At 41.9% G+C, this 57,671-nt stretch carries 54 protein-coding genes, 4 tRNA genes and 1 riboswitch (2 of these 59 only partly in view); of the genes, 26 read left to right on the forward strand and 32 right to left on the reverse strand.

What is annotated here, in order from left to right:
• Positions 1–3,190 carry the 3' portion of a DNA polymerase III subunit alpha gene (gene dnaE / locus DY200_RS05530; protein WP_115587219.1) on the forward strand. It extends 287 nt beyond the left edge of the window, so only the last 3,190 of its 3,477 coding nucleotides appear in the window; its start codon lies beyond the left edge, outside the window; it ends in the stop codon at positions 3,188–3,190.
• A 95-nt stretch (positions 3,191–3,285) separates the two neighbouring features.
• On the opposite strand, the gene purT is transcribed toward dnaE, so the two are convergent.
• Positions 3,286–4,467: a formate-dependent phosphoribosylglycinamide formyltransferase gene (purT, locus tag DY200_RS05535; protein WP_115587220.1), complete on the reverse strand. Its 1,182-nt coding sequence runs from the start codon at positions 4,465–4,467 to the stop codon at positions 3,286–3,288.
• A gap of 122 nt (positions 4,468–4,589) precedes the next feature.
• Positions 4,590–7,064: a glycerol-3-phosphate 1-O-acyltransferase PlsB gene (gene plsB, locus DY200_RS05540; protein ID WP_005617596.1), complete on the reverse strand. Its 2,475-nt coding sequence runs from the start codon at positions 7,062–7,064 to the stop codon at positions 4,590–4,592.
• A 156-nt stretch (positions 7,065–7,220) separates the two neighbouring features.
• Between plsB and lexA the strand changes: the two genes are divergently transcribed.
• The 8 genes from lexA (at position 7,221) to DY200_RS05580 (ending at position 14,468) form a co-directional block, all read left to right on the forward strand.
• Positions 7,221–7,853, forward strand: coding sequence for a transcriptional repressor LexA (gene lexA / locus DY200_RS05545; protein WP_115587221.1), 633 nt, complete (start codon positions 7,221–7,223; stop codon positions 7,851–7,853).
• A 59-nt stretch (positions 7,854–7,912) separates the two neighbouring features.
• Positions 7,913–8,593: a DNA mismatch repair endonuclease MutH gene (gene mutH / locus DY200_RS05550; protein ID WP_115587222.1), complete on the forward strand. Its 681-nt coding sequence runs from the start codon at positions 7,913–7,915 to the stop codon at positions 8,591–8,593.
• Positions 8,594–8,678: 85 nt separating this feature from the next.
• Positions 8,679–9,410 carry a TerC family protein gene (locus DY200_RS05555; RefSeq protein WP_005597990.1) on the forward strand — a complete coding sequence of 244 codons (732 nt, stop codon included), beginning with the start codon at positions 8,679–8,681 and terminating at the stop codon, positions 9,408–9,410.
• A 114-nt stretch (positions 9,411–9,524) separates the two neighbouring features.
• Positions 9,525–10,562: a beta-N-acetylhexosaminidase gene (nagZ, locus tag DY200_RS05560; protein ID WP_115587223.1), complete on the forward strand. Its 1,038-nt coding sequence runs from the start codon at positions 9,525–9,527 to the stop codon at positions 10,560–10,562.
• A gap of 80 nt (positions 10,563–10,642) precedes the next feature.
• On the forward strand, positions 10,643–11,818 hold the full coding sequence (rlmC, locus tag DY200_RS05565; protein ID WP_115587224.1) for a 23S rRNA (uracil(747)-C(5))-methyltransferase RlmC: 1,176 nt from the start codon (positions 10,643–10,645) through the stop codon (positions 11,816–11,818).
• Between the two features lie 206 nt (positions 11,819–12,024).
• Entirely contained in the window at positions 12,025–13,335 is a 1,311-nt protein-coding gene (gene eno, locus DY200_RS05570) for a phosphopyruvate hydratase (protein WP_005597992.1), read from the forward strand.
• A gap of 78 nt (positions 13,336–13,413) precedes the next feature.
• Positions 13,414–14,043 carry an NUDIX hydrolase N-terminal domain-containing protein gene (locus tag DY200_RS05575; protein ID WP_115587225.1) on the forward strand — a complete coding sequence of 210 codons (630 nt, stop codon included), beginning with the start codon at positions 13,414–13,416 and terminating at the stop codon, positions 14,041–14,043.
• A gap of 14 nt (positions 14,044–14,057) precedes the next feature.
• Positions 14,058–14,468: a DUF2251 domain-containing protein gene (locus tag DY200_RS05580; protein WP_115587226.1), complete on the forward strand. Its 411-nt coding sequence runs from the start codon at positions 14,058–14,060 to the stop codon at positions 14,466–14,468.
• Positions 14,469–14,526: 58 nt separating this feature from the next.
• Here DY200_RS05580 and recQ read toward each other — a convergent pair whose 3' ends face one another.
• The 5 genes from recQ to DY200_RS05605 all read right to left on the reverse strand — a co-directional run bounded on the left by recQ (position 14,527) and on the right by DY200_RS05605 (position 19,462).
• Entirely contained in the window at positions 14,527–16,335 is a 1,809-nt protein-coding gene (gene recQ / locus DY200_RS05585) for an ATP-dependent DNA helicase RecQ (RefSeq protein ID WP_115587227.1), read from the reverse strand.
• An 84-nt stretch (positions 16,336–16,419) separates the two neighbouring features.
• Positions 16,420–16,725: an iron donor protein CyaY gene (gene cyaY / locus DY200_RS05590; protein ID WP_005601586.1), complete on the reverse strand. Its 306-nt coding sequence runs from the start codon at positions 16,723–16,725 to the stop codon at positions 16,420–16,422.
• An 8-nt stretch (positions 16,726–16,733) separates the two neighbouring features.
• Positions 16,734–17,510: a glycosyltransferase family 25 protein gene (locus DY200_RS05595; protein WP_172539910.1), complete on the reverse strand. Its 777-nt coding sequence runs from the start codon at positions 17,508–17,510 to the stop codon at positions 16,734–16,736.
• A 40-nt stretch (positions 17,511–17,550) separates the two neighbouring features.
• Positions 17,551–18,594, reverse strand: coding sequence for a tRNA (adenosine(37)-N6)-threonylcarbamoyltransferase complex transferase subunit TsaD (gene tsaD, locus DY200_RS05600; protein WP_115587228.1), 1,044 nt, complete (start codon positions 18,592–18,594; stop codon positions 17,551–17,553).
• Positions 18,595–18,685: 91 nt separating this feature from the next.
• Positions 18,686–19,462, reverse strand: coding sequence for an outer membrane protein assembly factor BamD (locus tag DY200_RS05605; RefSeq protein ID WP_115587229.1), 777 nt, complete (start codon positions 19,460–19,462; stop codon positions 18,686–18,688).
• Positions 19,463–19,614: 152 nt separating this feature from the next.
• On the opposite strand from DY200_RS05605, the gene rluD reads away from it, so the two are divergent.
• On the forward strand, positions 19,615–20,592 hold the full coding sequence (gene rluD / locus DY200_RS05610; RefSeq protein ID WP_005598003.1) for a 23S rRNA pseudouridine(1911/1915/1917) synthase RluD: 978 nt from the start codon (positions 19,615–19,617) through the stop codon (positions 20,590–20,592).
• A gap of 43 nt (positions 20,593–20,635) precedes the next feature.
• On the opposite strand, the gene DY200_RS05615 is transcribed toward rluD, so the two are convergent.
• The 7 genes from DY200_RS05615 to DY200_RS05645 form a co-directional block, all read right to left on the reverse strand.
• Positions 20,636–21,349, reverse strand: coding sequence for a YwiC-like family protein (locus tag DY200_RS05615; protein ID WP_115587230.1), 714 nt, complete (start codon positions 21,347–21,349; stop codon positions 20,636–20,638).
• A 58-nt stretch (positions 21,350–21,407) separates the two neighbouring features.
• Positions 21,408–22,382 carry a 6-phosphofructokinase gene (pfkA, locus tag DY200_RS05620; protein ID WP_115587231.1) on the reverse strand — a complete coding sequence of 325 codons (975 nt, stop codon included), beginning with the start codon at positions 22,380–22,382 and terminating at the stop codon, positions 21,408–21,410.
• 109 nt (positions 22,383–22,491) lie between these two features.
• On the reverse strand, positions 22,492–23,694 hold the full coding sequence (locus tag DY200_RS05625) for an aminotransferase class V-fold PLP-dependent enzyme (RefSeq protein ID WP_115587232.1): 1,203 nt from the start codon (positions 23,692–23,694) through the stop codon (positions 22,492–22,494).
• Positions 23,694–24,392 carry a thermonuclease family protein gene (locus DY200_RS05630; protein WP_115587233.1) on the reverse strand — a complete coding sequence of 233 codons (699 nt, stop codon included), beginning with the start codon at positions 24,390–24,392 and terminating at the stop codon, positions 23,694–23,696. Before DY200_RS05630 ends, DY200_RS05625 begins: the two co-directional genes overlap by 1 nt.
• A 65-nt stretch (positions 24,393–24,457) precedes the next feature.
• Positions 24,458–25,825, reverse strand: a complete 1,368-nt coding sequence (locus DY200_RS05635) for an alanine/glycine:cation symporter family protein (RefSeq protein WP_115587234.1) — start codon at positions 25,823–25,825, stop codon at positions 24,458–24,460.
• Between the two features lie 108 nt (positions 25,826–25,933).
• Positions 25,934–26,040, reverse strand: a riboswitch (glycine riboswitch).
• Positions 26,041–26,290: 250 nt separating this feature from the next.
• Positions 26,291–27,343, reverse strand: coding sequence for an AI-2E family transporter (locus tag DY200_RS05640; protein WP_115587235.1), 1,053 nt, complete (start codon positions 27,341–27,343; stop codon positions 26,291–26,293).
• A gap of 93 nt (positions 27,344–27,436) precedes the next feature.
• On the reverse strand, positions 27,437–27,811 hold the full coding sequence (locus DY200_RS05645; protein ID WP_115587236.1) for a cytochrome b562: 375 nt from the start codon (positions 27,809–27,811) through the stop codon (positions 27,437–27,439).
• A 149-nt stretch (positions 27,812–27,960) separates the two neighbouring features.
• On the opposite strand from DY200_RS05645, the gene trhP reads away from it, so the two are divergent.
• From trhP to DY200_RS05680, 7 genes are all read left to right on the forward strand, one after another.
• Positions 27,961–29,358 carry a prephenate-dependent tRNA uridine(34) hydroxylase TrhP gene (trhP, locus tag DY200_RS05650; protein WP_115587237.1) on the forward strand — a complete coding sequence of 466 codons (1,398 nt, stop codon included), beginning with the start codon at positions 27,961–27,963 and terminating at the stop codon, positions 29,356–29,358.
• A gap of 246 nt (positions 29,359–29,604) precedes the next feature.
• Entirely contained in the window at positions 29,605–30,852 is a 1,248-nt protein-coding gene (locus DY200_RS05655) for an O-antigen ligase family protein (RefSeq protein ID WP_115587238.1), read from the forward strand.
• The gene (gene waaA / locus DY200_RS05660) at positions 30,852–32,132 is read left to right on the forward strand and encodes a lipid IV(A) 3-deoxy-D-manno-octulosonic acid transferase (protein ID WP_115587239.1); all 1,281 of its coding nucleotides are present in this window, start codon (positions 30,852–30,854) and stop codon (positions 32,130–32,132) included. The genes DY200_RS05655 and waaA overlap by 1 nt, the downstream gene beginning before the upstream one ends.
• A 1-nt stretch (position 32,133) precedes the next feature.
• Positions 32,134–32,610 (forward strand): pantetheine-phosphate adenylyltransferase, encoded by a 477-nt coding sequence (gene coaD, locus DY200_RS05665; protein ID WP_115587240.1) that lies wholly within the window; start codon positions 32,134–32,136, stop codon positions 32,608–32,610.
• A gap of 2 nt (positions 32,611–32,612) precedes the next feature.
• Positions 32,613–33,167 carry an oligoribonuclease gene (gene orn / locus DY200_RS05670; protein ID WP_115587241.1) on the forward strand — a complete coding sequence of 185 codons (555 nt, stop codon included), beginning with the start codon at positions 32,613–32,615 and terminating at the stop codon, positions 33,165–33,167.
• Positions 33,168–33,174: 7 nt separating this feature from the next.
• Positions 33,175–33,675: a tRNA (adenosine(37)-N6)-threonylcarbamoyltransferase complex ATPase subunit type 1 TsaE gene (tsaE, locus tag DY200_RS05675; RefSeq protein WP_115587242.1), complete on the forward strand. Its 501-nt coding sequence runs from the start codon at positions 33,175–33,177 to the stop codon at positions 33,673–33,675.
• Between the two features lie 14 nt (positions 33,676–33,689).
• Entirely contained in the window at positions 33,690–34,835 is a 1,146-nt protein-coding gene (locus DY200_RS05680; RefSeq protein WP_172539911.1) for an N-acetylmuramoyl-L-alanine amidase family protein, read from the forward strand.
• 78 nt (positions 34,836–34,913) lie between these two features.
• Here the strand turns inward: DY200_RS05680 and pgi are convergent, their stop codons facing one another.
• The 14 genes from pgi to DY200_RS05750 all read right to left on the reverse strand — a co-directional run bounded on the left by pgi (position 34,914) and on the right by DY200_RS05750 (position 43,043).
• Positions 34,914–36,554 (reverse strand): glucose-6-phosphate isomerase, encoded by a 1,641-nt coding sequence (gene pgi / locus DY200_RS05685; RefSeq protein WP_115587243.1) that lies wholly within the window; start codon positions 36,552–36,554, stop codon positions 34,914–34,916.
• Between the two features lie 36 nt (positions 36,555–36,590).
• Positions 36,591–36,842 (reverse strand): ubiquinone biosynthesis accessory factor UbiK, encoded by a 252-nt coding sequence (ubiK, locus tag DY200_RS05690; protein WP_005598032.1) that lies wholly within the window; start codon positions 36,840–36,842, stop codon positions 36,591–36,593.
• Between the two features lie 121 nt (positions 36,843–36,963).
• Positions 36,964–37,038, reverse strand: a tRNA-Gln gene (locus tag DY200_RS05695).
• A 48-nt stretch (positions 37,039–37,086) separates the two neighbouring features.
• Positions 37,087–37,161, reverse strand: a tRNA-Gln gene (locus DY200_RS05700).
• A gap of 25 nt (positions 37,162–37,186) precedes the next feature.
• A tRNA-Leu gene (locus tag DY200_RS05705) sits at positions 37,187–37,271 on the reverse strand.
• A 3-nt stretch (positions 37,272–37,274) separates the two neighbouring features.
• Positions 37,275–37,351 (reverse strand) — tRNA-Met (locus DY200_RS05710).
• Positions 37,352–37,524: 173 nt separating this feature from the next.
• The gene (aroE, locus tag DY200_RS05715) at positions 37,525–38,349 is read right to left on the reverse strand and encodes a shikimate dehydrogenase (protein ID WP_115587244.1); all 825 of its coding nucleotides are present in this window, start codon (positions 38,347–38,349) and stop codon (positions 37,525–37,527) included.
• 1 nt (position 38,350) lies between these two features.
• The gene (gene tsaC / locus DY200_RS05720; protein ID WP_115587245.1) at positions 38,351–38,905 is read right to left on the reverse strand and encodes an L-threonylcarbamoyladenylate synthase type 1 TsaC; all 555 of its coding nucleotides are present in this window, start codon (positions 38,903–38,905) and stop codon (positions 38,351–38,353) included.
• Positions 38,898–39,431: a DNA topoisomerase family protein gene (locus DY200_RS05725; RefSeq protein ID WP_115587246.1), complete on the reverse strand. Its 534-nt coding sequence runs from the start codon at positions 39,429–39,431 to the stop codon at positions 38,898–38,900. Before DY200_RS05725 ends, tsaC begins: the two co-directional genes overlap by 8 nt.
• Entirely contained in the window at positions 39,428–39,748 is a 321-nt protein-coding gene (gene yqfB / locus DY200_RS05730) for a N(4)-acetylcytidine aminohydrolase (protein ID WP_115587247.1), read from the reverse strand. Before yqfB ends, DY200_RS05725 begins: the two co-directional genes overlap by 4 nt.
• Positions 39,729–40,184, reverse strand: a complete 456-nt coding sequence (gene recX / locus DY200_RS05735; RefSeq protein WP_172539926.1) for a recombination regulator RecX — start codon at positions 40,182–40,184, stop codon at positions 39,729–39,731. Before recX ends, yqfB begins: the two co-directional genes overlap by 20 nt.
• A gap of 63 nt (positions 40,185–40,247) precedes the next feature.
• Entirely contained in the window at positions 40,248–41,378 is a 1,131-nt protein-coding gene (gene recA, locus DY200_RS05740) for a recombinase RecA (RefSeq protein ID WP_014991950.1), read from the reverse strand.
• Between the two features lie 113 nt (positions 41,379–41,491).
• Complete coding sequence (locus tag DY200_RS05745) at positions 41,492–42,097, reverse strand: aminotransferase class IV family protein (protein ID WP_115587249.1); 606 nt, start codon at positions 42,095–42,097, stop codon at positions 41,492–41,494.
• Positions 42,075–43,043, reverse strand: a complete 969-nt coding sequence (locus tag DY200_RS05750; protein ID WP_115587250.1) for an aminodeoxychorismate synthase component I — start codon at positions 43,041–43,043, stop codon at positions 42,075–42,077. Before DY200_RS05750 ends, DY200_RS05745 begins: the two co-directional genes overlap by 23 nt.
• A 134-nt stretch (positions 43,044–43,177) precedes the next feature.
• Here DY200_RS05750 and DY200_RS05755 point away from each other — a divergent pair, with 134 nt between their 5' ends.
• The 8 genes from DY200_RS05755 (at position 43,178) to ruvC (ending at position 50,631) form a co-directional block, all read left to right on the forward strand.
• Positions 43,178–44,812 (forward strand): DNA recombination protein RmuC, encoded by a 1,635-nt coding sequence (locus DY200_RS05755; protein ID WP_115587251.1) that lies wholly within the window; start codon positions 43,178–43,180, stop codon positions 44,810–44,812.
• Positions 44,784–45,380 carry an anthranilate synthase component II gene (locus DY200_RS05760; RefSeq protein ID WP_115587252.1) on the forward strand — a complete coding sequence of 199 codons (597 nt, stop codon included), beginning with the start codon at positions 44,784–44,786 and terminating at the stop codon, positions 45,378–45,380. Before DY200_RS05755 ends, DY200_RS05760 begins: the two co-directional genes overlap by 29 nt.
• 104 nt (positions 45,381–45,484) lie before the next feature.
• Entirely contained in the window at positions 45,485–45,934 is a 450-nt protein-coding gene (locus tag DY200_RS05765; protein ID WP_115587253.1) for a DUF302 domain-containing protein, read from the forward strand.
• A gap of 172 nt (positions 45,935–46,106) precedes the next feature.
• Positions 46,107–47,882, forward strand: a complete 1,776-nt coding sequence (gene aspS, locus DY200_RS05770) for an aspartate--tRNA ligase (protein ID WP_115587254.1) — start codon at positions 46,107–46,109, stop codon at positions 47,880–47,882.
• Between the two features lie 33 nt (positions 47,883–47,915).
• Positions 47,916–48,353, forward strand: coding sequence for a dihydroneopterin triphosphate diphosphatase (nudB, locus tag DY200_RS05775; RefSeq protein WP_115587255.1), 438 nt, complete (start codon positions 47,916–47,918; stop codon positions 48,351–48,353).
• A gap of 216 nt (positions 48,354–48,569) precedes the next feature.
• On the forward strand, positions 48,570–49,310 hold the full coding sequence (locus DY200_RS05780; protein WP_005601643.1) for a YebC/PmpR family DNA-binding transcriptional regulator: 741 nt from the start codon (positions 48,570–48,572) through the stop codon (positions 49,308–49,310).
• Positions 49,311–49,444: 134 nt separating this feature from the next.
• Positions 49,445–49,969 carry an ACP-like domain-containing protein gene (locus DY200_RS05785; protein ID WP_005612583.1) on the forward strand — a complete coding sequence of 175 codons (525 nt, stop codon included), beginning with the start codon at positions 49,445–49,447 and terminating at the stop codon, positions 49,967–49,969.
• An 83-nt stretch (positions 49,970–50,052) separates the two neighbouring features.
• Complete coding sequence (gene ruvC / locus DY200_RS05790; RefSeq protein WP_005615497.1) at positions 50,053–50,631, forward strand: crossover junction endodeoxyribonuclease RuvC; 579 nt, start codon at positions 50,053–50,055, stop codon at positions 50,629–50,631.
• Positions 50,632–50,670: 39 nt separating this feature from the next.
• Here the strand turns inward: ruvC and DY200_RS05795 are convergent, their stop codons facing one another.
• From DY200_RS05795 to DY200_RS05805, 3 genes are all read right to left on the reverse strand, one after another.
• Positions 50,671–52,185, reverse strand: coding sequence for a M16 family metallopeptidase (locus tag DY200_RS05795; RefSeq protein WP_115587256.1), 1,515 nt, complete (start codon positions 52,183–52,185; stop codon positions 50,671–50,673).
• A gap of 157 nt (positions 52,186–52,342) precedes the next feature.
• Positions 52,343–54,616, reverse strand: coding sequence for a 5-methyltetrahydropteroyltriglutamate--homocysteine S-methyltransferase (metE, locus tag DY200_RS05800; protein ID WP_115587258.1), 2,274 nt, complete (start codon positions 54,614–54,616; stop codon positions 52,343–52,345).
• Between the two features lie 230 nt (positions 54,617–54,846).
• Positions 54,847–56,307: a DASS family sodium-coupled anion symporter gene (locus DY200_RS05805; protein WP_115587260.1), complete on the reverse strand. Its 1,461-nt coding sequence runs from the start codon at positions 56,305–56,307 to the stop codon at positions 54,847–54,849.
• Between the two features lie 225 nt (positions 56,308–56,532).
• Between DY200_RS05805 and DY200_RS05810 the strand changes: the two genes are divergently transcribed.
• The gene (locus tag DY200_RS05810) at positions 56,533–57,462 is read left to right on the forward strand and encodes a LysR family transcriptional regulator (RefSeq protein ID WP_115587262.1); all 930 of its coding nucleotides are present in this window, start codon (positions 56,533–56,535) and stop codon (positions 57,460–57,462) included.
• 99 nt (positions 57,463–57,561) lie between these two features.
• On the opposite strand, the gene DY200_RS05815 is transcribed toward DY200_RS05810, so the two are convergent.
• Positions 57,562–57,671 carry the end of a Slam-dependent surface lipoprotein gene (locus tag DY200_RS05815; protein ID WP_115587264.1) on the reverse strand. The gene runs 679 nt beyond the window's last position, so only the last 110 of its 789 coding nucleotides appear in the window; the start codon falls outside the window, past its right edge — the gene reads right to left on this strand; the stop codon is at positions 57,562–57,564.

Genomic DNA, 57,671 nt, shown 5'->3' on the forward strand with positions numbered 1-57,671 from the left:
TATTACCCTTTTACTTTCAAAGGCTTATCAACAAGGCTACGTTGAATTTCCGCTAGTCGAAAAAGCGTGGCTTGCCGAGTTAAATGAAGGCATTATTGTACTTTCCGGCGGACGCAACGGCGATGTTGGGAAAGCATTACTCAAAGAAAATGAAGCGGAAGCAGACGAATTAGTCGGCTTTTATCAGCAATATTTCCCAAATCATTACTATCTTGCACTTTGCCGCACCGGTCGTACGGATGAAGAACGCTATATTCAGCAAGCAGTACCTTTTTCACAAAAACACCAATTGCCGTTAGTGGCGGTAAATGACGTGGTGTTTTTGAAAAAAGACGATTTTGATGCGCACGAAATTCGTGTGGCAATCCACGACAGCTACACCTTGGATGATCCTAAACGTCCGAAAAAATATTCACCACAGCAATATTTCCGTAGCGAACAAGAAATGTGTGCCTTGTTTGCCGATTTACCGCAAGCGATTGAAAATACAGTACAAATTGCAATGCGATGCAATGTGACCGTACGTTTAGGCGAATATTTCTTACCGAATTTCCCAACCGGCGATCTTTCTACCGAAGATTTTTTAGTGAAAAAATCACGTGAAGGTTTGGAAGAACGTTTGGAATTCCTTTTCCCGGATCCGGAAGAACGCAAAAACAAGCGCTCGATTTATGATGAACGTTTGCAAGTCGAGCTGGATGTAATTAACCAAATGGGTTTCCCTGGCTACTTCCTAATCGTAATGGAATTTATTCAGTGGTCGAAAGATAACGATATTCCGGTCGGCCCGGGACGTGGTTCCGGTGCGGGATCTTTAGTAGCATATGCGTTAAAAATTACCGATTTAGACCCGCTTGCCTTCGACTTACTCTTTGAGCGTTTCCTAAATCCGGAACGTGTTTCAATGCCTGATTTCGATGTCGATTTCTGTATGGACGGACGAGATCGTGTGATTGAACATGTTGCCGACACTTACGGTCGTCAAGCGGTTTCGCAGATCATTACCTTCGGTACGATGGCGGCAAAAGCGGTAATCCGAGATGTAGGTCGTGTGCTTGGTCATCCGTATAATTTTGTCGATCGAATCTCAAAGCTGATTCCGCCCGATCCGGGGATGACCTTGGCAAAAGCGTTTGATGCCGAGCCGAAGCTGCCGGAACTTTACGAAGCCGATGAAGAAGTGAAAGACTTGATTGATATGGCACGTAAATTAGAAGGTGTGACCCGAAATGCCGGTAAACACGCCGGTGGTGTGGTAATCGCCCCAACAGCAATTACCGATTTCTCACCACTTTATTGCGATTCGGAAGGGTTACATCCGGTGACTCATTTCGATAAAAACGATGTGGAATATGCCGGTTTAGTAAAATTTGACTTCTTAGGCTTACGGACACTCACCATTATTAAATGGGCGTTGGAGATGATTAACCAGCGTTTAGCTCGAGAAGGCAAAGAGCCGGTACGTATCGAAAGTATTCCGTTGGATGATAAGAAATCCTTCGATCTGTTACTTGCATCTAAAACAACGGCGGTATTCCAGCTAGAGTCACGCGGGATGAAAGATTTGATTTCACGTCTGAAGCCCGACTGTTTTGAAGATATTATCGCATTAGTGGCATTATTCCGCCCCGGTCCGCTTGAATCCGGCATGGTACAAAACTTTATCGACCGTAAACATGGTCATGAGGAAGTTTCTTACCCTGATGCACAATATCAGCACGAATCGCTTAAACCGATTTTAGATCCGACTTACGGCGTTATTGTTTACCAAGAACAGGTAATGCAAATCGCACAGGTGCTTGCCGGCTATACCTTAGGCGGCGCGGACTTATTACGCCGTGCAATGGGTAAGAAAAAACCGGAGGAAATGGCGGCACAGCGTGAAATCTTCGAAAAAGGGGCAATCAAACAAGGTATTGATGGTAATCTTGCGATGAAAATCTTTGACTTGGTGGAAAAATTCGCCGGTTATGGTTTTAACAAATCGCACTCTGCCGCTTATGCGTTGGTTTCTTACCAAACATTATGGCTGAAAGCACACTACCCAGCTGAATTTATGGCGGCGGTAATGACTTCGGAGATGGATAATACCGACAAAATCGTTGGCTTTTATGACGAATGTATCAATATGGGCTTAACCGTTGTTTCGCCTGATGTAAACAGCGGTAAACACCGTTTTTCGGTGAACGAAAAAGGCGAGATTGTTTATGGCTTAGGCGCAATTAAAGGCGTGGGTGAAGGCCCGGTTGAAGCAATTTTAGAAGCCCGTGAAAAAGACGGTATCTTCAAAGATTTATTTGATTTGACCGCTCGAGTCGATCTGAAAAAAATCAATCGCCGTACCTTTGAAGGCTTAATTATGTCGGGCGCTTTCGATAAATTAGGTCCGCATCGTGCCGCACTGATGAAAAATTTAGAAGATGCACTGAAAGCATCTGATCAACATAGCAAAATGGAGGCATTGGGGCAAAGCGATATGTTCGGTGTGCTAACTGAAACGCCGGAAGAAGTGCAAAATGCCTATGCAAATACGCCGAAATGGTCGGAACAAACCATTTTGGAAGGTGAACGCACTACGCTCGGTTTATATTTAAGCGGTCACCCAATCGGACAATTCTTAAAAGAGTTATCGCACTATGCACCGGTACGCCTAAATGAACTACAGCCTACACGCCGTGGGCAAGTAGTTACCGTTGCCGGTATTATTATGGGTTCACGTATTGCCGTAACCAAACGAGGCAGCCGTCTTGGGATTGCTACCATTGAAGATCGTTCCGGTAAATTAGATATGACACTATTCTCGGAAGCACTCGAAACTTACGGTCATCTTTTAGAGAAAGATCGTATTGTGATCGCTACCGGTTCGGTGCAATTCGATGATTTTAGCGGCGGGTTAAAAATGTCGGTGCGAGAAATCGCCACGTTAGATGAAGCTCGTAGCCGCTATGCGAAAAGCCTTGCTTTAGCGGTTAGCCAAGAACAGCTCACTCCGCAATTTGTAAAAGAATTACGAGAAATCATCGAACCGAATAAAGAAGGGACGTTACCGTTACATTTCTACTACCAAAGTCCTGAAGGCAGAGCTTTATTACGTAGCGGCGTAGAATGGCGAGTAACCCCGAAAGATGAAATGCTCGACCAACTCAAAGCCCTACTTGGTGAAAACGCCGTAGAACTGGAATTCGAATAACAAAACAAGCGGTTGAATTTGCAGATTTTTTTGCAAATTTGACCGCTTGTTATTTGGTGAAATGGAAAAATATGTAACTTTTGTCTATTAAACCATTAAAGCTGTACCGCTAATTTCGCATAGGCACGTTCGGCTTTCGCTAAGGCTTTTTCAGTATTTTCATCACGAGCTAAGATAACTCCTAAACGACGGTGACCGTTTACTTCGCCTTTGCCGAATAAACGAATATTAGTACCGATTTCTTCCAACACTTTATCAAGATTACCGAAAGTCATATTGTTTGATTTCCCTTCTACTACAATCGCTTTGGAAGCCGCCGGGCTAATTTGATAAATTTCCGGAATCGGTAAACCTAAAATCGCACGAGCGTGTAAAGCAAATTGTGAAAGTTCTTGCGAAGCCATGGTCACCATTCCCGTATCGTGCGGGCGAGGCGAAACTTCATTAAAGATAATTTCATCGCCACACACAAATAATTCCACACCGAAAATACCACGTCCGCCTAATGCGGTTGTAATTCGCTCTGCGGTTTCTTGCGCACGTTTTAACGCTAGGTCGGACATCGCTTGCGGCTGCCAAGATTCACGATAATCGCCGTCTTCTTGGCGATGCCCGATTGGTGCTAAGAAAGAAGTACCGTTTACGTGACGCACGGTTAATTGCGTGATTTCATAATCGAATTTGATAAAGCCCTCCACAATTACTCGTCCGCTGCCGGCACGTCCGCCTTCTTGTGAATAATCCCACGCTTGTTGAATTTGATCTTCCGATTTAATCACCGATTGTCCGTGACCGGATGACGACATAATCGGTTTAACCACACACGGAATACCAATCTCGGCAACCGCTTGTTTAAAATCTTCCAGATTATCTACAAAACGGTAAGGCGATGTTTTTAAACCGAGTTCTTCCGCCGCTAAACGACGAATTCCTTCGCGGTTCATCGTCAATTGGGTTGCTTTGGCGGTCGGTACCACGTTATAACCTTCTTGCTCTAACTCTACCAAGGTTGCCGTTGCAATCGCTTCAACTTCCGGCACGATAAAATCCGGCTTTTCTTTTTCCACTAATGCTCGTAATGCTGCGCCATCTAACATAGAGATCGTATAAGCTCGATGTGCCACTTGCTGCGCCGGTGCATTTTCATAGCGATCAACCGCGATCACTTCTACTCCTAAGCGTTGTAATTCGATAACAACTTCTTTACCTAACTCACCCGAGCCAAGCATCATTACTTTTGTAGCATTCGGTCTTAACGGTGTACCAATTGTGGTCATTTTTTCTTCCTCTAAAGCTAAAGCAAACGTTTGCGCAGATTATATAATAAAGCGGTAAGATTTTGTAAAAATTTTGCAAAATCTTACCGCTTGTTCTTTTTAAGTATCGGATATTTAAAAGTTTACTCGTTCTTTTCCGTTACGGCTTCCGCTGTTTTGACTACCGTTTCAGTATTTTCAACTTCTTCCACTTTTTCCATTGCCCCTTGAATGGTCAGTTGAACTTCAACCGAAATAAGCGAACGTAATATTTCCTCCGCTTCTTTCGCTTTTTCAAGTATGCAATTTCCTTCGCTATCAAAATAACCTTGCGCTTTTAAACTGGCGCTAAAGGTTGAAAACAGCGCTTTATCAAAAAACTCCGGCGCATTAATACCGTGTAAGATAGATAATCGTTGTGCGATAGAACGGCTCTCTTTTTCCAATGCGGCACGGCTAATTTCCGGATGTTCAAGCAAAATACTCAAGCTGATATAGTAACGTTGCAGAATCTCACGTACTCCCGCCGCATGCAGTTGTAACGCTCGAACGCGTGCGCGATTAATTTGTAATACGTCGCTCTCATATTTGACGATACGTTGTGCGGAGAATTCCGTTAAAATCGCTTCCACTTGGTTTCGCACATCGTTCTCTTCAAAATGAAGAAACAGCTCCGCTTTTAAGAACGGATAAATACGATTAACCGTTTTAATAATCAGATCTTTCGAGACCGATTCATGATGTAAAATAATGCTTGCGACCAGTGAAGGCAGTACGAATAGATGCTGAATATTATTACGATAATACGTCATCAAGACTGCCGATTCTCGATCCAGACGAATCATTTCACCGAAACTGTCTTTCTCACTAATTACACCGGAACGAGGTAAAGTCAGCACATGATTAAGCATTTCTTCGGCGCTATCGTTCGGTACGATAACATCGTCGGAATAACTGACGTTTTTAAACAGCTGCAAATAGCTATCGACTTGTTCGATCAATTGTTCGCGAGCTAATGCACGTTGGCGAGAGGCAAGCAATACAGAACCGATTAAGTTTTTCGCATTAATCGCCGCAGCTTTATTAATGTTGATCATGACTTGATGTGCAACCGAATCCACCGCTTCATTCAACCATTTCGGACGACTGTCTTCAGCTTGAGATTCTTTCCATTCCGGAAAATGCTGATTTAAATAATTATTAACCTGAATAGGCTCGGCAAAGTTCACATAGCATTGTCCTAAGTTTTTCAGTTTCTTGATCACGCGTAAAACTAAGCCAGCGTTTTCTTTCTCTTTTTCCGCACCGCGCAACTCTTTCGCATAAGTATCCACTTCCAACACGTGTTCATAACCGATATACACCGGCACGATGCTAATCGGACGGGTTAAGCCGCGCTGCAGAGCTTGTAAAGTCATCGACATCATACCGGTTTTCGGCTCAAGTAAACGTCCGGTACGGGAACGACCGCCTTCGATAAAATACTCCACCGAATAGCCACGATAGAAAAGCTCCGCCAAATATTCGCGGAAAATCGTCGAATATAAGCGGTTTCCTTTAAAGGTACGGCGAATAAAAAATGCGCCCCAGCTACGGAAAATCGGTCCTGCTGGAAAGAAATTCAGGTTAATCCCCGCTGCGATATGCGGCGGTACCAATCCTTGATGATAAAGCAAATACGAAAGCAATAAATAGTCCATATGGCTACGGTGACAAGGTACATAAACGATTTCATGTCCTTCTAACGCCAACTTACGTACGCGATCCCCGTTTTGAACGTTGATCCCCTGGTATAACTTATTCCATAACCAGCTCAATACGCGATCGGCAATGCGTAAACTCTCATGGCTAACGTCCGCCGCAATCTCATTCACGATCTTTTCCGCTTCTTGGCGCGCTTTTTCAATTGAAATTTTCTTCGTTTTCGCTTCTTCTTCTATTGCCGCTTTAATCGCCGGCGATTGAATGATTTTATTAAACATCGCTTGGCGATCAGGCAATCTAGGCCCCATTGCGGAATAACGTTGCTTCGCAAAATGGATTTTTGCCACTCGTGCGAGTTTTTGAGCGATACCTTCATCGGCACCGTGTTCCGCTACCATATATTTCAACGACAACGCCTGAGAAAAGCGCACAAAATTATCACGCCCGAACCAAATCATCGAAATAATGCGTTGGAAACTGCTCATTAAGCGTAAATGCGGTTCGGATTCTTTCCCCGGAGAACGTCCCCACAATACCGAAGCCGGTATCAATTGCACGTCCAACGATTCATTATTGCGATGTAAATCCAAATAACGATAAAAGATGGACTCCGTTTCGCTCTTTGCACCTTTAGACTTAAAAAAGCGGCGTCCCTCATCTAAGAAAACATAACGAGGTAAAGATTGACCGTTTAATTCGTTATTCTGTAACGGATCGGGTAAATTAAGCGCCAAGCAGTTTTTTTGGAGAATCAATAAATCGGTTTGAGAAGTGTAAGGTAGAACATAAATAATGGGCTGTTCCAAATTTAAGTTAAGCTCTTTGACCGGATCGGTCGGGATAGCACGAGATTTAACTAACAGTGAAAGCGGAACATTTAATACTTTACGATAAAAATTTAAGAGGCTAGACATTTTAATATCCTTAATTGTTATGGTTTATGCCGTCTAATGTATTTCGTCCGCAGTTTACCATAAATTTGTGAGGATTTTCTGAATTTATCTAGTTACAAATAAAAAATTACTGTATATAATAACAAAAAATCTGTATATAAAGACAGCGAGGAAAAAATGTCACGTAAACACTTAACGGCTCGTCAGCAAGAAATTTTCGATTTTGTTAAACATCACATAGAAACCACCGGTATGCCGCCGACCCGTGTTGAAATTGCAAGAGAAATCGGTTTTAAATCGCCGAATGCGGCAGAAGAACACTTAAAAGCATTGGCGCGTAAAGGTTATATCGAAATGCTTTCCGGTACATCGCGCGGAATTCGTATTTTAGTCGATAACGAAGAAACTGCGGCAAATGACGACAGTTTACCGTTAATCGGCAAAGTGGCTGCCGGTACGCCGATTATGGCGATTGAACATGTGGAAAGTCATTATCCGGTAAACGGCGCGATGTTTAATCCGAATGCCGACTATTTGCTCAAAGTAAACGGTAACTCCATGGAAAAAATCGGTATTTTAGACGGTGACTTACTTGCGGTGCATAAAACCAATTTTGCCCGTAACGGCCAAGTCGTCGTCGCTCGCGTTGATGACGAAGTGACCGTAAAACGCTTGGAGAAAAAAGGCGATCTTATTTATCTTCATCCTGAAAATGACGAGTTACAACCGATTATTGTCGATCCTCGTATCGAATATATCGAAATTGAAGGAATCGCCGTCGGTGTAATTCGCAATAACGCTTGGATGTAAATTCTCTACTGCGGGGAAAATGCGTGATAAGCGTTCCCCTAAATCGTTATCATACGCTTATGCAACTTTCCACCTTTTCACATTCCGAAGACGAATTACTTAAAAAAGCGAACTGGCTTGCCGGTTTTACGCTGGGTGAAATCGCACATCAATTAAATATTGATGTGCCTTTGGATTTGCGTCGTGATAAAGGTTGGGTCGGGCAATTAATCGAAACGGCTTTAGGTGCAAAAGCCGGCAGCAAGCCCGAACAAGACTTTGCTCATCTAGGCATTGAACTGAAAACCATCCCTATCAATCATAAAGGTTTTCCGCTTGAAACCACTTTTGTCAGTTTAGCGCCGCTGACCCAAAATACCGGCATTACTTGGCAAACCTCTCATGTTCGCCATAAATTACAAAAAGTGCTATGGATTCCGGTACAAGGCGAAAGACATATTCCGGTTGCCGAACGCCACATCGGTCAGCCGATTTTATGGGAGCCTTCATTTGAACAAGAACAGCAGTTAAAAAATGACTGGGAAGAATTGATGGAATACATTATTTTCGGGCGTTTAAACGAGATAAATGCCACACTTGGTGAAGTGCTGCAATTACGCCCTAAAGGCAGGAATAGTCGATCACTCACTGCAGCTGTTAATCAACAGGGTGAAAGGGTTCAATCGTTACCGTTAGGTTTTTATTTACGTAAACAATTTACCGCTGAAATTTTACAGAATTTTTTACGTTCTCCTCTTTAATTTTTACATGACTCTCGCTATATTAGCGCCTTTTAAATTATAGGTAGTAACCTATTAAATTTTTCTCTGTTTAAAAGGACATTTTATGTTTGATTGGATTGCCAATCCCGAGGCGTGGGTCGCACTCTTAACCCTTACCGGGCTTGAAATCGTATTAGGTATCGATAACATTATCGTTATCAGTATTTTAGTTTCACGTCTTCCGATTCACCAACGTCAATCAGCCCGTATTATCGGTTTGGCACTTGCAATGGGTACTCGTATTCTGTTATTGCTTTCCCTTGCTTGGATGATGAAATTGGTCGATCCGCTTTTCTCCATCGCGGGGATGCCGATTTCCGGTCGCGATTTAATTCTTTTACTCGGCGGTATCTTCCTGATAGTGAAAAGTGCCATGGAGTTAAAAGAATCGATTGCAGGCGAATCTCATGAAGAAAAAGAGGACTCGGCGAAAAAAGCCAGCTTTTTAATGATTTTAGTTCAAATCGCGATTTTTGACGTAGTGTTCTCTCTCGACTCGGTAATCACAGCGGTTGCAATGGCGGACGATATTCCGGTAATGGTAATTGCGATTATTATTGCGGTTGCAGTAATGATGCTGGCGGCAAAAGCTATCGGTGATTTCGTGGATAACAACCCGACCATCAAAAACCTTGCATTGGCTTTCTTAATTTTAATCGGTGTGGTGTTAGTCGGCGAAGGCTTCAATATCCATATTCCGAAATCCGCCGTTTACACGGCAATGGGCTTCTCCGTTGTGGTAGAACTGTTAAATATTAAGATGCGTAAAAATCAAGCAAAACACGCTAAAGCGTAATAAATCGGCCCTTGATGAAAATCAGGGGCTTTTTTAATGTAAAATAGTCCATCCTTATTTTATGGCAAGCGGTCGATTTTGCGCCGAACTTTGCAATTACACTCGCAACAAATTATGTTATTGATTGATATAAAAGATAAAGAACTCAGCCAAGAAGAAGTTGAAATTCTTGAACATCCGCTCGTATCCGGTTTAATTTTATTTAGCCGTAATTTTCATGATAAAGCCCAATTGGAAGCCTTAGTGAAATCGATTCGCCAACGGGTAAAAAAACCGTTATTGATTACCGTCGATCAAGAAGGCGGTCGAGTACAACGCTTCCGTGAAGGCTTTACTAAGTTGCCGGCAATGCAAGCGTTTCATACCCTTGCAAAAAAACCGCAAGAATCGACCGCTTTAGCCCGACAAACCGGTTGGTTAATGGCGGCTGAAATGTTTGCCTTAGACATCGACTTGAGTTTTGCACCGGTCTTAGATTTAGGGCATCAGTGTAAAGCGATTGGCGATCGTTCGTTCGGTGAAAATCCGGATGCGATGCTACCGATAGCAGAAGCCTTTATCGACGGTATGCGAGAAATGGGTATGGCGACCACCGGTAAACATTTCCCCGGTCATGGACATGTATTAGCCGACTCTCATTTAGAAACGCCTTTTGATGATCGTCCGAAAGAGGCGATTTTCAACCGTGATATTCTGCCGTTTAAACAACTTATTTCAAAAGGTAAACTGTCCGCGGTTATGCCGGCTCACGTAATTTATACGCAATGTGACAGCCAACCGGCAAGCGGATCGGAATATTGGTTAAAACAAGTTTTACGTAACCAACTTAACTTTAACGGTGTTATTTTTTCCGATGATTTAGGTATGAAAGGCGCCGGTTTTATGGGTAATTTTGTAGAACGTTCTGAGAAAGCAATTCACGCCGGTTGTGATTTATTACTACTCTGTAATGAGCCGGAAGGTGTCGTCCAAGTGTTGGACGGTTTAAAATATCAACCGACCAAAGCGCAAACCGAACGCCATATCTCCTTGATGAAACGTAAAGCGGTAAGTTGGAACGAGCTGGAAGCAAGTCCTCGTTATCAGCAAGCACAGCAACGTTTAACCGCATTACAAAACGAATGGCTTGAATATAAAGCGCAGCACTGCTAATCAGCCATTTATCTTTTTAGGGTATAAATTATATTTATGCCCTAACAAACCACTAAAAATACCTCGATTCTTTTAACAAAATGATATTAAACTGCCCGCATTTTCAACAACAAGATTGCGTTTCGTGCCAATGGTTAGAAAAGCCGTATGCTACGCAACTTACCGATAAAGAAATCGATCTTAAGCGGTTAATTTCGCCTTTTATTTTGCAAAAATTCACCGAAATCTTACCGCCGGTTCAATCTCTGCAAGCTCAATTTCGTAATAAAGCGAAAATGGTGGTATCCGGCAGTGTCGAGCGTCCGATTTTAGGCATTTTAAAAGAGCAAAACGATCCTCAAAGTGGCATTGACTTGTGTGATTGTCCGCTCTATCCTACTGAATTTGAAGCGATTTTCCCGATTCTGAAAGACTTTATCGCCCGAGCCGGACTCGTACCTTATAACATTTCGAAAAAGAAAGGCGAATTGAAGTATATTTTGATTACGCAAAGCCAATATAACCAATCGGTTATGTTGCGTTTTGTGCTAAGAAGTGAGCAAAAACGACCGCTTGTCGAACGTGAATTACCGAATTTATTAGCTAAACTGCCGAAAGATTCTGTGGTAAGTTTAAATATCCAGCCGCAACACGCTGCAATTTTAGAAGGTGAAACCGAAATTTTCCTTACCGAAAAAACCACGATTGAAGAAAACTTTAACGACATTCCGTTATTTATTCGTCCGCAAGGCTTTTTCCAAACTAATCCGAGTGTCGCTAGTCAGCTTTATGCTACAGCGCAAAACTGGATCAAAAATTTACCGATTCAGCAATTTTGGGATCTGTTCTGCGGTGTCGGGGGATTCGGGTTACATTGTGCGAAAGCGTTACAAGAGAAGAATAAAAATGTGCAATTAACCGGTATTGAAATTTCCGCTTCAGCGATTGCCAGCGCAACAAAATCCGCCGAACGACTACAACTTAACAACGTGACATTCGCTTCGCTTGATTCGGCACAATTCGCCTTAAATGATAAAGGAAAGTCGCCGGATCTTGTGATTGTGAATCCGCCTCGCCGCGGTATCGGGAAACCGCTTGCGGAATTTTTAAACGAATTAGGGACACCCCACCTCATTTATTCGAGTTGTAATGCGCAAACGATGGCAAAAGATTTTGAAGCGTTAAGCAATTATTCACTTCAAAAGGTGCAATTATTCGATATGTTCCCGCATACTTCACATTATGAAGTGCTGACGTTTTTAGTGAAAAAATCGTAACTTTTTATAGCCCGATATGGGTAGAAGTTTATATTTTTAGTAAAATCTCGGTATAATTAAACCGCTTTAGTTTCATTTATCCGTATTCGATCAAAGAAGTGCTAGATTTTGTGAGCTAAATCACTTTTCTACAAGACAAAAGCGTAAAATATCTTTACTATATCACTATTCTTTTTTTATTAACTCTCAATTAGAGGATATTAACAATGGCTAAAATCGTTAAAGTAATCGGTCGTGAAATCATCGACTCACGTGGTAACCCAACTGTTGAAGCGGAAGTTCACTTAGAAGGTGGTTTCGTCGGTTTAGCGGCCGCTCCATCTGGCGCATCTACCGGTTCTCGTGAAGCATTAGAATTACGTGACGGTGATAAATCACGTTTCTTAGGTAAAGGTGTATTAAAAGCTGTTTCAGCGGTAAACAACGAAATCGCACAAGCTATCTTAGGCAAAGACGGTTCCGCTCAAGCTGAAATCGACCAAATCATGATCGATTTAGACGGCACGGACAATAAATCTAAATTCGGTGCAAACGCAATCTTAGCGGTTTCTTTAGCAACCGCTAAAGCGGCGGCGGCATCTAAAGGCTTACCGTTATATGCTTATATCGCTGAATTAAACGGTACGCCGGGCGTATATTCAATGCCGTTACCGATGATGAACATCATCAACGGTGGTGAACACGCTGACAATAACGTTGATATCCAAGAATTTATGATTCAACCGGTTGGCGCATCAACATTAAAAGAAGCGCTTCGTATCGGTGCGGAAGTATTCCACAACTTAGCGAAAGTATTAAAATCTAAAGGTTTAAATACTGCTGTGGGTGACGAAGGTGGTTTTGCGCCTAACTTAGCATCAAACGCAGATGCGTTAGCATGTATCAAAGAAGCGGTTGAAAAAGCGGGTTATGTTTTAGGTAAAGACGTAACTTTAGCGATGGACTGCGCATCTTCTGAGTTCTATAACAAAGAAAACGGTTTATACGAAATGAAAGGTGAAGGTAAATCTTTCACTTCTCAAGAATTTACTCACTACTTAGAAGGTTTATGCAACGAATACCCAATCAAATCGATTGAAGACGGTCAAGACGAATCCGACTGGGAAGGTTTTGCATACCAAACTAAAGTTTTAGGCGGTAAAATCCAATTAGTTGGTGACGATTTATTCGTAACTAATACCAAAATCTTAAAAGAAGGTATCGAAAAAGGTATCGCAAACTCAATCTTAATCAAATTTAACCAAATCGGTTCTTTAACTGAAACTTTAGCTGCAATCAAAATGGCTAAAGATGCCGGTTACACAGCAGTTATCTCACACCGTTCTGGTGAAACTGAAGATGCAACTATCGCTGATTTAGCGGTTGGTACGGCTGCAGGTCAAATCAAAACCGGTTCTATGAGCCGTTCAGACCGTGTTGCTAAATACAACCAATTAATCCGTATCGAAGAAGCATTAGCGGCAGCAGGTACACCTGCACCATTTAACGGTTTAAAAGAAGTTAAAGGTCAAGCGTAATCTTATTTGATTCGTAAGTAATAAATGCCACAGAAATTTCTGTGGCATTTTTGTATATATTTTTACTTGGTATTCTTTATGCAAGAAGTTCTCCTTTCCGAGCCTTGGCTAAAATGGGCGGTTGAAATTCAAAGTATTGCACAAAACGGGCTGACTTATACCACAGGCATTTATGATCGTGAACGCTACGAGCGTTTACGTGACATTTCCGCCGAGATGCTAAGCTGTAAAACAGATATTCCCGTTGAGAAAATCAAACTGCTTTTTTGCAATGAAGAAGGTTATCAAACACCCAAAATTGACACGAGAGCCGCGATTTTTAAAAACGGGCAAATTCTACTGGTACAAGAAAATGACGGTCGTTGGGCATTGCCTGGCGGATGGGTTGATGTATTAGAAACAATAGATTCCAATACAGTAAAAGAAGTAAAAGAAGAAGCCGGTTTAACTGTAAAAACACATTTTATCATCGCAATCCACAATCAGCATCGTCGTAATGATCCTAATTACCCTTATAGCGTTCTAAAAACCTTTGTGATGTGTGAATTACTTGGCGGCGAATTTGTAGAAAATAGCGAAACGATTGCTTCACAATATTTCTCACTTGAGAACCTTCCGTATCTTGCTCAAGAAAAAAATAGCAAAGCACAAATTGCTTTATGCTTTGAAGCTTATCAAAGTACCACTTGGCAAACCCAATTTGATTAAATAGAGGAAAGATAATGTTATATTCTGTTCTAACCGACCAATTACTTATCGGTCAAGGCTACCGTAACGGAGCCCATTCTACACAACACGAGCAATTAGTCGTGATGTTTGAAGATGACGGCGAAACCGGTTATTTTTATGCCATGGACTTACATCAGGCAGAAAATCCGGTAGTGGACAGCCTATTTGTGTATAGTAAAGCCGATATTGACGAGAAGACGTTAGCGGAACCGCGCCGTTTAGAGATCTGTTGGTCGGAAAACGGCTATCAAGCCTTTTTATTGTTAAACGGTTATCCGCACGCCGCTTTCGATTTTAGCCAATTTGTCGGCTATAACCACACGAAATTCCCTCAACCGGAATTAGACAGTATGTGGGTTCACAAAGAAACTAATGCCGAATTAGTAGAAAAGTGGCTAGGCTAATAGCTGACCAAGCGGTTAAATTTTGCGAAATTCTTACGAAATTTAACCGCTTGTCCGTTTATTGGCGATTATTACAATGCTCTCGAATCAGGCTTAAAAACGCACCGCCGAAACGTTCCAGTTTACGTTCTCCGACCCCATTAATATCCAACATTTCCACTTCGCTAAGCGGTAAAAATTCCGCCATTTCCTGCAAAGTCGCATCGTTGAATACCACATAAGGCGGGATATTTTCTTTATCGGCAATTTGTTTACGTAGAAAACGCAGGCGAGCAAATAAGTCTTTATCGTAACGAGCCGAACTCTGTTTCTGTACATAAGCCGTTGCCGAGAAGGTTAAGCGAGGCATTGCCAATTCAAGTTTTTTCTCCGAACGCAATACCGGACGAGCTTCTTCCGTCAGCTGTAATGCCGAATGGTTCACGATATTTTGACGAATTAAACCCAAATGAATTAATTGACGAATAATACTTAACCAATAATCTTGGCTCTGCTCTTTACCGATACCGTACACCGAAAGCTGATCATGATTAAACTGGCGAATTTTTTGGTTATTTAACCCTCGTAATACGCCAATCACATGGTGTGCGCCAAAAGTTTGACCGGTACGGTAAATAACCGACATCACTTTTTGCGCATCTAACGTACCGTCATATTTGCGAGGCGGATCTAAACAAATATCGCAGTTTTTACAGGGTTCTTGACGTGATTCGCCGAAATAATTCAATAGCACTAAACGGCGACAGGTTTGCGATTCGGCAAAAGCACCGATGGCTTGTAATTTATGTCGCTTTATATCACGCTGTTCGCTTTCCGGTTCTTCCAATAATACTTTTTGCAGCCACGCATAATCGGCGGGATCATAAAATAACACCGCTTCAGAAGGTAAATCATCACGTCCGGCACGCCCGGTTTCTTGATAGTAGGATTCGATACTGCGTGGCAAATCGAAATGCACCACAAAACGCACATTCGATTTATTAATCCCCATCCCGAAAGCAATAGTCGCCACCACAACTTGAATATTATCTCGCTGAAACGCATTTTGAACCGTTTCACGTTGCTGAACCGACATACCGGCGTGGTAACCCATTACCGAAATTTTACGTGCCGCCAATTTTTCGGTAATTTCTTCCACTTTTTTACGGCTATTGCAATAAACGATACCACTCTTACCCTGCTGTTTACTGATAAACTTCGCTAACTGTTCCATCGGCTTAAATTTTTCTTGTACCGTATAGCGAATATTCGGGCGATCAAAACTGCCTAAATAGGTATGCGGATCGGTTAAGCGCAGGTGCTGCAGAATATCGTGGCGAGTCGTAGGATCTGCCGTTGCCGTCAATGCCATCAGCGGCACATTCGGAAAGGTATCACGTAAATTGCCTAATAAAGTGTATTCCGGACGGAAATCATGCCCCCATTGCGAAACGCAATGCGCTTCATCGACCGCAATCAGGCTAATTTTGCATAACGAAATAAAATGGAAAAAGCCTTGAGTCATTACTTTTTCCGGCGAGAGATAAAGTAATTTCAACTGACCGGAAAGTGCTTTCTGTTCGACAAGCTGTTGTTCTTCAAAAGTTTGCGTGGAATTTAAAAAACCGGCTTCGATACCATTGGTCAGTAGCTGATCGACCTGATCTTTCATCAAAGAAATCAGCGGAGAAATCACTAGCGTAATGCCGTCTAAGCAAAGCGCCGGTACTTGGTAACAAAGCGACTTACCGCCGCCGGTGGTCATAATGACTAAACAATCTCTACCCGCCAGAACCGAATCGATCACTTCTTGTTGTCCGTGACGAAAAGATTGATAACCGAAGACATTATTCAATACGTCTTTGGCGGCGGTTTGAGATAATTGCATTATAGTTCCGATAAGATAAGCTAAAAAAAGACTAGACAAGCGGTCAAATTTGCAAAATATTTTGCAAAAGCGACCGCTTATTGATTAAAAGCTGATTTGTTCGCCGTGACGTGCAAAAGCTTCTTCCAGATGCGTCCAGAACGAACGCCCTTCTGCGGTAACCCATTCGCCGTCACGGAAAGCGAAATGGAAGCCGCCTAATTTGCTAGCAAGCCATAACTCTAACATCGCTTCTTGTTTATTGATGATAATCTGCGATTCGTCATCAAAGGTCAAAGTACATACCGCGCCTTGAATCTCGGTATCGATACTTAAACCTTCGTCATCAATTTTTTCTTCGATTTGTTGCCACACTTGTTCAACTTTTTGATGGAATTCCGCTACGTTCATAAGGTCCTCTATTTAAAATAAATTTTCTTTCTCTTAAGTTGTAAAAAAGGTCTTTTTAATTCTTTAATCAGTTTCTTCAAAGGGGTGAGCTTTTGCTTGCCAATTTTCTTTGTACAGCGAATATCTCGTTCGTCTTTTAAAGCACTCTTAAAATTCGTATCTTTATTTAAAATGAAATCTTGAATACAAACCGCCGGATTCATCTGTAACACAAGATAGTCTTCATTTTTTAATAACGCTTCAAAAATCAGATCATCAATCGGTATCGATAAATGATACATATTAAGTTGCTCTAAAATATAATCGATACCTTTTCGGGAAACGATATAACCGGCCGCACCGACATGTCTAGATTTCAATTTATAAAATTTTCTGCCTAAATAAGTCAATCTGGGAAAAATCGACATATCGGCGCGATAAAAATGCTGCTCCAGCTTCAATATGTCCATATCTTTCGGCAAATAATGCGGTTGAAGCAATGCTTGCGCATTTTCGCCCAGATAAATGTCGTCTTCAAAAATGGCGATATAATCCAAGCCTTGCTCTTGCGCCAAACGCCACAACGCAATATGACTTAACGCACAAGCGATTTCCCCTTTGGTCAAAGGGCTTGTCGTAATATCAATACCGAATTCTTTTGCTTTTCGCTCAATTAAATCGGGCATAATAGCGTCAAAAAACACAAAAGGAATATGCTGTTTAGCAAATTCCGACATCATATGATTTCGACGTTGTGAATTATTTTTTAGACTAATAACATAGTTACGCAATTCCATACTTTGCATAAGATTCCATCCTTAGAAAATAAAGCAAAATTTGTTACATCTAACCGCCTATCGTTGAAATATCAGGAAGTTCGGTCATATTCCACCGAGGTTTTACGCTGACGCTTAAATCGCTGGTTTCACCGTTTTTTAAGCGTAAAAACCCGGTATAAGCAATCATTGCACCGTTATCGGTACAAAATTGCGGACGAGGGTAATAAACCTCGCCTTTTAAATTTTTCATCATCTCCGCCAAATCAGCACGTAATTGCTTGTTAGCACTTACACCGCCCGCCATCACAAGACGTTTATAGCCGGTTTGCTGTAAAGCTCGCTTACATTTGATGATAATCGTATCCACCACCGCTTGTTGGAAAGCGTGAGCGATATCGCAACGAGTTTGTTCGTCCAGCCGCCCGTTCTCGTCTAAATGGGCATTAATCGTATTAGCGGCAAAGGTCTTTAAGCCGGAAAAGCTGAAATCCAGCCCCGGTCTGTCCGTCATCGGACGAGGAAATACAAAACGATTCGGCGTACCTTTCTCAGCCAACTGCGAAACCGCCACGCCCGCCGGATAATCCAATCCGAGTAATTTGCCGGTTTTATCAAAGGCTTCGCCGGCGGCATCGTCAATCGATTCGCCTAAAATTTCATACTGCCCTACGCCCTCCACTTTAACAAGCTGGGTATGTCCGCCCGAAATCAATAACGCCACAAACGGAAACGCCGGCGGGTTATCTTCCAACATCGGCGCCATTAAATGTCCTTCCATATGGTGTACGCCGAGTGCAGGCACGTTCCACGCATAGGCGAGCGAACGGGCGATTGTCGAGCCGACTAATAACGCTCCGACTAAGCCCGGACCTGCGGTATAAGCCACACCGTCAATATCGGCTGCGGTTAAATTCGCTTCTTTTAACGCTTCTTGAATCAGCGGTAACGTTTTACGGATATGATCACGTGAAGCCAACTCCGGCACGACGCCGCCGTAATCCGCATGCATTTCGATTTGGCTATAAAGTTGGTTTGCCACCAAGCCTTTCTCTTCATCATAAATTGCCACTCCCGTTTCGTCACAGGAAGTTTCAATACCTAAAATTCGCATATTTTCGTCTTATTTATGAAATGGGAAAGGGGCATTATTCAAAAATAACGCCCCTAAAATTGCAAAACTTTTATAAAAATCAACCGCTTGCTTAGAATTGTTCGCTATATTCAGGCTTAATCGCTTCAGGGAAGTTTTTATCTTTATTCGCTTCGATTAATGCCGCGACTTTCTCCGCCGAATCTTTCACGCCCATTTGTTCATAGGCTTTTTGCATATAAGAAAGCGCTTGATAGGTCGGTTTGCTTTCAGGATAAAAACGCATCATTTCTTCTACTCGGTTTACCACCGCTACATAAGCCTCTCGCTCATCGTAGAATTTTACGATGGACAATTCATGCTCCGCCATACGATTAATTAAATACGCCATCCAATTTTGCGCATCACGCGCATATTGGCTTTGCGGATAATGTTGCACGATAGTTTGGAAGCTACCGTATGCGTTACGCACGCTGTCTAATGCGCGAGAAGCACGATTAACGCCGAAGAAATCTTGAATAAAATTATCGCCTAAACGCGCATTGCTTAAACCCGCCAAATAATAAACATAATCCATACTTGCACTGTTCGGATAAGCGCGTACGAAACGTTCCGCCGCATCCAACGCTTTATAATACTCGCCGATTTTATAATTTGCGAAAATTAAACTTAGTTGCGTTTGTTCACCGAACGTACCTTGTCCGCCCTTAGCGCCAATTGCATCCAAATAACGAATTGCAGAATTATAATCGCCGTCTTGCAAATAGGTTTGACCTTTGGTGTAGAGATCTTGTGCCGACGCTTCTTCTAATTCTTTATTCGCACTTGAACAACCTACAACTAAAAGTCCTGCCAATACGAGAGAAGCAAGAGAAGTAAATTTACGCATATGATTTTACCTATAAAAAAGTGTGTGCAATGAAAAGTTAATGTACAATGGTTTCGTTTGACCGATGGCACTTTGCTAAGTTCATACAGATATGTCTTATTTTATAGAACCTCGCTAAATAAGCAACAAACAAATTTTGGAATTTATATTTAATGACTCAACAAATGACATTAACGGCGGAAGTCACCGCCGACTTATTAGGCTGTCGCCTTGACCAAGCCCTCGCTCAGCTTTTTCCCGACTATTCTCGTTCTAGAATAAAAGTGTGGATTGAGAGCGATTTAGTAAAAGTAAACGGTATAGTTGTAAATAAAGCGCGTGAAAAAGTTTTCGGCGGCGAGCAAGTCGAAATTCAAGCGGAAATCGAAGAAGAAATTCGTTTCGAGCCGCAAGACATTCCGCTAAATATCGTGTATGAAGACGATGATATTATCGTAATTAATAAGCCGAAAGATCTGGTTGTCCACCCGGGGGCAGGGAATCCGGACGGTACGGTGCTGAATGCGTTATTGCATTACTACCCGCCGATTGCGGAAGTACCTCGTGCCGGTATCGTACACCGTTTGGATAAAGACACGACCGGTTTAATGGTGGTAGCAAAAAATATTCCGGCGCAAACCCATTTAGTCACCGCACTCCAAAAACGTCGTATTACCCGTGAATATGAAGCGGTGGCAAGCGGGGTGATGACGCAAGGCGGTAAAGTGGACGAGCCGATGGCACGCCATCCGACCAAACGCACCGCAATGGCGGTACACCCGATGGGTAAGCCGGCGGTAACTCATTATCGTATAATGGAGCGTTTCCGTAACTATACTCGCCTACGCTTACGCTTGGAAACCGGACGTACTCACCAAATTCGCGTACATATGGCGCATATTGCTCACCCGTTATTAGGTGATCAGCTGTATGGCGGTCGTCCTCGTCCGCCAAAGGGGGCGAGCGAAGAATTTTTAGCGGTGTTACGCGGTTTCCAACGCCAAGCGTTACACGCAACCATGCTGCGCTTAGAACACCCGATTACCGGTGAATTGATGGAATGGCACGCACCGCTACCGGATGATTTCGTCGAATTAATCGAAGCCTTAAAAGCCGATTATCAGCTTTATAAAGACGATTTGGATTATTAATGAGAAAAGTCCGTAGCCTTAAACGGTTACGGACTTTTTATTTTTACGGCGAGTAAATCAAACAAATAAAGAAAATAAATACGGTAACAAATTCTAACATACCGATTTGCTTTACATTTAAGCCGAAACTCGGCACTAATGCGGCTCGTATAAATCCGATCAAATAAGCGAAATAAAGCCATTTATCACCTAAAAACCAATAAATCACCGCCAGCAATAAATGTAAGCCGAGGCTTAGCTCCATAAATAACGGATTTCTTCTCTCTCTAACCATACTTTTTACATAAAAAGTAGTGGCAATAAAGAAAAGCGTCGGATGAATCAAAATCGCCCAGTCATATTCCGAGCTAACTAAATAACCGCTTGCCATACCGATCACACCGAAAGTAACAATACCGGCAATATCATTATTCAAATGGCGTTCGTTTTTTTGCTTCGCATAATAAGTTTGTACTAATCCAAGCGGTAAAATAATCGGTAAAAATTGCAAAATATCCGGTTTATGGACAATCACCGGCAGTGCAAAACCAAGACTGAGGACAAAATAAACGATTGCCCATTTTTTATTACGTGCGGTCGGTTTTTTACTAAATAAGGAAAGGAAAGGATAAGAGAATAAATAGAGGAACAGCCAAGAAAACGCAAACCAAAAATGAAGCGGACTAAATCCGCTTTTAAAACCGGCATATAAAAACGGAACGAATGCCATCACTAATGCGCCGTGTTGATTTGAAATGACCGGTTTATCTTTCAGCATAAAGTATCCTTACATAAAAAAGGCGACTATATTAGTCGCCTTGGTATTCTAAGGAAAATTAGAATAATTTTCTAGCCGCCTCAAACAGTTCTTCTTTGAACGGACGGCGCATATTGTTAATCGCATCAATAATATCGTGATGTACCAAATTCTCATTTTTGATACCGATACAACGACCGCCGTGACCTTGTAATAACAGATCCACCGCATATACGCCCATACGGGAAGCTAAAATACGGTCGAACGGGCAAGGCGCACCGCCGCGTTGAATGTGACCTAATACGGTTGCGCGCGTTTCATGACCGAAACGGTCTTCGATTTCTTTTGCCAATGCCTGAACGTCCGTCATTAATTCGGTAATCGCAATAATCGCATGACGTTTACCTTTATTAAAACCGTCTTCGATATTACGCATTAGCGACTCTTTATCCAAACCTTTTTCCGGCACGATAATATATTCGCAACCGCTGGCAAGCGCCGCACTAATGGTTAAATCGCCGCAGTGGCGTCCCATAATTTCTACGATAGAAATACGTTGATGCGAGGTAGAAGTATCGCGTAAACGGTCAATCGCTTCCACCGCCGTTTCCAATGCGGTTTGGTAACCGATAGTGTAATCCGTACCGACGATATCATTATCGATTGTACCCGGAATACCGATACACGGATAACCGAATTCTTCGGTTATAAGTTTCGCTCCCATATACGAGCCGTCTCCGCCGATAACGACCAGCGCATCAATATCGTATTTTTTTAAGGTTTCTACCGATTTTTTACGTACTTCGGGATCTTTAAACTGCGGGAAGCGTGCCGAACCTAAAAAAGTACCGCCACGGTTGATGGTTTCCGATACGGAACGACGATCAAGCGGAATTACTCTATCGGTATATAAACCGTAATAACCGTCTTGTACGCCATATACTTCTAAGCCTTCGTTTAATGCGGCGCGTACCACACCACGAATTGCGGCATTCATACCCGGTGCATCGCCTCCACTGGTTAGCACGGCAATTTTTTTGATTTGTTTAGCCATTTTTTGACACCTTTTGCTATAAATTTAAATTTTAAAATAAATCGAAAATTGGCGGCAAGATTACCTTATTTAGGGTATTCATTCTAGTGCTATTTCATCTTTTTTTGATCTAATCAAGCAAAATGTCCAAGGCTAAATCCAACGCCTTGAAGAATTTCTCCAATTCGTCGGGCGAAGTATAATGCGCCAACGAAATTCTTAGTGTGCCTCTTTGTTGCAAATAATGCAGATACGGCTTCGCACAATGCTCTCCGCTACGTAATGCGATTTTACTTTCGGTCATAATCGCCGCAATATCGGCATGATGAATCCCGTCAAATGCAAAACTAATGGTAGAACAATTCGGCTGAGAAAAAATTCGAATATTTTTATACTTTTTTAACCGCTTGTAGGCTTCTTCCGCCAGATTATCCACAACATGATTCAATGCTTCGAAATCCCATTGTTCGAGCCATTCCAATGTTTTGCCGAAGCCGATAATTCCGGCGATATTCGGCGTACCGGCTTCCAAGCGATAAGGTAAAGCGGCAACGGAAAGTGCGGATTCCGAAATATCTTCCAACATTTTACCGCCGAAAAACAGCGGTCGAATTTGCTCTAAACTTTGCAATTTTCCGGTTAAAACACCGACACCGGTCGGCCCATACATTTTATGCGCCGAAAAGGCATAAAAATCCGCATCCAGTTTTTGTACGTCCACTTTTTCGCAACATACCGCTTGCGCGCAATCTAATAAAATTTTTGCATTGGAACGACGGCGAATAATCGGGATCAGCCGTTCGACCGACTGACGTACGCCGGTTACGTTTGAAACTAAATTCAAGGCAACGATTTTAGTTCTTTCGGAAACGGCTTGCGTTAAAGCGGTCGGATTTAACTGAAAATTTGCATCTAACGGCAACACAATTAATTTCGCTTGCTTACGCTGTGCTAACTGCTGCCACGGAATAAAATTCGCATGATGTTCGGCAACCGAAATCACTATTTCATCTCCCGCTTCCAGTAAATGTTCCAAACCGTACGCCACCAAATTAATCGCATGGGTGGTACCGCTTGTCCAAATTACCGCATTGCGAGATTCCGCATTAAAACGAGAAGCGACTAAATCTCTCGCTCGCTCATAAGCTCGGCTTTGTATCAGATCGTATTGGCTGCGATGTACCGACCCAGCCGAAGCATAAAATTCGACCGTACTATCAATGAGAACCTGTGGTTTTAAAGTCGTGGCGGCGGAGTCCAGATAACTCCATTCCGCTTGTTGTTGAAAAAAAGGAAACTGAGATCTAAACGCTTCCGTTTGCTGCATATTCATTAACGCACCGCCTCCCGATACAATTTATTACAAGGAATACCGTCACGATTACCGTCCATCGTTTTAGAACCGCATAGATCGAAATAACGCTTCGCACTTTGGTAATCACTAAAATCACGACAATGTAATATTTTATGACAATCTACGGTTTTTGGTTTGCCAAGCGGTCGTTTTTTCCAAATATTTTGCCAATTCCAATCAGAATCGGATCGCTTGTCAGACTGATGAGCTTGTCGCCATTGCGCAGGATTAATCGGCGATTTATCTTGCCACAATCCTTGCTTTTCTCGCTTTGCTTTTTGCATGGCTTCTTCATAAATCGGCAAAGTCTCACGGTATGCCCACGCCATACCTTTTTGCACTAATAATAAATTGATATTACGTTCTTGCTCGTCATAAATCACCGCCAATAAACGTTGATAGCGATCATAACCTTGGCTATGCAACATAACCTGCTTTTTAAACACTAAATTTGCCAATGTTTGTTTTGCTTTATTACCGTAGGGCTGAGCCGATTCCGGCGCATCAATATGTAGCAAACGTACTTTAAGTGGTTTACGCTTATGTAAGCAGGTCAGCGTATCACCGTCACTAATTCCCACCACTTTGCAACTGATTTCATTGCCTGAAGCGGCATAGAGAAAGGGAGAGATTAAATTAAAAAAGACGAATAAAATTAAAGAATAAATAACTTTCATACAAAATAAAAAAGTGTAGGTATTACCCTACACTTTAACAGATTTTCAATCAGTCGGTGCGAATCTTATTCCAGTTCGCCGTTTTTTAAGCGCGTAAAATAGCTTTTCGTTTCTTCGATAATGACTTTACGTAACGCAATTAATGCGATGAGATTCGGAAACGCCATCAAACCGTTTACGATATCCGCAATCGTCCAAATTGTATTTAATTGTAAGAACGGTGCGGAAGCAATTAATAAGATAAACAGTAAACGATAGAATTTAATTCCTTTGGTTCTGCCGTTCGTGAGGTACACGAAACAACGCTCACCGTAATAGCACCAGCCCAAAATAGTGGTAAAGGCGAAGAAAATCAATCCGACGGTAACGATGACCGCCCCGAACGAGCTGTCTAAACCTTGGTTAAAGGCAAGATTGGTTAATTCAGCCCCTTCGGCTTTACCGGTCCAAGCGCTGGTTAATACGATAACTAAACCCGTCATAGTACACACAATAATCGTATCCAAGAAAGTACCGGTCATGGAAATTAAACCTTGGCGTACCGGCTCTTTAGTTTGTGCCGCCGCTGCCGCAATCGGGGCCGAACCTAAACCCGATTCATTCGAGAAAATACCGCGTGCCACCCCTAATTGAATTGCTTGCATTACGGTAAAACCGAAGGCTCCGCCCAATGCGGCTTCCGGATTAAACGCCGCATGCACGATTAACACGATTGCATCCGGTACTTTTTCCGCATTCATAATTAATACGCTGACAGATGCAATCACATAAGCGACCGCCATAAAAGGTACGATAATCGATGCGATTTTAGAAATACGTTTCACACCGCCTAAAATGATCGAAGTCACGACTAAGGTTAAAACAATCGAACTAAATACGACCGGTATATCGAAAGTCGATTCTAACGAATGAGTAATACCGTTTACTTGCGGGAAGGTACCAATCCCTAATAAGGCAACCAATACACCAAAAAATGCAAATGCTTTTGCCAGCCATTTCCAGTTTTTACCCATTCCCATTTCGATATAATACATCGGGCCGCCGGCGACAAAACCGTCTTTATCACGACCACGGAATTTAATCGCCAATAAACCTTCCGCATATTTGGTCGCCATACCGAATAAAGCAATCAACCACATCCAGAATAATGCGCCCGGTCCGCCCGAATGAATAGCGGTCGCTACGCCGACAATATTACCGGTACCGATGGTTGCGGCAAGTGCGGTCGAAAGTGCGGCGAAAGCGGAAATATCGCCGGATTGTCCTTTCCCTTTTTCCGGTTTGAACATATAGACGAATGCACGCGGAAGCTGCGAGATTTGAATACCTTTCAAAGCGCAAGTCAGATAAATACCGACACCGGAAAGTAAAATTAAAAGCGGAGCGCCCCAAATAAGGCTATTAATTTGATTAAGAATTGCGTCAAATGACATGATGGTTCCTCGTAAACATAACTTACAAGGAAAGAAAAGCAGGCTATAAGCGGTCGAATTTCGCCAAAAATTTGCAAAATCCTAAACACAAATAGAAAATAGGTTGTACTTTTCTCCCCTGTCCTTTTGCCTGAGCGTTTCATGCTTACGCACTTGCGCCTTCGGCGTCCATTTTCCATTAACTACATGGATTGGATCTCTCCAAGGGTTCGTCCAGTAACTGTCCTCGCTATTGCTAGCACCTGAAAGATTTTACCTCGTCGGTAGAGCTTATCGCTCTTCTCCAGCTACCTTCATCCGAACGTATCTTTTAAAAAAAGAATGTGCGGAATTCTACCGATTCTTTAAAAATCGTCAATAGCCTAAAAACATATTTTTAAGCAAACGTTTGCTTTTTGCTTATAGTTTACACAATCCAATAAAAAAGCGACCGCTGTTATGATATTGGCGATCGCTTTTTCACCTTTAACGACGAATCGGTACTTCTTCTATATCACCCAGTAATACCGCATAACGACGGGTCGAACGGCTTGACTCTAAAGCGATTTTTAACGCCATCGTAAGCGGTACGGACAACAACATACCGACCGTACCTAATAACCAACCCCAGAATAATAAAGACAAGAACACGACAAGGGTTGAAAGCCCGAGACGTTTACCCATCATTTTCGGCTCCAAGACATTACCGAATAACATATTGATGCCAACTACCCCAATCAATACGCCGATACCGACGGAAAATCCGTTTAATAAAAGCGCTTGTAATACAATCGGAATACCGGCTAAAAACGAACCGATATTCGGAATATAATTCAGTAAAAAAGCAAGTGTCGCCCAAAGCACCGCATATTGCACATCAAGCACGATCAATAAAATCCAAATCGAGATACCGGTTAATGCACTCACAACCGTTTTTACCCCTAAATAGCCGATAACTCCGTCTAATACTTGATTAAGATAATATTCTTCATTCGACAAATCATCATCCGGACTTAATGCCAAAGCCAGTTTATATTTAGCCATCGGTGATTCGAACAACATAAAAATCACCACTAAAAATAACACGAAAATATTCGACACCACACCGGAAAAGCTAAGCAGCAAACGGCTGACAAAATTCATAACTACGCTTGGGTCGAATTTATTCAGCACATCTTCTTGGGTAATACTAATCGGTAAATTATAGGCTTTAATCAAAGCAAAAACCGTGTCCAAACGCTCCGTTAATAGCACCTTATATTGCGGAATCGAAGCGGTAAATTCCTGAATCGCCCCATTAAACATTCCGGCCAGAAAGAAGAAAATTAAAACGATTAAACCGAGTAATAAACCGATTGCCAGCCCTAACGGAATATGACGCTTGGTCATAAACTTAATAATCGGCGAGCAAATAATCGCAATAAATAATGACAACAAGAAAGGAATAATAATCTCCCCCGCCATTTTTATACCGGCGAGAATCACTATAATTGAGGCCGTAGCAACCAATACTTTAGTTAATGAAGATCGATGTTCCATAATGCTCCGAAAACAAGCGGTCAAATTTTGATAAATTTTTACAATTCACACATCATAAACAAAGAGGCGATTACTCAATCGCCTCTTCAATCGTTATTTATACTCTAAATGGTATTTTTTCTTAAGTCCGTTTAAACGTGATACAGCCATTTTGGCTTCTTCCAATTTATCTTGTTTAGCCAGTTCTTCCGCTTTCTTCACTTCGTCAATCACTTCTTGCATACCTGCTTGATAGCCTTTGAATAGTTCTTGATCACCGCCTAAACTTGCCGGCATCGTATTTTTAGCTTTTTCCGCTTGTACTAAGAATTGTTTTGCCGATTCTTGAAACTCCGTAGCCGTTTGAGCTCGAGTAAAGGCACTCATATACTTGTTCATTTGGAACATTTCCATCATCACGCCGTTTGCTAATGCAGCCGATGAAAATGCAAGCATCGCCACCGCTAACGTTTGTTTAAATTTATTCATCATTTTTCCCACATGTTAAGTGATAGATTAAAAAATCGTATTCTAATCTATCTATATCTTGCTAGAAAGCAATATTTGCTAGAAAATAGACAACTTTACACGCTCTACCTGTAGAGCGTACTGACTTGTTATCAGAAGAGAATAAACCTATGTCCGAATTAAAATACCCGAAACCCGAATTACTCTCGCCTGCCGGCACCTTAAAAAATATGCGCTATGCGTTTGCTTACGGTGCAGATGCCGTTTATGCCGGCCAGCCACGCTATAGTTTACGTGTCCGTAATAATGAATTTAACCATGCCAACTTACAAATTGCGATTGATGAAGCGCATAGTTTAGGCAAAAAATTCTATGTGGTGGTGAATATTGCGCCGCACAACTCAAAGCTAAAAACCTTTATCAAAGATCTTAAAGTTGTGGTGGATATGAAACCGGATGCACTGATTATGTCCGATCCCGGCTTAATTATGCTCGTGCGTGAAAACTTCCCAGAAATCGATATTCACCTTTCAGTACAAGCGAATGCGGTAAACTGGGCGACGGTAAAATTCTGGAAACAGATGGGGCTTACCCGTGTCATTCTTTCACGTGAATTATCATTGGAAGAAATCGAAGAAATCCGCCAGCAAGTGCCGGATATCGAGCTTGAAATCTTCGTACACGGCGCACTTTGTATGGCATATTCAGGTCGTTGCCTATTGTCCGGTTATATCAATAAACGTGACCCGAACCAAGGTACTTGTACCAACGCTTGCCGTTGGGAATACAAAATGGAAGAAGGCACAACAGATGAAGTCGGTAACATCGTGCCGCAATCCGCCGTTCAACGTTACGAGCCGGAAATCGAAGTGAAAAATATTGCCCCGACATTAGGCGAAGGTTCACATACCGATAAAGTTTTCCTATATACCGAGCCAAACCGTCCGGACGAGCAAATGACCGCATTTGAAGATGAACACGGCACTTACTTTATGAACTCAAAAGACTTACGAGCCGTACAACACGTGGAAAGATTAACCCAAATGGGCGTCCACTCACTTAAAATTGAAGGGCGTACTAAGTCGTTCTATTACTGTGCACGTACCGCTCAAGTTTATCGTAAAGCGATTGACGATGCGGCGGCAGGTAAACCGTTTGACGAATCATTAATGGATACCTTGGAATCGCTTGCTCATCGAGGCTATACCGAAGGCTTCTTGCGTCGTCATACCCATGACGAATATCAAAACTACGAATACGGCTACTCGATTTCGGACCGCCAACAATTTGTCGGCGAATTTACCGGTAAACGTAACGCCGAAGGTATGGCGGAAGTCGCGGTTAAAAATAAATTCCTCGTGGGGGATTCGGTAGAAATGATGACCCCGAAAGGTAATATCGTGTTTAAAATCGAGCGTATGCTAAACCGCAAAAATGAACAAGTGGAAGCGGGGCTTGGTGACGGGCATTTCGTCTTTTTAGACGTGCCGGCGGATGTTGATTTGGACTACGCACTTCTTATGCGTAATCTTGTGGATGCGAATACCAGAAATCCGCATAAAGCGTGATCTTCCTCACAAAATAAGCAATGTATGAAAAATGTTGCAAATTTGTTATTGAATTTAAACACAAGATACATATAATTTTGCACAGTACTCAAAGAAGTATGACTCCATAATAAATTTCACCCCTCAGGAACGAGGGGTTTTTTTATGTTTATTCAAAAAATTTATATAACTAAATCGCCTTTTCTTTCCTCTCCTCTACAATTTTTAAGTATAATAACTCGTCATTCTTTTTATATGGAACATGCTATGTTAGCGCGAGTTAAATCTTATAATAACCAACTCTATTCAATCCTAATCGGTCTGTTTTTTATTTTGGCGCTTCCTTTAAAAATCAGTTATAGCCTAATTCCGATTCTATTGGCTGTTTCAGGTATTGCGTTACTTGTTCCCCATATTAAATCCCGTACTTTTAACTTAGATAAAGCGGATAAATGGCTGATTGCTTCGTTTGTCTTTTACTTTACGCTTTGTGTGATTTCATTCATGACGCATAAAGGCAAATTCAGCGAGCTTGATCTACCGAGTCGAGCCGTTCTCACTCTGCCGATTCTAGCCGTATTGTATAAAAAGCACATTCAACAAGTATGGATCCTATATGCTATTCTAGCCGGCGGTATTGTGGCGGGAGTCGTCAGTATCATTCAAGTTTTCGGTTTTGATCTTGATAAGCCCTTTCCGAAAACGATGCATATCCAAGCCGGTGATATGGCAATGTCTTTAGCTATGTTCTCATTTTGCGCATTATTTTATTTCCATGCGCAGAAACAACGTCTATTGACCGTTACTTGTTTAATCGCCGGATTACTTGCGATGATTGCCAGTTTCCTAACGACCGCACGCGGTGCTTGGATCGGTGTTCCGGCTGTGCTTGCGGTCATTTTCTTGTTAAACCGTAAGAACTTATCCAAATGGGTCGTTACCAGCGTACTTTTAATCACACTTTCCGGCGGATTCTTTGCTAAAGAGACGATTTACCAGCGTTATCTTGAAGCGAAAAGCGATATTTCCGCTTATGTAGATCGTTCAAATACCAGCACCTCCGTCGGCGCTCGTTTTGATATGTGGAAAAGTTCGCTACTGGGCATTCAAGAAAAACCGCTATTCGGTTGGGGGTTAGAAGGCGCTAAAGAAATGCGTAAACAGCACTTTGAGCAAGGAAAGATTTCCCAGTACGCATCCGGATTTGCACACGCGCATAACCAATATTTACACGATACCGCAACCAGAGGCGTATTAGGATTAATCGCTTTATTAGCTATTTTATTTGTACCGCTTAGCTCGTTTTGGCGCAATATACGACAAGCCGCACCGAATTCGTTAGCTCACTTATGGGGCGTTCTCGGGATTACGCATATTTTATTAATGATGAGCTACTTTTTAACTCAAGCGTTTTTATCGCATAATTCTGGCGTAATGTTTTATTTTACCGTTACGCTTATTTTCCTAGGATTACAAAAAACCGCACAAAATCAATCGCTTGTAGGAACTCAATAATGTTACGTATTTTCTATACCGTTATCAGTTACATTATTCAACCGTTCATCTTACTGATGATGTGGAAACGCGGTTATAAACAACCGGCTTATCGTCATCGTTTATTTGAACGTTACGGTTGTTATCATGAATTGGCAAAGCCCGTAGCGGGCGGTATTATCGTGCATGCCGCCTCAGTGGGAGAGGTTATCGCCGCAACACCGTTAATTAGGGAAATTCAAACCGCCTATCCCGAGTTGCCGATTACGGTTACAACCGTTACGCCGACGGGATCCGCGCGGGTCAAATCCGCTTTCGGCAATAGCGTGTCACATTTTTATTTGCCTTATGATTTACCCGATGCCATTTTACGTTTTCTAAACTTTATCAATCCTAAATTGATGATTGTAATTGAAACCGAATTATGGCCGAATCTTATTCATCAGGTTCATAAGAAAGGCATAGCCTTTATCATTGCTAATGCTCGACTTTCGCCTCGTTCCGCCAAACGCTACGGTTGGATTAAGCCTAGCGTCGAACATATGTTAAATAAAATCTCATTAATTATGGCGCAAGATGCGGTCAGTGCCGAACGCTATTTAGCATTAGGTTTTTCTCCCGAAAAATTGGTCAATACCGGTAACCTGAAATTTGATTTGGAAATTACCGATACGTTACGTCATAAAGTGGATAATACGAAACAAGAGTTGAATTTGGCTAACCGCCCGGTTTGGATCGCCGGCAGCACGCATGAAGGTGAAGAAAAGCTGATCCTAGACGCACATAGACAACTTCTCTCTCAATGGCCGGATTTAGTACTAATTTTAGTGCCGCGCCACCCCGAGCGATTCGGAACGGTGGAGGAATTATTAGTCAAATCCAATCTCAATTATATAAAACGTACCGATAAACATCCGTTAAAACCCAATACTCAGGTTCTACTCGGCGATACCATGGGAGAAATGATGCAATTATACGGGTTAGCTAAAATTGCTTTTGTCGGCGGAAGTTTAGTCAAACACGGCGGACATAACCCGTTAGAACCGATTGCTTTTGAACTTCCGGTTATTTCCGGTGTACATACATTTAATTTTCCGGAAATTTTTGAAAAATTGCGTTATGTGAAAGGGGTGGTAGAAGTGAAATCCGATGCGCAAGACATCGCACAAGCGGTACACTTTTTACTCAGCAATGAGGATGTTTGTCAAAAAATCAGCCAAGCAGGGTTCGATGTTTTACAAGAAAATCAAGGCGCTCTCAAACGCCATATGGCACTTATCGCCCCTTACTTAGAGAAATAAAATGAGCTATACCGTTATTTATGCAGGGACTTTTGATCCCATTACCAACGGACATTTAGATATTATCGAACGAGCGTCCGAGCTATTCGGACAAGTGATTGTCGCCGTTGCGAAAAACTCGAGTAAACAACCGTTATTCTCACTTGAAGAACGAACTGCTTTGGTGCGACAAAGTTGCGCTCATTTAGCTAACGTACAAGCGGTCGGATTTAGCGGATTACTTGCGGATTTTGCCAAACAACACCAAGCGAAAGCATTAGTCCGAGGGATCCGTGGCAGTGATGATATTGAGTATGAAATTCAGCTTGCTCAACTGAACGATAAATTATCCGGACGACTGGACACCGTGTTTTTACCGCCGTCCGTCACCTGGCGTTATTTATCTTCGACAATGGTACGTGAAATTTATCGCCATCAAGGCGATGTGGCACAATTTGTGCCTAATGCGGTACTTTGCGCCTTAAAAGAAAAGGAATAAATATGAGTAAATTAGATAACCAAAATCTTATATGGATCGATTTGGAAATGACCGGACTTGATCCGGAAAAAGAGCGTATTATCGAAGTTGCGACGATTGTAACGGATAAAGATTTAAATATTTTAGCCGAAGGTCCGGTATTAACCGTTCATCAATCGAACGATTTGCTTAATAAAATGAGTGATTGGTGCATTAAAACGCATACGGAAAACGGCTTAATCGAACGCGTAAAACAAAGTAAATTAACCGAACGTGCGGTCGAATTACAAACCATCGATTTTTTAAAACAGTGGGTGCCGAAAGGTGCTTCGCCGATTTGCGGTAACAGCGTAGCGCAAGATAAGCGTTTCTTGTATAAATATATGCCGGATCTTGCCGATTATTTTCATTATCGCCAGTTGGATGTGAGTACTTTAAAAGAACTTGCGCGCCGTTGGAAACCGGATATGCTGAATGCCTTCAACAAAAAAAATACGCATTTGGCTTTAGATGATATTCGAGAATCGATCGAAGAATTAAAATTTTACCGTACCCATTTTATTAATTTAGAGAAATAACCGTCCGATGTCCGATTTAGTTACTTTTTATTTTCCCGATGAAAACCGAATGTTGCAATTCGGGCAACAATTTGCCGACGCAATAAGAACATACCTTGAACAAGATTCCGCGCATTGTTGCGTTATTTATTTAAACGGTGAACTTGGTGCCGGAAAAACCACTTTAACTCGTAGTATCGTGCGAGCCTTCGGCCATCAAGGAAATGTGAAAAGTCCGACTTATACGTTAGTGGAAGAATACCAATTAACGCCTTTGTGTTTATATCACTTTGATCTCTATCGCCTAGCCGATCCCGAAGAATTGGAGTTTATGGGGATTCGAGATTATTTCCGCCCTCAAACGCTTTGTTTACTCGAATGGGCGACTAAAGGTAAAGGCGTTATTCCGCCGGCGGACATTATTATTCAAATCGATTATGCCGAGCTTGGACGTAATCTCACCTTGCAACCTCAAAATGAAATCGGTGATCAAATTATTGCAAAATTTCTGAATAACCAGACCGCTTAACCAAAAGGAAAAAAATGAACAAGTTAATAAATTATATTGCAGTTAGTTTATTTGGCTTAATGATTAGCTTAACCAGTTATGCAAAAGTCGTCGTCGTTATCGATGCGGGACACGGCGGTAAAGACCCGGGTGCAATCGGTAAAACCTTAGGAATTAAGGAAAAAGAAGTGACGCTCGGTATTTCGAAAGAATTAAAAGCATTACTTGATGCGGATCCTAATTTTAAAGCGGTCATGACACGTAAGAGCGACTACTTTATTCAGTTACCGAATCGTACGGAAATCGCCAGAAGAAATAAGGCGAATTACCTTATTTCCATCCATGCGGATTCATCACCTAATTCGAGTAGCCAGAAAGGCGCTTCCGTATGGGTGCTTTCCAATCGCCGAGCCAGTGACGAAATGGGGAAATGGCTTGAGGATCACGAAAAACAATCCGAATTGTTAGGCGGTGCGGGATCGGTATTATCCAATAATAACGAACGCTATCTGAATCAAACCGTGTTGGATTTACAATTTTCTCATTCTCAACGTTCCGGTTATGAATTAGGAAAAAGTATTCTCTCGCGTATGGGAAATATCACGACATTAGCCAAAAGCGCTCCTCAGCATGCCAGTTTAAGCGTATTACGTTCGCCGGACATTACTTCCGTATTAGTTGAAACGGGATTCCTATCCAATTCGACGGAAGAGCAACAGCTGGCAAATCCGGCTTATCGTCGTAAAATCGCTCGAGCGATTTATAACGGCTTAGTCGCTTATCGTGCTCGTTATACCAACGGTTCGTCTAAAGCAACAGCTAGTACCGAAACGAAGAAAGAACAATCCGCCGCTAAAAAACAAAATAGCGAAAAAGCAGATAAATCGGTAAAAAAAGATAATGAATCCGATAAAGCAAATAACGCTATTAAAGATAAAAAATCAGAGGGGAAAGAGAAACAAAACAAAACACAAACTAAACAGGGCGAAAAGTTAAAAGAAGAATCTTCGTCTAAACGCCCGGAAATTCAAAAATCAACCACCGGTTACCATATTGTTCAGCAAGACGAAACGCTTTACTCTATTGCTAGAACATATAAAACGACACCGGAAAAATTAAGTAAACTCAACAATATCAAGAACAACAATATTACCGTCGGCAAAAAATTAAAAGTACGGTAAAAATAAATAGCGGTCATTTTTACAAAATAAATTGCAAAAATGACCGCTATTGCTTGGTATTAAATACTTACGGACGGATTAACGCCATGCTTTAAATTGATTAATTAAACCGTTAGTCGAACTGTCGTGACTGCTAATTTTCTCCGCATTTTGTAACTCAGGTAAAATACGATTTGCGAGTTGTTTACCTAACTCTACGCCCCATTGGTCAAAGCTGTAGATATTGAAAATTACCCCTTGTACGAAGATCTTATGTTCATACATCGCAATTAACGCACCTAAAGTGAACGGTGTAATTTTTTGCACTAAAATTGAGTTGGTCGGTTTATTACCGGTAAATACTTTAAACGGTACGATTTCCGCAACATCCGCTAAATTTTTACCTGCCGCTACAAATTCCGCTTCAACGGTTTCTTTCGATTTACCGAACGCAAGCGCTTCCGTTTGTGCAAAGAAGTTAGATAATAATTTTGCATGGTGATCGCCGACCGGATTATGTGTTTGTGCCGGTGCAATAAAATCACAAGGGATCAGTTTCGTACCTTGGTGAATTAATTGATAGAAAGCGTGCTGACCGTTAGTACCCGGTTCCCCCCATACAATCGGTCCGGTTTGATGCGTTACCGGACTGCCGTCACGACCGACGAATTTACCGTTTGATTCCATATTACCTTGTTGGAAATAGGCTGCAAAGCGATGTAAATATTGATCGTAAGGTAATAACGCTTCGGTTTCCGCACCAAGGAAATTGCTGTTCCAAATACCGATTAACGCTAATGTTGTCGGGATATTTTGCTCAATCGGCGCAGTACGGAAATGTTTATCCATTGCATGAGCGCCTGAAAGCAACGCTTCAAAGTTCTCAAAGCCTAATGATAAAGCGATAGAAAGACCGATTGCCGACCATAATGAATAACGACCGCCTACCCAGTCCCAGAATTCAAACATATTTGCCGTATCAATCCCGAATTTCGCGACTTCTGTCGCATTAGTCGATAATGCGGCAAAGTGTTTCGCCACTGCCGATTCATCTTTTGCCGCCGCTAATAACCACTCGCGCGCGGTTAAAGCATTGGTCATCGTTTCTTGAGTAGTAAAGGTTTTTGAAGCAACTAATACTAATGTCGTTTCAGGATTCACTTTTTTCAGTACTTCCGCAATATGCGTACCGTCTACATTTGACACAAAGTGCATATTCAAATGATTTTTATATGGACGTAACGCTTCGGTTACCATATAAGGACCTAAATCCGAACCGCCGATCCCGATATTAATCACATCGGTAATTGCTTTTCCCGTATAGCCTTTCCAACTACCTGAAATAACACGCTCACAGAAATCTTTCATTTTCGCCAATACCGCATTCACTTCCGGCATCACATCTTTGCCATCAACAAGTACAGGCGTATTAGAACGATTACGTAATGCGGTGTGTAATACCGCACGATTCTCGGTACGATTGATTTTTTGACCGGAGAACATCGCTTCGGTTGCAGAAGCTAAACCGCATTCGTTCGCTAACTGACGTAATAAAGCTAAGGTTTTTTGGTTAATTGCATTTTTAGAAAAATCGACGAGAATTTGCTGTTCAAAATTTAAGTGATATTTGTCAAAACGATTAGCATCTTCGGCAAATAGCTGAGGAATATTTAAATTACCCGCTTTATGCTGCTCTAAAGCGGACCAAGCTGCAGTTTGGGTTGGGTTAATATTTTGCATTTGGACTATCCTTTTGCTGATTAAAATTAAAATAAATTACTCTTGAGATTGACGAGATTCGAGATCATTCAACCGTTTTTCTAATTCATTAAGTTTTTCGCGGGTACGGAGTAATACTTGAGATTGCACATCAAATTCTTCACGGGTAACAACATCAAGTTTAGCTAATTGGGCTTGGAGGATTTGCTTAAATTTTTCTTCGAGATCATTACCGACATTTTTTAAAGGTTGAGGCAATGCATTATGGAGCTGTTGAGCTAACTGCTCAAAATTCTTAGGATTTAACATTTACTTTCTCCTTATGGGATAGCTTTTAATTCTAATTAATTTTATGCGAAAGCTAAAGAAAATAATAAGGATTATTATGTATAAATCAAAAAACGGATAAGAATAATATTGAATAGTAAGATGGCTGGGGTACTAGGATTCGAACCTAGGGATGCCGAGATCAAAACCCGGTGCCTTACCGCTTGGCGATACCCCAAAAGAAAAAAACTAACTTAACGTTAGCTTATTCGGTGTGATAATTAGATGGCTGGGGTACTAGGATTCGAACCTAGGGATGCCGAGATCAAAACCCGGTGCCTTACCGCTTGGCGATACCCCAACACTAATTGTTATAAATCGATAAATGGTGCGGGAAGAGGGACTTGAACCCACACACCTCGCGGCGCCAGAACCTAAATCTGGTGCGTCTACCAATTTCGCCATTCCCGCAAATGGTGGCTACAGCGAGATTCGAACTTGCGACCCCAACATTATGAGTGTTGTGCTCTAACCAGCTGAGCTATGTAGCCATTTAATTTTGCGTTCACCATATCGGTTTACGGGGTGTATTATGCTGATTTTATTTTGCCTCGTCAAACACTTTTTTAAAAAAAAGTCAGAAATTTGATTATTTGGCTATACATTGCTCATTTTGTCATAAAAATAACTAAATTTTGCTTATTTTATAATAGGTTATGAAATCTTATTTTGCATTTTCCATTTCACTTTTCAATTGTTTAAGCACTTTTTCAACGTTCGGAAATTCATTTTCCCAAAGTTTAAATGCAAAGCCTGCCTGACCGACCAACATGCCCAAACCGTCTTGATAACGCACTGCACCGCACTCACGCGCATAATTTAAAAACGGTGTCCGCATATCCGGCGCATATTGCATATCATAAACCGCAGCACTTTTTAAAAGATGAGCCGCAACAGGCACATATTTACCTTGTAAGCCTAAAGATGTCGCATTAATAATCAAATCAAATTCTTGCTCTGCGATTTGCGCTAATGAAGCGGTTTGAATTTTGCCGTATTTTGCAAATTTCTCGGCTAAATGAACCGCTTTCTCTAACGTTCGGTTATAAATGGTAATTTGCTGCTTAGCTTTTAAAAGAGGGAAAAGTACACCCTTGGTTGCACCTCCCGCACCTAAAATCAATACTCGTTGATTAGGCTTTATCCAACCTAAACGCTCTAAATCCGAACAAAGCCCGAAACCATCGGTATTATCCGCATATAAACGCCCATCTTCCAAACGTTTTAAAGTATTACAAGCTTCAGCTAACAAACAACTTTCACTATATTCATCCGCAAGTGAGAATGCGCGTTCTTTAAACGGCACAGTAATATTTGCTCCTTTCGCTCCCTCTGCAAAAAACTGCATAAGCTCGTTTTCAAAATTCCTCTCATCGCCTAGCTTTGCAATATAGCTAATCAACTTGCCGGTTTGCTCCGCAAAAAGTTGATGAATACGGGGTGATTTACTTTGTGCGATCGGATTGCCCCAAACAGCGTATTGATTCATCTTATCCTTTCCTAAAAATATGTTGAGTGAAAATATCTCGGATTTCGGAAGGATTGTTTTTTCCGCCGGTATCCGCTTCCAATACCGGAAAATCCGTTCCGAACTGCAATTTGACTTCATCCGCCGTTCGACACGGTTCTTGTCCGGTTAAATTACAACTGGTCGAAGTCAAAGCAAAACCGCTTGCTTGACAAAGCTCAATCACTGCCGGTACTCGGCATAAACGTACGGCAATCGTATCAAATTGTCCGGTCAAATATTGAGGGACATCTTTTTTAGCCGGCATGACCCAAGTAATCGCACGCTCCGAAGGTTTTTCAAAAATTTGCCAATGCGCTGCGGTTAATTTACTTTCATCAATATAAGGAAGTAATAGCGCTTTGGTCGGAGCGATAAGAATCAGCCCTTTTTCTTCAGGACGATTTTTTAATTTTAACAAAGCTCGAACAGCCGACTCGCTATTAGGATTACAGCCAAGGCCAAATACCGCTTCGGTAGGATAAGCGACCACGTTATTCCGCTTTAAGTGCTCAACAATATTTTCTAAGTTATTCATTTTCTTCACTAAATAGAGATTGGCATGATTTATTTGCACAGAGATACATCGATTTGCCACGTTGCTTTTTCAATGTTGCGATTGGACACTGACATTGAGGACAAACTTTTGCTATAGGTTTAGCTGCCAAAGTAAACTTACAACTAGGGAAACCACCGCAGCCATAAAACGTTTTACCTGAACGTCCTTTTCGCGCCACTAATTTATGCATTTTGCACTCCGGACAATCAAATTCTTCTTGTTCTTCCGGCTCATCATGTACGGTGAAATGACACTCCGGATAATGACTACAACCAATGAAGATCCCAAAGTTACCCTGTTTTAATTGCAAAAAATGCCCGCATTCGGGACAAATTTCCGTTAAATCTTTAATTACGCGGTTAGTCTGATGTAACGGTTTGATATAGTTACATTGCGGATAACCGCTGCAACCTAAAAATAAGCCTTGTTTCCCTCGTTTAATTTGTAATGCAGAACCACACTCAGGACAAAGTTCTACTTGTTTCGTTGATTTAAAAAGACTCATTCAATTAATTCAAACTCAATCACAAAAAAGTCATTATCATTCGGATAAATATCTCTGATGACTTGCTTCAGCTCTGCTAACGACATATTTTCTTGTTTAGCGTGTTGCTCATTTAATTGCTCGAAACGGATAGGCGTAACGGAAATTACTCGAATATCAGCAAAGAAACGATCAGTTTCATGAGTAAAAACTTTTAGCGCTTGCTGAAGCTGAAAATAAGATTCGGATTTATCTCGAATAGTAATGGTTTTGTTACCGGCTAAAATATCCGCCTCAAAACGGCTAAAAAAAGTAATCTTATTCGTATTCTGTATCATTGTAATCTATTTCCATTAGGTGACTGAAATGGTCGTTATAAAATCCTCGGCTAAGCATAAACCGCCACATTTTTTGCTTAGCTTTTATATCCCATACAAGCGGTCGTTTTTTTTCAAAAATTTGCTCGGCAAGTATAAACCAATCAATCTCGGCATTATCCAATTCTTGGCTTATCAACCAATCTTTAATCCCTTTGAGTTTCAACTCTTGTTTTAATCGGCGAGGCCCAATTCCTTGCTGTGAACGGTAACGAATAAAACCGGCACAATAGCGCTCATCACTTTGCCAATTATTACTTTGTGCTCGTTCAATAGCCTGCTCTATTTCTTCTTGGCTATATTCTTTTTGAACTAATTTTCGTCGTAAATCTTGTTCACTATAATCTCGCTTAGAGAGTAAATATAACAGATAATTTATTGCCGTGTAGCTAGCCATACCTAAAATCATTCAATATAAAAAACAAATGCGGTTTCTACCTTCGCAGAAACCGCATTTTTACTATAGTTCTTCTTCGTTAAATTCTTCGTCTTCAAAATCGTTCACATCATCGGCATCTAATACGTTCTGCTCGCCTGCCGATGTTTTTTCCGGTGTTGAAATGAGTAACTCACGAATTTCTTGTTCAATTTTATTTGCAATCTCTGTGTTCTCTTTTAACCATTTGATTGCATTATTTTTACCTTGGCCGATTTTCGTACCTTCGTATGAGAACCAAGCACCCGCTTTTTGGATAAAGCCATTTGCTTCGGCAAGAATTAATAATTCATTCATGCGTGAAATACCTTCACCATACATAATATCGAATTGAACTTCACGGAACGGCGGCGCAACTTTATTTTTCACAATTTTCACTTTCGTTTCGCTACCGACCACTTCATCGCCGTCTTTTACTACACCTGAACGACGAATGTCTAAACGAACCGAGGCGTAGAATTTAAGTGCATTACCGCCGGTAGTAGTTTCCGGATTACCGAACATCACACCGATCTTCATACGAATTTGGTTAATAAACACCACTAAGCAGTTGGTCGCTTTAATGTTTGCCGTTAATTTACGTAACGCTTGTGACATTAAACGTGCTTGTAGGCCCATATGAGAATCGCCCATATCGCCTTCAATTTCCGCTTTCGGCGTTAATGCGGCAACCGAGTCCACAATAATTACATCAACCGCACCGGAACGAACCAACGCATCACAAATCTCGAGCGCTTGTTCACCGTTATCCGGTTGTGAAATTAACAATGCATCGGTATCCACGCCCAATTTACGAGCATAAACCGGATCAAGCGCGTGTTCCGCATCAATAAACGCACAAGTTTTACCTGATTTTTGTGCTTGCGCAATGACCGATAAAGTCAGCGTCGTTTTACCTGAAGATTCCGGCCCATAGATCTCAACGATACGTCCCATCGGTAAACCGCCGATACCTAATGCGGCGTCTAAACCGATTGAACCAGTTGAAACCGCTTCAATATCAAGCGCTTGCGTGTCGCCTAAGCGCATAATAGAACCTTTACCAAATTGTTTTTCAATTTGGGCAAGAGCAGCAGCTAATGCTTTTTCTTTTTGTTCCGGATCGATTTGTTTTGTTACTGTATTCTTTTGCGCTTTTTTGTTATCCGCTGCCATAGTATTGTCCTTTGCAAACTTTTTTGAAAAAACGACCGCTTGTCGTCAATTAACTGTGTATTATTATAGTGTTTACTTATACAGTTTCAAGCATTTTTTTACTGTTTTTCGATCTATCCGGCAAAATTGATCGCTGAAATCGGTAAAGCTCTTTGTAAATCAAAAGGATTAAGCGCATTTACCATCATAATTTGTTCATACTGAAGCAAATCTTGCGCTGTAATTTGCACCAAATCAACCACACCGGTTTCAACCAGTTTAGTCAGCTGCGTACCTTTTAATAAATAATCTTGCGAGCTAAACCACTGTCCTTGTTTTAAAAACAGTAAATTTCCAATCGTACAATCGCTCACCTTGCCATTATTGATAATAATCACTTCATCAGCTTGCAAAGTTTTGAGCGAATCCAACCGCTTGCGATCACTATATTTAAAGCGGTAATCCAAATCCTCGGTGTAAACACATTGGAAAGAGTTGATCTTACGTGGCGAATAAAGGGAAAATTGCTGCTGAAACTCGCTCGCATTGTAATCAATGCGGCAGCGTACACTGCCCTGCTGAAATTCGTCCGGCACACAAATCACCTCAGCTAATTGCCACTGTGGTTGCTCATTAAAATATTGTTTAATCGCACTTTCAAAGCGTTGCTGATGATAAGCTAAATTCTTCGGTTCGCCATCAATAATTGCAATCGTTTCAAACAATGGAAATCGGCACATACACTTTCTCCAACAGCTCGTTATATTCATCGTTCAACACGCTTTTTGCGGTAATACCGCCGCCACTACGGAACAAAAATTGTTCGCCGTTTTGCTCAATAAAGCGAATCGCCACCGCACTCTCTAAATTTTCACCGTCAAAATAGCCGAAAATACCGGTGTAATAACCTCTCTGCCCGATTTCCGCTTGTTGAATAATTTCTACGGTTTTCTCCTTCGGCGCCCCGCTAATTGAGCCTGCCGGCAGGAGCTTAGCTAATAGTGAACCCACACTCGCTTGCCAATTTTCGTTTAGCTCGCCGCAGATTTCGGAACTGGTTTGATAAATAGCACCACAGTAGGTATCCACTTTTTCTAAATAACGATATTTCGTCACCTGAATATTTTGTGAAACTAACGCCAAATCATTACGAATCAAATCTACAATCGTATTATGTTCGGTAAATTCTTTATCTGATTGCATCAGCTTTTCCGCCGCATTTGCCTCATTCGCATTGATTGTGCCTTTCATCGGGTAAGAATAGATTTTATTTTGTTGAATCCGCACAAAAGTTTCCGGCGAAAAACAAACAAACTGCCCCTTCAGCCATAATTTATATTTTGCCGAACTGGCGAAAAACAGCTCTTCTAAACTGTAATTGGTTTGAATTTCAGTCGAATAAGTTAAATTCAATAAATAACTGTTTCCGGCTTGGATTTCCTTTTGAACAAGCTCAAAACCTTGCTGATAGGTTTCAAACGAAATGGGATTGATTTGAAATTCAAACGGCTTGCTAACGTTTTGTGGTTGAACATTCGATTTGCAAAAAAAATCGAAAAACAGACCGCTTGCCGCCGCTTGTTCTAGCGGGCAAATAATCGGTTTTTGCTGTTCAAAATCAATTAAAAAGAAAAACGGGCTTTTCTGTTGCCCGAGTTGATTGGCGGTTTGGATAAAATGTTGCATAAACTCAAAATGTGACGAATATTGCCGTTATTCTAGGGGAATTTCCGCCAATTTAGCAACGTTCTTTCACTTTTCATTTTTCGCCGGATTGCTATAATACTGTATATTTTTCTATTAGATTCAGGTTTACCTTTATGATTATTGACGAAATATGGTTTTATGTGGCGATTGCCGTGCTACTGGTTATCGCCGTTTTTCTGTTTTTTCTGCAATCACGCTACCAACGTGATGCGTTTGAACTTTCGCAAGATTTGGCCAAAGCACAAGCCGATCTCGCTCAAATTAACCAAAAATTTGAGCAACTTTCTGCTGAAAAAAGTCAGATCGAACAATGGGCAATTCAGTATAAAACACAAGCCCAAGCGGGTATTGAACGAATTAGCGAAAAAGAAGCGCAAATTAACCGCTTGCACGGCAAAATTGAAGAAGCGGAACAGCAAGAACAACAATTAGAACGCTATATCAATGAGCTTAAAGAGCGTATCGGTGCATTCCAAGCCAAGTCGGAAAGTTTAGAAGAACAATTACAATTTAATCAAAATGTACTTTCGCATAAAGAACGTGAAAGCCAATCGCTTTCGGCTCAACTTAGCCAAACGCAAAATGAATTAACCGAATTGCGTACCTCACTCTCAGAAAAACAAGCAAATTTTGAAGCGCAACAACGCAATTTTATCGAGGTAAAACAACAGCTTAATGTTGAGTTTCAACATTTGGCACAGCAAATTTTGGAAGAAAAAACCAAAAGTTTTACCGCGAGCAATCAATCTTCGTTAGATGCCCTGTTAAAACCGTTTAAAGAACAAATTGAGGGCTTCCAAAAACGAGTAAATGAAGTGCATAGCGAGTCGCTAAAAGGCACGGCAAGTTTAGAAGCCGAACTGAAAAGGGTGCTACAAATCGGTGTGTCGATGTCGGAAGAGGCACAAAACCTCACCAACGCGCTTAAAGGCAACAATAAAATCGCCGGTAATTGGGGCGAAGTACAGCTTGAATCGGCACTACAAGCGGCTGGATTATTAGCCTGCGAGCATTATGTGGCTCAAGAAAGTTTCCGAGATCAGGAAGGCAAACGCTTTGCACCAGACTTTGTGGTACATTTACCCGATCAAAAACACTTAATTATTGATAGTAAAGTATCGTTGCTGGCTTACGATCAAGCGGTCAGATCCGAAGAAAATTTTGCAATTGCCCAAGCGTTAGACGAGCATTGCAAATCACTCCGCACGCATATTGACGGCTTATCGAAAAAGAATTACAGCAGTTTACAAGGAGTGAAAAGTCCGGATTTCGTGTTGATGTTCGTACCGATTGAGCCGGCTTATATTGAAGCGATGAAACACGATCCGCAGTTATTTAATTACGGCTATGAACGTAATGTGATTTTAGTTTCTTACACCACTTTAATGCCGATTTTACGCACCGTTGCAAATTTATGGCGAATTGAGCGAGGTAATGCCGAAGCGCGTGAAATCAGTGAAAAAGCAAGCGAAATTTATAATCAAGTGTGTAGCGTTGCCGACCGTTTGGCAAAATTGGGCAATACGCTCAATACGGTAAATAACCAATATAATCAGACGGTAACCTCATTAGTCGGACGCCAAGGCTTAGTCGGCAAGGTGGAACGCTTCCAGCAACTTTCCGCCAAAGCGAGCCAAACGATGCCGGCGGTTGAGATGCTCACCAATGATTTTGATACCAATAAACTCACACTAATTGCAGAAAAGATTGAAGATAGCAATGCAGCAAACAATGAAGAAAGCCACTAATTTATTAATTATCGATAACCACGATTCGTTTACTTTCAATCTGGTTGATCTGCTACGCAAAATTGGCGTGCCGATGAAAGTGGTTTTAGTAGAACAATTAGTGCTTGATAAGGTGGAAAACTTTAGCCATATTCTGATTTCACCCGGTCCGGATGTACCAAGAGCTTATCCGAAAACCTTTGAAATGTTGGAACGTTTTCAGCAGACTAAATCGATTTTGGGCGTGTGTTTAGGTCATCAGACGCTGTGTGAATTTTTTGGCGGCGAGCTATACAACTTGAATGAAGTCAGACACGGACAACAACGTCCTTTGATCCAAATTAGCGACAACCCGATTTTTGACGGTTTACCCGAGCGTTTTAACATCGGCTTATATCATTCGTGGGCAATTTCGCAAAAATCATTGGAAAACACACCGCTTGTTGCTACGGCGGTTTGCGATCAAAATGTTTTGATGGCATTTAAACATCAGCATTTACCGATTTACGGTGTGCAATTCCACCCCGAATCTTTTATTACCGAATATGGCGAACAGATGCTACGAAACTGGCTGCAAATTGATTATTAAAAGAATTTCTATTCACATTAAATTAACAAATATCTTTGCTTTATTGTAAGGACATCACTAACCGGCTGTCTAACCACCATCCATTTTACTTGAGGATTAATAGAATGAAGCTAAAAACATTTGCTCTTGTCTCGCTACTGGCAAGCGGTTTGGCGAACGCCGAAACTAATTTAAAACCGACGGTTTTTGAAAGTAAATTCGATTTTCAGAAAACCGTGGAAACATTGGAAACCGGCTTTAAAAATAAAGGCATGATGATTTTTACCAAAATCGATCATCAAGCCGCTGCGAAAGCCGCCGGTCTTGAAATGCAACCGGCAACCGTGATTGTTTACGGTACGCCGAAAGCCGGTACGCCGTTAATGATAAAAGATCCGACTCTCGCATTGCAATTACCGTTAAAAGTATTAATCACGGAGCCGACCAAAGGCAAAGTGGAAGTGATGTTGCATAAGGCGGAACAAGTCGTCGCCCATTCAAATACCCCTTATTCAGCGGTAGAAAACAGTTTAGCGAAAGCTGAAAAATTAATTGAAGCCACCGTTGCCAAATAACTTTTCCTCTTGATAAATAAGCGGTCATTTTTTTAGTAAATTTTGTTACAAAATCGACCGCTTTATTTGTTTTTATCTCCAATTCCTGCCAATTTTCCGCTATAATTTCAAAGATTTCGTCTCCGCATTTCTCACAGCGGAAAACCTATTTTTAAATCTTAAGGATATTTTTATGATGCGTTCTCATTACTGCGGTGCTTTAAACCGCTCGCACGTTAGTCAAACCGTAACATTAAGCGGTTGGGTTCACCGTGTGCGTAACCTCGGTCGTTTTATTTTTATGCAAATCCGTGACCGTGAAGGTATCGTGCAAGTTTTCTTTGACGAGAAAGACGAAGCGATTTTCAAAATCGCTTCAAGCCTACGTTCGGAAGCCTGTGTGCAAATTCAAGGTGAAGTGATTGCCCGTGACGAATCGCAAATCAACAAAGAGATGGCGACCGGTGAAATCGAAGTATTAGTGAAAAACGTCGTTGTGTATAACAACTCGGAAGTTTTACCGCTGGATTTCAACCAAAACAATACTGAAGAACAACGTTTAAAATATCGCTATCTTGACTTACGCCGTCCGGAAATGGCGGAAAAACTCAAAACACGTGCGAAAATCACCAGCTTCGTACGCCGCTATATGGACGACAACGGTTTCCTTGATATCGAAACACCAATGCTAACCAAAGCAACACCGGAAGGTGCCCGTGACTATTTAGTACCAAGCCGTGTACACAACGGTAAATTCTATGCTCTACCGCAATCACCGCAGCTGTTCAAACAGTTGCTAATGATGTCAGGTTTTGACCGTTACTATCAAATCGTAAAATGTTTCCGTGATGAAGATTTACGTGCCGATCGTCAGCCGGAATTTACCCAAATCGATGTGGAAACCTCATTCTTAACCGCTGAAGAAGTGCGTGAATTAATGGAAAATATGATTCACGGCTTATGGTTGGATCGCTTAAACGTAGATTTAGGCAAATTCCCAATCATGACGTGGCAGGAAGCGATGCAGCGTTTCGGTTCTGATAAGCCGGATTTACGTAACCCATTAGAATTAGTGGACATGGCGGACATTTTAAAAGACGTTGAGTTTAAAGTATTTAACGAGCCGGCAAATTCGGCAGACGGTCGTGTAACCGTGCTTCGTGTGCCGAACGGTGCAAGCCTTACCCGCAAACAAATTGACGAATATACCCAATTTGTCGGTATTTACGGTGCAAAAGGCTTAGCATGGGCAAAAATCAATGATGTGAATGCCGGTATGGAAGGCATCCAAAGCCCGGTCGCAAAATTCTTAAACGAAGAGGTTTTCAAAGCGTTAATCGAGCGTACTAACGCAACCAGCGGCGACATCCTATTCTTCGGTGCGGATAAATGGCAAGTCGTTACCGACTCAATGGGTGCTTTACGTCTGAAAGTCGGTCGTGATTTAGCATTAACCGATCTTTCAGCTTGGAAACCGCTTTGGGTAATCGACTTCCCAATGTTTGAAAAAGACGATGAAGGCAATCTTTCTGCAATGCACCACCCGTTCACTTCTCCGAAAGGTTTAACGCCGGAAGAATTAGAGGCAAATCCGGTGAATGCGGTTGCGAATGCTTACGATATGGTTATCAACGGCTATGAAGTAGGCGGCGGTTCGGTACGTATTTACGATCCGAAAATGCAACAAACCGTATTCGGTATCCTCGGCATTAACGAACAAGATCAACAAGAAAAATTCGGTTTCTTATTAGACGCATTGAAATTCGGTACGCCTCCGCACGCCGGTCTTGCATTCGGTTTAGACCGTTTAACTATGCTTATTACCGGTACGGAAAACATCCGTGATGTCATCGCATTCCCGAAAACTACCGCAGCGGCGTGTTTAATGACCGAAGCACCAAGTTTTGCAAACCCGCAAGCGTTGGAAGAGCTTGGTATTGCGGTCGTGAAAAAAGAGAAAGCGGAATAATATAAGCGGCCAAAAATCGCTGATTTTTTGCAAATGAAATACAAAAATCCAAACTCCGTTTTAGTTGTGATTTATGCGCAAAATTCGGGACGGGTCTTAATGCTACAACGCCAAGACGATCCCGAATTTTGGCAATCGGTGACCGGCTCGCTTGAGTCGAACGAACGGCCGTTTGAAACGGCAATTCGTGAAGTGAAAGAAGAAACCGGCATCGATATTTTGGCGGAAAAACTTACGCTAACGGATTGCAACGAATCGGTAGAATTTGAGATTTTTCCGCATTTTCGGTATAAATACGCGCCTGATGTGACACATTGCTCGGAACATTGGTTTTTACTTGCTTTAACGCAAGAACAACAGCCGAGATTAAGTGAGCATTTAGCATTTAAATGGGTAAGCGTTGAAGAAGCCGTCCGGCTAACAAAATCACCGAATAATGCGGCGGCGATTGCAAAATATTTAAAGAAATAACCATTCTCTCCCCTTGTGGGAGAGAGACAGTCTGTGAAGCGTATAGCGAGCAGACAGAGAGAGGGAAAACTAGCGGTCTAAGTTCGTACATTTCTTACAAAAACTGATCGCTTCCCCTCTCCCTGATTTCCGCCTCTAAACGAGGCTTCAATCTTTCCCTCTCCCACAAGGGGAGAGGGCAAATTTTCACAAATCAAATATAAAGGAAACAACAGAATGGCAGGTCATAGTAAGTGGGCTAACATTAAACACCGTAAAGCGGCACAAGATGCACAACGCGGTAAAATTTTTACTAAATTAATTCGTGAATTAGTTACTGCGGCAAAAATCGGCGGCGGCGACGTTTCTGCGAACCCTCGTTTACGTTCTGCAGTAGATAAAGCGTTATCAAACAATATGACGCGTGATACGATCAACCGTGCGATCGAGCGTGGCGTAGGCGGCGGCGATGACACCAATATGGAAACGAAAATCTACGAAGGCTACGGTCCGGGCGGTACGGCGGTAATGGTTGAATGTTTAAGCGATAACGCGAACCGTACCATTTCACAAGTTCGTCCAAGTTTCACTAAATGCGGCGGTAACTTAGGTACCGAAGGTTCTGTCGGTTACTTATTCAGCAAAAAAGGCTTAATTTTAATTGCTTCAGGCGATGAAGACGCACTAACCGAAGCAGCGATTGAAGCGGGTGCAGACGATATTCAACCGCAAGAAGACGGTTCGTTTGAAATCTATACCGCTTGGGAAGATTTAGGTAGCGTACGTGACGGTATTGAAGCGGCGGGCTTTAAAATCCAAGAAGCGGAAGTCACTATGATCCCATCAACTACGGTTGAACTTGATGCGGAAACCGCACCGAAATTACTTGATTTAATTAACCGCCTTGAAGATTGTGACGACGTACAAAACGTTTATCACAACGGCGAAATCAGCGACGAAGTTGCAGCCCTTCTCTAATTTCTTGCCCTTAAGCCAACCTTTCGGTTGGCTTATTTTTTAGTAACTTATTGAACTAATGTTGGCTTTTGTTTCTCTAATGAAAGCGTTGAAAAACGTGTGTGTTTGCTTTTTTTAATTGTAAGGAATAAAAAATGAAAGGAATTAAACTTATCTCTTCATTATCTTTCGCCGCACTTTTAGCCGCTTGTTCAACCGCTAATGATGTAGCTTCAACGGTCGGCGAAGGCGTATCAAATGCCGCTTCGGCTACAGCAAACGCGGTAAAAGACGGTGCTTCCGCCGTATCTAACGGCGTTTCAAATACGGTGAATACGGTAAAAAATAAATTAACTGCCTCATCTAAAACGGTTGTTTACCAATGCCAAAACAGCAAAACCGTGGTTGCCACCTATGATTTTGAGGGCGAGAAAGCAACCGGTTTAACTTTAACCGTGAACGATGTAGCGGTAAAAGAGTTAATGCGTGACGAGAAAAATAAAGACTTCGCTTCATTCGCATCGAAAACGCACGTATGGAACTTAGATGAAACTTTCTCACTTTCAACTTTTAACAAAACCGAAGCGGGAATGTTATTCAAAAAAGGTAAAAATGCGGATGAAATCCTTGCAAAAAACTGCGAAGTTAATCAAACTGCAACCGCAAAATTAAATAAATAACAGATTGATTCGTTTAGATAAGCGGGCGGATTTGTAAAATTTTTTGCAAATCCGCCCGCTTGTTTTCATTCATTGGACAAGCTATGCCGATTATTTTAGGAATTGACCCCGGTTCACGGGTTACCGGTTATGGCGTAATTCGCCAAACCGGACGCCATTTAGAATATTTAGGAAGCGGTGCTATTCGCACTTCCGTCGATGATTTACCGACTCGCTTAAAACGCATTTATGCGGGCGTAACCGAAATCATTACCCAATTCCACCCCGATATGTTTGCAATTGAACAGGTGTTTATGGCGAAAAACGCCGATTCCGCCTTAAAACTCGGGCAAGCTCGCGGTACAGCGATTGTCGCGGCGGTAAATCACGACTTACCGGTGTTTGAATACGCCGCTCGTTTAGTGAAACAAACCGTCACCGGTATAGGCTCGGCGGATAAAATCCAAGTGCAGGATATGGTCACTCGAATGCTTCAACTTTCTTCCAAACCGCAAGCCGATGCCGCCGATGCACTTGCGATTGCGATTACGCACGCTCACTCGATCCAACATTCCTTAATCGTTGCGAAGCAGAGCGACCAAAAAGTCGGTAGCGACAAAGAACAAATCCTCGCTTTGATGAAAACTCGTTACAGTCGGGGACGATTCCGTTTAAAAGGGTAAAAATAAAGAGTAATCAATCGCTTGATTACTCTTTCCGCTCTAAGGATTTTTTTCGGTAGCCGGCTGAATCGCTTCCGTTTTTTCTACTTCTGCTTTTTCCACTTCCGTTTTCTCCGCTTCTGTCTTTGCTAGCTCTGTTTGTTCCGCTTCCGCTTGCAACTTATTCACTGTTTCTAATGTAATTGGTTTTATCTGCACTTTTCGTGGCGGTTGGTAATTGATTAAACGATCTTTGCTGCCAATCCATTGTTGGATTCTTTCATTTACTTCTTTAGCCGAGACTTTTTTCAGCATCGGTTCCAATAATTCCGCCAATTTCTTCTGCGTTAAATACGGCTTATCCGCTAATACGCTTTCCGACATGATTTGTAACCACTGTTGGAAATCTCGATCGTTTTCATCTTTTTTAGCATTTTCTATCTGAATTTGAACCGCTTCTTTTTGTTTGGTCAGTTCCTCTTCGGTAATAGGCGAACCTTTGAGATGCTCTATTTCGCTAAAAATTTGTTTTAAGCCTAACTCATGTTGCGTTGATGCAACCGTCGCAAACCAACCTAATGCGGCGGTATTTCTACCGATATCGGATTTACGTACCGTTATAGCGGACACGCCTTTAGGCAAAGCGGCGGATTGATCCTGTAACCGTTGCGACAATAACGCTAGTGCCAAACGATCAATTAAACGCTCGTAGCGCGCTTCATTAGTACGCACTCGATGTTTCATTTCGTCAAAACGGAAAATATATGCGACTTGGCTGACACTACTACGCGCATCTTGGAGTTTATTAATCGCTAATCCTTCGGATAATTTCGGCTCTAAATAATCTCTTTTCGGCATTTCTTTAGCTGTAAAACTCGAGAAGCGTTGCTGAATTTGTTGTTGCGCCGCTTCCGGCTCGATATCGCCAACCACCAGCAATTGCATATTATTCGGTGTGTACCACGTTTGATAAAACTGCTGTAATTCCGTCGCCGGTAAATTTTGGAGATTTTCCGCCGTGCCGATAATCGCTCTGTCGGCATAACGGGAGTCCGCACGTACCGCCGCAATACGTTTCTGATTCATTAAGCTACCGACACTCTGCGCTTGTCGCCACTCTTCCAAGATATGCTTACGCTCGTCATCCAAGTCTTCTTGGGTTAGCTTCGCTTGGAATAACATTTGCTCCAACAAATAGAGACTTTTATCCAGATTGGAGGTTGAAGGCGGAATCATATGGTAGGTGGTATGATCATAACCGGTCTCGATATGATAATTTTTTTCTTGTTTCCATTTTTGTTCATGCAAATACGGCGTTAAACCGTTGGGGTGAGCGTTAGTGCCGCGTAACACCAAATGCTTAAGTACATTGGTTGCGCCTAACTGCGTATCGGTTTCGTCAATCGCTCCGGCATTGACTTTCATTCGGATTTCAATTCGTCCTTTTTCCGAATGTAACGGGAGTAAGGTATATCGTAAACCGTTTTCAAGTTGCCCTTGAATCGGTTCGCTTTTTTCCGCATAACTTGTCGTTGAAGCGGCAAACAGCACTAAAGAAGTTAAAATAATACGCATGGTTATTTTCCTAAATAGAAAATCCTCTTAGCTCGAAATAAGAGGGAAATAAGTAGCGATATTCTAACAAATAATTGTCGCAAGCGGTCTAATTTGCCTATTTTTTTGCAAATTAAACCGCTTGCTTTTATGAAAAATTAAATGCGATTTTGTCGAGTTATTCGGCTAATTCCGCACGTAATTTTTTCGTTACTTCAACCATCACTTGTAATTGTTCAATAGTTTCTTTCCAACCGCGCGTTTTTAAGCCGCAATCCGGATTCACCCATAAACGTTCTTTCGGAATTACCTTCAATGCTTTACGTAATAAATGCTCGATTTCGCCGTCGGTCGGCACACGAGGGCTGTGAATGTCGTAAACGCCTGGGCCGATATCATTCGGATATTTGAAATCGGCAAACGCTGTGAGTAATTCCATATCAGAGCGTGAAGTTTCAATCGTGATCACATCCGCATCAAGCCCTGCTATCGCCGGTAAGATATCGTTAAATTCCGAATAACACATGTGAGTGTGAATCTGAGTATCATCTTTTACGCCCATATAACTTAAACGGAACGCTTCTCCCGCCCATTGTAAATAGGCATCCCAATCCGCACGTTTAAGCGGTAAGCCTTCTCGAATCGCAGGTTCGTCAATCTGAATTACTTTAATACCGGCTTTTTCCAGATCCAATACTTCGTCAGAAAGTGCCACGCCAATTTGCTTACATACCGTGGAACGCGGAATATCGTTACGCACAAACGACCATTGTAAAATCGTCACCGGACCGGTTAGCATGCCTTTCATCACTTTATCGGTCAGGCTTTGAGCATATTGCGACCAACGTACCGTCATCGGTTCAGGGCGTGTGACATCACCATAAATCACCGGCGGTTTGACACAGCGAGAACCGTAGCTTTGTACCCAACCGAATTTAGTGAAGGCAAAACCGTCCAGTAACTCACCGAAATACTCCACCATATCGTTACGTTCCGCTTCGCCGTGTACCAGTACGTCTAAATCCAGTTCTTCCTGCTTACGTACCACAAATTCAATTTCCTTTTTCATTGCCGCTTCATAATCGGCAAGCGAGAGTTCACCTTTTTTAAATGCGGCACGGGCGTGACGAATTTCCAATGTTTGCGGGAAAGAACCGATATTGGTAGTCGGAAGAAGCGGTAAATTTAGCCATTTATTTTGCAATTTAATTCGCTCGGCAAACGGTGACTGGCGCTTATCCGCATTTGTCGGTAAGTTAGCTAAACGTTGTGCGACTTCCGCTTTATGAATCACTTTACTGTTCGCTCGTGCATCTGCGGCTGTTTGGCTGTCATTGAGTTGCTCTACGACTTCTCCTCGCCCTACATTTAGCGCCTGTTTTAAAACCTTCAGCTCTGCTACTTTTTGTAAAGTAAAAGCTAACCAGCGATATAATTCAGGGTTAGTTTGCTGTAATTGCGTTTCTACCGCTAGGTCATAAGGTGTATGCAATAGCGAACAACTCGGTGCAATCCATAAACGCTGATGAAATTTCGCTTTTAACGGCTCCAACACATCCAATACACAGTTTAAATTCGCTCGCCAAATATTACGCCCGTCAATCACACCGGCAGAAAGCACTTTCGGATAATCTTCAAATGCACTGAGTTGATCCGGCGCACGAACCAGATCAAGGTGTAAACCGGCTACCGGCAACGCTTTTAATAAATCGGCGTGTTCCGCCACCGAGCCAAAATAAGTGGCTAATAAGATCTTCGCATTCACTTTAGCTAACTGAGCGTAAACGTCTTGATAAGCCGCAAGCCATTCTTGAGGTAAATCTAATGCCAATGCCGGTTCGTCAATTTGAATCCATTCCACACCTTCAGCGGCTAGAGCGGTTAAAATCTCAAAATAAACCGGCACAAGTTGCTTGAGTAAATCAAAGCGGTTAAAGGCTTCGCCTTTTTCTTTACCTAGCCATAAAAATGTTAGCGGACCGACAATCACCGGTTTAACTTGATGTCCGGCAGCTTTCGCTTCACGAATTTGATTTACATAATGTGCCGGATTCGCCTTAAATTGCGTGTGTTTCTGAAATTCCGGTACAAGATAGTGATAGTTAGTATCAAACCATTTGGTCATTTCAATCGCAAACTGCTCTTTATTACCGCGTGCTAATTGGAAATATTGATCAAGGGTCAAACTTTGGCTGTCAAAACCGAAACGAGCCGGTATCGCACCGGTAGCCACTTGTAGATCTAAAATGTGATCGTAAAAAGTGAAATCCCCTACCGTAACGAAATCCGCATTGGCATCCGCTTGATGCTGCCAATTTTTCTCCCGTAACACTTTTGCCAAATCTAATAAATCTTGTTCGGCTAATTCTTTACGCCAGTAGCGCTCTTGTGCAAATTTTAATTCACGTTTTGCCCCTACACGTGGGAAACCTAAGATATGTAATGTAGTCATATTGTACTCCTGCAATGTTCTGATTCGGATGACTTAACTATGCAATGAGCTAAGTCGATATCAAAATAATGCAAGAACCATCAATATTATGCAACTTCATAATTTTCAATTTAATTATGAAACATATTAATAAATAAATTCTTATCTATATAAAAAAACAAGCGGTCAAATTTGCATTTTTTTATACAAATTTGACCGCTTAAATCATTTATCACATCTTAAAATATCGATTACCACCAACCGAGTAACTTCATCCAAGCGCCACCAACGGTAAACCAAATCACTAACGAAGCGACCGAAATAATGAAGCTGACGCCCCACCATTGTCCCGTCGTGTTATAACCGGATCCGAATAATGCAGGTCCCGGACCGCCGGCATATTGGGTTAAGCTCATTGATAAAGTCGAAGTATAGCCTAAGCCGATTGCCGCTAACATCGGCGGTGTTCCGACCGCAATTGCCGCCGCAAGGAAAGCAAGATACATAGCGGAAATATGCGCCATTGCCGAAGCGAAGAAATAGCGCGTATAGAAGTAAACCAGTACCAAAATACCAAATGCCATCGGCCAATCCAACCCCCCGACTGATTGTGAGATATGAGAGGAAATCCAAGTAATCGCGCCGTATTTGTTTAACGCATTCGCCATCATTACTAACACCGCAAACCAGAACATCGTATCCCAAGCCGATTTCTCGGAGATGATATTTTGCCAGTTCATAATATTAGAAAGAAGTAAAATTACTAAACCGATAAAAGCGGATACGGTCGCCGGAATGCCGAATGCAAGATCACCGACCGTCCAAAGGAAGAGTAATAACACGAAGTCTAACGCTAAGATCCATTCCGCTTTACTCATTTTGCCCATATTTTGTAACTCTTGACGCGCCATTTCTGCCATTTTAGGCGTGTCTTTTAATTCGGGCGGATAAATCAAATAGAGTAAATACGGCAGCACGATTAAACAAACGATACCCGGCACCAATGCGCCGATAAACCAAGTAATCCATGAAATCTCTACCCCTTGACCGCGTGCAAGTTCGGCAATCAGCGGGTTACCCGCCATAGCGGTTAAAAACATCGTACAAACAATCGTATCGATTTGCGATACCGCTAAAGCCAAAAACGCGCCGGCACGTTTTGCCGTCGGACCCGGTTTAGAATCGTATGCTTCGGCAATCGATTTCATAATCGGATACATAATACCGCCGCCGCGAGCCGAAGCAGACGGAATTCCCGGACCGATAACCAAATCGGCAAGCGCAATACCGTAAGCCACGCCCATCATTCTCTTACCGAAGCGAGAAACGAAATAAAGTGCGATACGCTTACCCAGCCCCGTTTTAATTACCGCTTGCGATAAAAACATTGCAATCCCGATTAACCAAATCGTTGCATTGGAAAAACCGGATAACATCGCCACTTCGTCTTTACCCGCTTTAATCGGAGTTAATTCGGTAACACCGCTAATCACTAATGCGACTAAAGTAGCCGCACCCATAGGCATTGCTTTTGCAATAATCGCCACAATCGTTGCAACGAATAAAGCCAACATTCCCCATGCTCTTTCACTCAACCCTTCCGGGGTCGGAATTAAGACGATACCAACGCCAACTACAACGGAAATCAGTAATCCTTGCCAATTAAAGCCTAATTTAACCTCGACCGGAGGTGCTTTTTGATCTGCCGACATAATTTTTCTCCTAACTAAAACGGATTATAGTCTAACGATAATTTCCATTAGATATTGCAAAAAAACACATCATATTTTGATATTAATTAAACATTATTTTTTTATAACGTAAAAAAAAGTATCAAAAACGCCGAACCCATGATTATTTTCATTTTTAGTCTTGGCATACCAAGCATTTATCTATAATATCTTTCATCATCTTTCTTTTTATAATGAATTATTTACATGAAACCGATTTTTCTTGAACTACGCCACTTAAAAACACTGGTCGCTTTAAAAGAAAGCGGCAGCGTTTCTCTTGCCGCAAAACGCGTACATCTCACACAATCCGCGCTCTCTCATCAACTTAAATTATTGGAAGATCAATATGAACTGACCTTATTTGAGCGTAAAACCCAGCCGCTACGCTTTACGCCCGCTGGAGATCGGCTGGTGAAGCTGGCGCATGATATTTTGCCTAAGATTGTAGAAGCCGAACTCGATCTTGCCCGTGTTAAACAAGGGGAAGCGGGAGAATTACGTATTGCGGTCGAATGTCATACTTGCTTTGACTGGCTGATGCCGGCAATGGATACTTTCCGTCAAAGTTGGCCTTTAGTAGAGCTGGATATTGTATCCGGCTTCCATACCGATACTGTCGGGTTACTCTTAACGCATCGAGCGGATTGGGCGGTTGTTGCCGAAGCGGAAGAAACGGAGGGTATTGTGTATCGTCCGCTTTTCTCTTATGAAATGGTCGGGATTTGTGCCAAAGATCATCCTTTAGCCGATAAAGATATTTGGCAAGCGGAAGATTTTATTGACGAAACCTGGATTACTTATCCAGTACCGGACGATATGTTGGATTTACTGCGTAAAGTGCTGCGTCCTGCGGGGATTATGCCTACACGCAGAACCAGCGAATTAACCATTGCGATTATTCAGTTAGTTGCGAGTAAAAGAGGGATTGCGACCTTACCGTATTGGGCGGTGAAACCTTATTTGGATCGAGGCTATGTGGTTGCCAAGAAAATTACTCAACAAGGGTTATACAGTAATCTTTACGGGGCATTCAGAGAATCGGATCAACATTACGCTTATCTTAATGATTTCCATAATACGGTTAAATCGCAAAGTTTCGCTACGCTTCTGGGATTGATGGTGTTAGAAGAATAGTGATGATAAATATCTAAAAAAACAGGCGGTCTGATTTCTATCATTATTTACAATATTTATCGTGAAAAAATAATAAAATCGGACCGCTTATCCAATTAATTATTGGCTCGCTCCAAATACGCCGCCCCAAGCTTTATCATCACCGATTTTGGAATTATCTTTAAACATACCGCCAAGTTCTTTCGCATTATCGCCATAGAACTTACCTT

Origin of the sequence: Actinobacillus lignieresii (assembly GCF_900444945.1) — a bacterium.
Taxonomy (GTDB): domain Bacteria; phylum Pseudomonadota; class Gammaproteobacteria; order Enterobacterales; family Pasteurellaceae; genus Actinobacillus; species Actinobacillus lignieresii.

Coding starts and splice junctions, on each gene's coding strand:
- DY200_RS05755 (WP_115587251.1), top strand. CDS start 43,178: ATGATTATTGACGAAATATGGTTTTATGTGGCGATTGCCGTGCTACTG.
- DY200_RS05805 (WP_115587260.1), bottom strand. CDS start 56,307: ATGTCGGCAGATCAAAAAGCACCTCCGGTCGAGGTTAAATTAGGCTTT.
- ubiK (WP_005598032.1), bottom strand. CDS start 36,842: ATGTTAAATCCTAAGAATTTTGAGCAGTTAGCTCAACAGCTCCATAAT.
- nudB (WP_115587255.1), top strand. CDS start 47,916: ATGAAATACAAAAATCCAAACTCCGTTTTAGTTGTGATTTATGCGCAA.
- metE (WP_115587258.1), bottom strand. CDS start 54,616: ATGACTACATTACATATCTTAGGTTTCCCACGTGTAGGGGCAAAACGT.
- DY200_RS05725 (WP_115587246.1), bottom strand. CDS start 39,431: ATGAGTCTTTTTAAATCAACGAAACAAGTAGAACTTTGTCCTGAGTGT.
- cyaY (WP_005601586.1), bottom strand. CDS start 16,725: ATGAACGTAGCGGAATTCCATCAAAAAGTTGAACAAGTGTGGCAACAA.
- recQ (WP_115587227.1), bottom strand. CDS start 16,335: ATGCAATTATCTCAAACCGCCGCCAAAGACGTATTGAATAATGTCTTC.
- purT (WP_115587220.1), bottom strand. CDS start 4,467: ATGACCACAATTGGTACACCGTTAAGACCGAATGCTACAAAAGTAATG.
- DY200_RS05595 (WP_172539910.1), bottom strand. CDS start 17,510: ATGCAAAGTATGGAATTGCGTAACTATGTTATTAGTCTAAAAAATAAT.
- trhP (WP_115587237.1), top strand. CDS start 27,961: ATGTCCGAATTAAAATACCCGAAACCCGAATTACTCTCGCCTGCCGGC.
- DY200_RS05760 (WP_115587252.1), top strand. CDS start 44,784: ATGCAGCAAACAATGAAGAAAGCCACTAATTTATTAATTATCGATAAC.
- DY200_RS05630 (WP_115587233.1), bottom strand. CDS start 24,392: ATGAAAGTTATTTATTCTTTAATTTTATTCGTCTTTTTTAATTTAATC.
- DY200_RS05785 (WP_005612583.1), top strand. CDS start 49,445: ATGAAAGGAATTAAACTTATCTCTTCATTATCTTTCGCCGCACTTTTA.
- DY200_RS05555 (WP_005597990.1), top strand. CDS start 8,679: ATGTTTGATTGGATTGCCAATCCCGAGGCGTGGGTCGCACTCTTAACC.
- DY200_RS05625 (WP_115587232.1), bottom strand. CDS start 23,694: ATGAATATGCAGCAAACGGAAGCGTTTAGATCTCAGTTTCCTTTTTTT.
- DY200_RS05750 (WP_115587250.1), bottom strand. CDS start 43,043: ATGCAACATTTTATCCAAACCGCCAATCAACTCGGGCAACAGAAAAGC.
- DY200_RS05745 (WP_115587249.1), bottom strand. CDS start 42,097: ATGTGCCGATTTCCATTGTTTGAAACGATTGCAATTATTGATGGCGAA.
- pfkA (WP_115587231.1), bottom strand. CDS start 22,382: ATGGCTAAACAAATCAAAAAAATTGCCGTGCTAACCAGTGGAGGCGAT.
- rlmC (WP_115587224.1), top strand. CDS start 10,643: ATGATATTAAACTGCCCGCATTTTCAACAACAAGATTGCGTTTCGTGC.
- DY200_RS05575 (WP_115587225.1), top strand. CDS start 13,414: ATGCAAGAAGTTCTCCTTTCCGAGCCTTGGCTAAAATGGGCGGTTGAA.
- DY200_RS05780 (WP_005601643.1), top strand. CDS start 48,570: ATGGCAGGTCATAGTAAGTGGGCTAACATTAAACACCGTAAAGCGGCA.
- DY200_RS05615 (WP_115587230.1), bottom strand. CDS start 21,349: ATGCTGAAAGATAAACCGGTCATTTCAAATCAACACGGCGCATTAGTG.
- rluD (WP_005598003.1), top strand. CDS start 19,615: ATGACTCAACAAATGACATTAACGGCGGAAGTCACCGCCGACTTATTA.
- recA (WP_014991950.1), bottom strand. CDS start 41,378: ATGGCAGCGGATAACAAAAAAGCGCAAAAGAATACAGTAACAAAACAA.
- DY200_RS05765 (WP_115587253.1), top strand. CDS start 45,485: ATGAAGCTAAAAACATTTGCTCTTGTCTCGCTACTGGCAAGCGGTTTG.
- DY200_RS05795 (WP_115587256.1), bottom strand. CDS start 52,185: ATGCGTATTATTTTAACTTCTTTAGTGCTGTTTGCCGCTTCAACGACA.
- DY200_RS05810 (WP_115587262.1), top strand. CDS start 56,533: ATGAAACCGATTTTTCTTGAACTACGCCACTTAAAAACACTGGTCGCT.
- tsaC (WP_115587245.1), bottom strand. CDS start 38,905: ATGAATAACTTAGAAAATATTGTTGAGCACTTAAAGCGGAATAACGTG.
- waaA (WP_115587239.1), top strand. CDS start 30,852: ATGTTACGTATTTTCTATACCGTTATCAGTTACATTATTCAACCGTTC.
- lexA (WP_115587221.1), top strand. CDS start 7,221: ATGTCACGTAAACACTTAACGGCTCGTCAGCAAGAAATTTTCGATTTT.
- DY200_RS05645 (WP_115587236.1), bottom strand. CDS start 27,811: ATGAATAAATTTAAACAAACGTTAGCGGTGGCGATGCTTGCATTTTCA.
- yqfB (WP_115587247.1), bottom strand. CDS start 39,748: ATGATACAGAATACGAATAAGATTACTTTTTTTAGCCGTTTTGAGGCG.
- DY200_RS05680 (WP_172539911.1), top strand. CDS start 33,690: ATGAACAAGTTAATAAATTATATTGCAGTTAGTTTATTTGGCTTAATG.
- DY200_RS05580 (WP_115587226.1), top strand. CDS start 14,058: ATGTTATATTCTGTTCTAACCGACCAATTACTTATCGGTCAAGGCTAC.
- mutH (WP_115587222.1), top strand. CDS start 7,913: ATGCAACTTTCCACCTTTTCACATTCCGAAGACGAATTACTTAAAAAA.
- nagZ (WP_115587223.1), top strand. CDS start 9,525: ATGTTATTGATTGATATAAAAGATAAAGAACTCAGCCAAGAAGAAGTT.
- pgi (WP_115587243.1), bottom strand. CDS start 36,554: ATGCAAAATATTAACCCAACCCAAACTGCAGCTTGGTCCGCTTTAGAG.
- eno (WP_005597992.1), top strand. CDS start 12,025: ATGGCTAAAATCGTTAAAGTAATCGGTCGTGAAATCATCGACTCACGT.
- plsB (WP_005617596.1), bottom strand. CDS start 7,064: ATGTCTAGCCTCTTAAATTTTTATCGTAAAGTATTAAATGTTCCGCTT.
- DY200_RS05635 (WP_115587234.1), bottom strand. CDS start 25,825: ATGTCATTTGACGCAATTCTTAATCAAATTAATAGCCTTATTTGGGGC.
- DY200_RS05605 (WP_115587229.1), bottom strand. CDS start 19,462: ATGCGTAAATTTACTTCTCTTGCTTCTCTCGTATTGGCAGGACTTTTA.
- ruvC (WP_005615497.1), top strand. CDS start 50,053: ATGCCGATTATTTTAGGAATTGACCCCGGTTCACGGGTTACCGGTTAT.
- tsaD (WP_115587228.1), bottom strand. CDS start 18,594: ATGCGAATTTTAGGTATTGAAACTTCCTGTGACGAAACGGGAGTGGCA.
- DY200_RS05655 (WP_115587238.1), top strand. CDS start 29,605: ATGTTAGCGCGAGTTAAATCTTATAATAACCAACTCTATTCAATCCTA.
- DY200_RS05640 (WP_115587235.1), bottom strand. CDS start 27,343: ATGGAACATCGATCTTCATTAACTAAAGTATTGGTTGCTACGGCCTCA.
- recX (WP_172539926.1), bottom strand. CDS start 40,184: ATGGCTAGCTACACGGCAATAAATTATCTGTTATATTTACTCTCTAAG.
- coaD (WP_115587240.1), top strand. CDS start 32,134: ATGAGCTATACCGTTATTTATGCAGGGACTTTTGATCCCATTACCAAC.
- tsaE (WP_115587242.1), top strand. CDS start 33,175: ATGTCCGATTTAGTTACTTTTTATTTTCCCGATGAAAACCGAATGTTG.
- orn (WP_115587241.1), top strand. CDS start 32,613: ATGAGTAAATTAGATAACCAAAATCTTATATGGATCGATTTGGAAATG.
- aspS (WP_115587254.1), top strand. CDS start 46,107: ATGATGCGTTCTCATTACTGCGGTGCTTTAAACCGCTCGCACGTTAGT.
- aroE (WP_115587244.1), bottom strand. CDS start 38,349: ATGAATCAATACGCTGTTTGGGGCAATCCGATCGCACAAAGTAAATCA.